General features: G+C 61.4%; 53 protein-coding genes, 1 pseudogene and 1 riboswitch. Of the genes and pseudogenes, 23 read left to right on the forward strand and 31 right to left on the reverse strand.

The genetic code is table 11. The features are described from left to right. Nucleotides 1-25: 25 nt before the first annotated feature. The 7 genes from soxA to CDE01S_RS12575 all read right to left on the reverse strand — a co-directional run bounded on the left by soxA (nucleotide 26) and on the right by CDE01S_RS12575 (nucleotide 5025). Entirely contained in the window at nucleotides 26-820 is a 795-nt protein-coding gene (soxA, locus tag CDE01S_RS12545) for a sulfur oxidation c-type cytochrome SoxA (protein WP_066708120.1), read from the reverse strand. Nucleotides 821-905: 85 nt separating this feature from the next. Further along, nucleotides 906-1217 (reverse strand): thiosulfate oxidation carrier complex protein SoxZ, encoded by a 312-nt coding sequence (soxZ, locus tag CDE01S_RS12550; protein ID WP_084382868.1) that lies wholly within the window; start codon nucleotides 1215-1217, stop codon nucleotides 906-908. Nucleotides 1218-1265: 48 nt separating this feature from the next. Then, nucleotides 1266-1718, reverse strand: coding sequence for a thiosulfate oxidation carrier protein SoxY (gene soxY, locus CDE01S_RS12555; RefSeq protein ID WP_066707986.1), 453 nt, complete (start codon nucleotides 1716-1718; stop codon nucleotides 1266-1268). A gap of 64 nt (nucleotides 1719-1782) precedes the next feature. After that, nucleotides 1783-2868, reverse strand: coding sequence for a c-type cytochrome (locus CDE01S_RS12560; protein ID WP_066707989.1), 1086 nt, complete (start codon nucleotides 2866-2868; stop codon nucleotides 1783-1785). Next, complete coding sequence (gene soxC / locus CDE01S_RS12565) at nucleotides 2852-4216, reverse strand: sulfite dehydrogenase (protein ID WP_066707991.1); 1365 nt, start codon at nucleotides 4214-4216, stop codon at nucleotides 2852-2854. Before soxC ends, CDE01S_RS12560 begins: the two co-directional genes overlap by 17 nt. A gap of 64 nt (nucleotides 4217-4280) precedes the next feature. Next, nucleotides 4281-4613 (reverse strand): ArsR/SmtB family transcription factor, encoded by a 333-nt coding sequence (locus tag CDE01S_RS12570; RefSeq protein WP_066707993.1) that lies wholly within the window; start codon nucleotides 4611-4613, stop codon nucleotides 4281-4283. A gap of 97 nt (nucleotides 4614-4710) precedes the next feature. After that, nucleotides 4711-5025 carry a hypothetical protein gene (locus tag CDE01S_RS12575; RefSeq protein WP_066707995.1) on the reverse strand — a complete coding sequence of 105 codons (315 nt, stop codon included), beginning with the start codon at nucleotides 5023-5025 and terminating at the stop codon, nucleotides 4711-4713. Nucleotides 5026-5146: 121 nt separating this feature from the next. On the opposite strand from CDE01S_RS12575, the gene CDE01S_RS12580 reads away from it, so the two are divergent. Then, nucleotides 5147-5464, forward strand: a complete 318-nt coding sequence (locus tag CDE01S_RS12580) for a metal-sensitive transcriptional regulator (RefSeq protein WP_066707997.1) — start codon at nucleotides 5147-5149, stop codon at nucleotides 5462-5464. A gap of 74 nt (nucleotides 5465-5538) precedes the next feature. Here CDE01S_RS12580 and CDE01S_RS12585 read toward each other — a convergent pair whose 3' ends face one another. From CDE01S_RS12585 to CDE01S_RS12600, 4 genes are all read right to left on the reverse strand, one after another. Further along, nucleotides 5539-6222, reverse strand: coding sequence for an HAD-IIIA family hydrolase (locus CDE01S_RS12585; protein ID WP_066708005.1), 684 nt, complete (start codon nucleotides 6220-6222; stop codon nucleotides 5539-5541). Nucleotides 6223-6334: 112 nt separating this feature from the next. Continuing rightward, the gene (locus CDE01S_RS12590) at nucleotides 6335-7219 is read right to left on the reverse strand and encodes a phosphoribulokinase (protein WP_066708008.1); all 885 of its coding nucleotides are present in this window, start codon (nucleotides 7217-7219) and stop codon (nucleotides 6335-6337) included. A 161-nt stretch (nucleotides 7220-7380) separates the two neighbouring features. Next, nucleotides 7381-8475 carry a class 1 fructose-bisphosphatase gene (locus CDE01S_RS12595; RefSeq protein WP_066708011.1) on the reverse strand — a complete coding sequence of 365 codons (1095 nt, stop codon included), beginning with the start codon at nucleotides 8473-8475 and terminating at the stop codon, nucleotides 7381-7383. Nucleotides 8476-8482: 7 nt separating this feature from the next. Beyond that, the gene (locus CDE01S_RS12600) at nucleotides 8483-9223 is read right to left on the reverse strand and encodes an HAD-IA family hydrolase (RefSeq protein WP_066708014.1); all 741 of its coding nucleotides are present in this window, start codon (nucleotides 9221-9223) and stop codon (nucleotides 8483-8485) included. A gap of 148 nt (nucleotides 9224-9371) precedes the next feature. On the opposite strand from CDE01S_RS12600, the gene CDE01S_RS12605 reads away from it, so the two are divergent. Continuing rightward, nucleotides 9372-10283: a LysR family transcriptional regulator gene (locus CDE01S_RS12605; protein WP_066708016.1), complete on the forward strand. Its 912-nt coding sequence runs from the start codon at nucleotides 9372-9374 to the stop codon at nucleotides 10281-10283. A 150-nt stretch (nucleotides 10284-10433) separates the two neighbouring features. Beyond that, nucleotides 10434-11813 carry a ribulose-bisphosphate carboxylase gene (locus tag CDE01S_RS12610; RefSeq protein WP_066708018.1) on the forward strand — a complete coding sequence of 460 codons (1380 nt, stop codon included), beginning with the start codon at nucleotides 10434-10436 and terminating at the stop codon, nucleotides 11811-11813. Nucleotides 11814-11865: 52 nt separating this feature from the next. Here CDE01S_RS12610 and CDE01S_RS12615 read toward each other — a convergent pair whose 3' ends face one another. Next, nucleotides 11866-12573: a Crp/Fnr family transcriptional regulator gene (locus CDE01S_RS12615; protein WP_066708020.1), complete on the reverse strand. Its 708-nt coding sequence runs from the start codon at nucleotides 12571-12573 to the stop codon at nucleotides 11866-11868. Between the two features lie 162 nt (nucleotides 12574-12735). Here CDE01S_RS12615 and CDE01S_RS12620 point away from each other — a divergent pair, with 162 nt between their 5' ends. The 3 genes from CDE01S_RS12620 to CDE01S_RS12630 are packed head-to-tail and all read left to right on the forward strand — an operon-like array spanning nucleotide 12736 to nucleotide 16030. Further along, nucleotides 12736-13305, forward strand: coding sequence for a TlpA disulfide reductase family protein (locus CDE01S_RS12620; protein ID WP_084382870.1), 570 nt, complete (start codon nucleotides 12736-12738; stop codon nucleotides 13303-13305). 25 nt (nucleotides 13306-13330) lie between these two features. After that, nucleotides 13331-14239, forward strand: a complete 909-nt coding sequence (locus CDE01S_RS12625) for a 5'-nucleotidase (RefSeq protein ID WP_066708023.1) — start codon at nucleotides 13331-13333, stop codon at nucleotides 14237-14239. Between the two features lie 18 nt (nucleotides 14240-14257). Then, a complete protein-coding gene (locus tag CDE01S_RS12630; protein ID WP_066708025.1) occupies nucleotides 14258-16030 on the forward strand; it encodes an ABC transporter ATP-binding protein/permease in 1773 nt (590 codons plus the stop codon). Nucleotides 16031-16158: 128 nt separating this feature from the next. Here CDE01S_RS12630 and queC read toward each other — a convergent pair whose 3' ends face one another. Both queC and CDE01S_RS12640 read right to left on the reverse strand, forming a co-directional pair. After that, the gene (gene queC / locus CDE01S_RS12635) at nucleotides 16159-16863 is read right to left on the reverse strand and encodes a 7-cyano-7-deazaguanine synthase QueC (RefSeq protein WP_066708028.1); all 705 of its coding nucleotides are present in this window, start codon (nucleotides 16861-16863) and stop codon (nucleotides 16159-16161) included. A gap of 50 nt (nucleotides 16864-16913) precedes the next feature. Further along, on the reverse strand, nucleotides 16914-17381 hold the full coding sequence (locus CDE01S_RS12640) for a hypothetical protein (protein WP_157077120.1): 468 nt from the start codon (nucleotides 17379-17381) through the stop codon (nucleotides 16914-16916). A gap of 255 nt (nucleotides 17382-17636) precedes the next feature. On the opposite strand from CDE01S_RS12640, the gene CDE01S_RS12645 reads away from it, so the two are divergent. The 14 genes from CDE01S_RS12645 to cobA all read left to right on the forward strand — a co-directional run bounded on the left by CDE01S_RS12645 (nucleotide 17637) and on the right by cobA (nucleotide 29913). Further along, complete coding sequence (locus tag CDE01S_RS12645; protein ID WP_169802261.1) at nucleotides 17637-17909, forward strand: helix-turn-helix domain-containing protein; 273 nt, start codon at nucleotides 17637-17639, stop codon at nucleotides 17907-17909. A gap of 1 nt (nucleotide 17910) precedes the next feature. Then, nucleotides 17911-19230, forward strand: a complete 1320-nt coding sequence (locus tag CDE01S_RS12650) for an NCS2 family permease (RefSeq protein WP_169802262.1) — start codon at nucleotides 17911-17913, stop codon at nucleotides 19228-19230. 534 nt (nucleotides 19231-19764) lie between these two features. Further along, nucleotides 19765-19968: riboswitch (cobalamin riboswitch) on the forward strand. A gap of 115 nt (nucleotides 19969-20083) precedes the next feature. Further along, nucleotides 20084-20902 carry a precorrin-4 C(11)-methyltransferase gene (gene cobM, locus CDE01S_RS12660; RefSeq protein ID WP_066708041.1) on the forward strand — a complete coding sequence of 273 codons (819 nt, stop codon included), beginning with the start codon at nucleotides 20084-20086 and terminating at the stop codon, nucleotides 20900-20902. Further along, nucleotides 20899-21816: a sirohydrochlorin chelatase gene (locus CDE01S_RS12665; RefSeq protein WP_066708044.1), complete on the forward strand. Its 918-nt coding sequence runs from the start codon at nucleotides 20899-20901 to the stop codon at nucleotides 21814-21816. The genes cobM and CDE01S_RS12665 overlap by 4 nt, the downstream gene beginning before the upstream one ends. Then, nucleotides 21813-22508, forward strand: a complete 696-nt coding sequence (locus CDE01S_RS12670; protein ID WP_066708048.1) for a precorrin-8X methylmutase — start codon at nucleotides 21813-21815, stop codon at nucleotides 22506-22508. The genes CDE01S_RS12665 and CDE01S_RS12670 overlap by 4 nt, the downstream gene beginning before the upstream one ends. Nucleotides 22509-22521: 13 nt before the next feature. After that, entirely contained in the window at nucleotides 22522-23724 is a 1203-nt protein-coding gene (locus tag CDE01S_RS12675) for a cobalt-precorrin-5B (C(1))-methyltransferase (protein WP_066708051.1), read from the forward strand. Nucleotides 23725-23727: 3 nt separating this feature from the next. Then, nucleotides 23728-25044: a bifunctional cobalt-precorrin-7 (C(5))-methyltransferase/cobalt-precorrin-6B (C(15))-methyltransferase gene (locus CDE01S_RS12680; protein WP_066708054.1), complete on the forward strand. Its 1317-nt coding sequence runs from the start codon at nucleotides 23728-23730 to the stop codon at nucleotides 25042-25044. Next, nucleotides 25041-25847 carry a precorrin-2 C(20)-methyltransferase gene (gene cobI, locus CDE01S_RS12685; protein ID WP_066708057.1) on the forward strand — a complete coding sequence of 269 codons (807 nt, stop codon included), beginning with the start codon at nucleotides 25041-25043 and terminating at the stop codon, nucleotides 25845-25847. Before CDE01S_RS12680 ends, cobI begins: the two co-directional genes overlap by 4 nt. Further along, a complete protein-coding gene (locus CDE01S_RS12690) occupies nucleotides 25844-26665 on the forward strand; it encodes a cobalamin biosynthesis central domain-containing protein (protein ID WP_066708060.1) in 822 nt (273 codons plus the stop codon). The genes cobI and CDE01S_RS12690 overlap by 4 nt, the downstream gene beginning before the upstream one ends. A gap of 5 nt (nucleotides 26666-26670) precedes the next feature. Then, the gene (locus tag CDE01S_RS12695) at nucleotides 26671-27111 is read left to right on the forward strand and encodes a cobalamin biosynthesis protein (protein ID WP_066708063.1); all 441 of its coding nucleotides are present in this window, start codon (nucleotides 26671-26673) and stop codon (nucleotides 27109-27111) included. A gap of 51 nt (nucleotides 27112-27162) precedes the next feature. Further along, on the forward strand, nucleotides 27163-27810 hold the full coding sequence (locus CDE01S_RS12700) for an energy-coupling factor ABC transporter permease (RefSeq protein ID WP_066708066.1): 648 nt from the start codon (nucleotides 27163-27165) through the stop codon (nucleotides 27808-27810). Then, nucleotides 27807-28811 (forward strand): precorrin-3B C(17)-methyltransferase, encoded by a 1005-nt coding sequence (gene cobJ, locus CDE01S_RS12705; RefSeq protein ID WP_084382872.1) that lies wholly within the window; start codon nucleotides 27807-27809, stop codon nucleotides 28809-28811. The genes CDE01S_RS12700 and cobJ overlap by 4 nt, the downstream gene beginning before the upstream one ends. Then, nucleotides 28808-29161 (forward strand): (2Fe-2S) ferredoxin domain-containing protein, encoded by a 354-nt coding sequence (locus CDE01S_RS12710; RefSeq protein ID WP_066708069.1) that lies wholly within the window; start codon nucleotides 28808-28810, stop codon nucleotides 29159-29161. The genes cobJ and CDE01S_RS12710 overlap by 4 nt, the downstream gene beginning before the upstream one ends. Then, on the forward strand, nucleotides 29158-29913 hold the full coding sequence (gene cobA / locus CDE01S_RS12715) for a uroporphyrinogen-III C-methyltransferase (RefSeq protein ID WP_066708072.1): 756 nt from the start codon (nucleotides 29158-29160) through the stop codon (nucleotides 29911-29913). Before CDE01S_RS12710 ends, cobA begins: the two co-directional genes overlap by 4 nt. Nucleotides 29914-30174: 261 nt before the next feature. Here cobA and CDE01S_RS12720 read toward each other — a convergent pair whose 3' ends face one another. The 4 genes from CDE01S_RS12720 to pabB all read right to left on the reverse strand — a co-directional run bounded on the left by CDE01S_RS12720 (nucleotide 30175) and on the right by pabB (nucleotide 35261). Next, entirely contained in the window at nucleotides 30175-30873 is a 699-nt protein-coding gene (locus CDE01S_RS12720; RefSeq protein ID WP_066708138.1) for an anaerobic ribonucleoside-triphosphate reductase activating protein, read from the reverse strand. After that, entirely contained in the window at nucleotides 30851-31051 is a 201-nt protein-coding gene (nrdD, locus tag CDE01S_RS19055; protein WP_066708077.1) for an anaerobic ribonucleoside-triphosphate reductase, read from the reverse strand. Before nrdD ends, CDE01S_RS12720 begins: the two co-directional genes overlap by 23 nt. A gap of 65 nt (nucleotides 31052-31116) precedes the next feature. Then, nucleotides 31117-33138, reverse strand: coding sequence for a ribonucleoside triphosphate reductase (locus tag CDE01S_RS12730; protein WP_066708140.1), 2022 nt, complete (start codon nucleotides 33136-33138; stop codon nucleotides 31117-31119). Nucleotides 33139-33455: 317 nt separating this feature from the next. Then, nucleotides 33456-35261: an aminodeoxychorismate synthase component I gene (gene pabB, locus CDE01S_RS12740; protein ID WP_084382874.1), complete on the reverse strand. Its 1806-nt coding sequence runs from the start codon at nucleotides 35259-35261 to the stop codon at nucleotides 33456-33458. 41 nt (nucleotides 35262-35302) lie between these two features. On the opposite strand from pabB, the pseudogene CDE01S_RS12745 reads away from it, so the two are divergent. Beyond that, nucleotides 35303-35611 (forward strand): annotated as a pseudogene (locus tag CDE01S_RS12745) (LysR substrate-binding domain-containing protein); the annotation flags it as partial. A gap of 165 nt (nucleotides 35612-35776) precedes the next feature. Here the strand turns inward: CDE01S_RS12745 and CDE01S_RS12750 are convergent. Together CDE01S_RS12750 and CDE01S_RS12755 are read right to left on the reverse strand one after the other, a co-directional pair. Further along, a complete protein-coding gene (locus tag CDE01S_RS12750; protein ID WP_066708084.1) occupies nucleotides 35777-36484 on the reverse strand; it encodes a hypothetical protein in 708 nt (235 codons plus the stop codon). After that, nucleotides 36485-39544 (reverse strand): N-6 DNA methylase, encoded by a 3060-nt coding sequence (locus tag CDE01S_RS12755; RefSeq protein ID WP_066708087.1) that lies wholly within the window; start codon nucleotides 39542-39544, stop codon nucleotides 36485-36487. A 94-nt stretch (nucleotides 39545-39638) separates the two neighbouring features. Here CDE01S_RS12755 and CDE01S_RS12760 point away from each other — a divergent pair, with 94 nt between their 5' ends. Beyond that, nucleotides 39639-40550, forward strand: a complete 912-nt coding sequence (locus CDE01S_RS12760) for a BrxR family helix-turn-helix transcriptional regulator (RefSeq protein WP_066708089.1) — start codon at nucleotides 39639-39641, stop codon at nucleotides 40548-40550. Here CDE01S_RS12760 and CDE01S_RS12765 read toward each other — a convergent pair. From CDE01S_RS12765 to CDE01S_RS12800, 8 genes are all read right to left on the reverse strand, one after another. Continuing rightward, on the reverse strand, nucleotides 40496-42175 hold the full coding sequence (locus tag CDE01S_RS12765; protein WP_157077121.1) for a hypothetical protein: 1680 nt from the start codon (nucleotides 42173-42175) through the stop codon (nucleotides 40496-40498). The genes CDE01S_RS12760 and CDE01S_RS12765 overlap by 55 nt on opposite strands. 476 nt (nucleotides 42176-42651) lie before the next feature. Next, nucleotides 42652-43788: an NAD(P)/FAD-dependent oxidoreductase gene (locus tag CDE01S_RS12770; RefSeq protein WP_066708096.1), complete on the reverse strand. Its 1137-nt coding sequence runs from the start codon at nucleotides 43786-43788 to the stop codon at nucleotides 42652-42654. Between the two features lie 21 nt (nucleotides 43789-43809). After that, complete coding sequence (locus CDE01S_RS12775) at nucleotides 43810-44733, reverse strand: class I SAM-dependent methyltransferase (protein ID WP_066708099.1); 924 nt, start codon at nucleotides 44731-44733, stop codon at nucleotides 43810-43812. A 327-nt stretch (nucleotides 44734-45060) separates the two neighbouring features. Further along, nucleotides 45061-46074: a 2Fe-2S iron-sulfur cluster-binding protein gene (locus CDE01S_RS12780; RefSeq protein WP_066708102.1), complete on the reverse strand. Its 1014-nt coding sequence runs from the start codon at nucleotides 46072-46074 to the stop codon at nucleotides 45061-45063. Between the two features lie 8 nt (nucleotides 46075-46082). Continuing rightward, a complete protein-coding gene (locus tag CDE01S_RS12785) occupies nucleotides 46083-47039 on the reverse strand; it encodes a PdxA family dehydrogenase (RefSeq protein ID WP_066708105.1) in 957 nt (318 codons plus the stop codon). Continuing rightward, complete coding sequence (locus CDE01S_RS12790) at nucleotides 47036-47509, reverse strand: aromatic-ring-hydroxylating dioxygenase subunit beta (RefSeq protein ID WP_066708108.1); 474 nt, start codon at nucleotides 47507-47509, stop codon at nucleotides 47036-47038. The genes CDE01S_RS12785 and CDE01S_RS12790 overlap by 4 nt, the downstream gene beginning before the upstream one ends. 12 nt (nucleotides 47510-47521) lie before the next feature. After that, nucleotides 47522-48760 carry an aromatic ring-hydroxylating dioxygenase subunit alpha gene (locus tag CDE01S_RS12795; protein WP_066708111.1) on the reverse strand — a complete coding sequence of 413 codons (1239 nt, stop codon included), beginning with the start codon at nucleotides 48758-48760 and terminating at the stop codon, nucleotides 47522-47524. Nucleotides 48761-48795: 35 nt separating this feature from the next. Beyond that, nucleotides 48796-49752, reverse strand: a complete 957-nt coding sequence (locus CDE01S_RS12800) for a Bug family tripartite tricarboxylate transporter substrate binding protein (RefSeq protein ID WP_066708114.1) — start codon at nucleotides 49750-49752, stop codon at nucleotides 48796-48798. Between the two features lie 158 nt (nucleotides 49753-49910). Here CDE01S_RS12800 and CDE01S_RS18220 point away from each other — a divergent pair, with 158 nt between their 5' ends. Beyond that, nucleotides 49911-50693: an IclR family transcriptional regulator domain-containing protein gene (locus tag CDE01S_RS18220; protein WP_084382875.1), complete on the forward strand. Its 783-nt coding sequence runs from the start codon at nucleotides 49911-49913 to the stop codon at nucleotides 50691-50693. Nucleotides 50694-50808: 115 nt separating this feature from the next. On the opposite strand, the gene CDE01S_RS18225 is transcribed toward CDE01S_RS18220, so the two are convergent. From CDE01S_RS18225 to CDE01S_RS12815, 3 genes are all read right to left on the reverse strand, one after another. After that, complete coding sequence (locus CDE01S_RS18225; RefSeq protein WP_084382876.1) at nucleotides 50809-51789, reverse strand: PDR/VanB family oxidoreductase; 981 nt, start codon at nucleotides 51787-51789, stop codon at nucleotides 50809-50811. A 51-nt stretch (nucleotides 51790-51840) separates the two neighbouring features. Further along, the gene (locus tag CDE01S_RS12810; protein WP_066708118.1) at nucleotides 51841-52620 is read right to left on the reverse strand and encodes an SDR family NAD(P)-dependent oxidoreductase; all 780 of its coding nucleotides are present in this window, start codon (nucleotides 52618-52620) and stop codon (nucleotides 51841-51843) included. A gap of 2 nt (nucleotides 52621-52622) precedes the next feature. Further along, the coding region (locus tag CDE01S_RS12815) for a Bug family tripartite tricarboxylate transporter substrate binding protein (protein WP_066708142.1) at nucleotides 52623-53340 on the reverse strand (718 nt) is incomplete at its 5' end.

Consider the following 53340-nt stretch of genomic DNA (forward strand, 5'->3'; position numbering starts at 1 on the left):
TCTGTTTTTTCATGTCGCGAGCTCCTTAACGCTTGATGGCCGGGGCGATCGATTCAGCGCCCTTGGCGTTGACGCCCATGTAGGTGCCCAAGGCGATGGTGGCATCACTGCCGAACAGCGGGTAGGGGAAACGCTGCTGGCGGTAGCAGTCGTTCAGACGCAATTGCATGCTCCACATCTGGCCGTTGGAAACGCGGTAGGCAGGCCAGGCGGCAAAGCCGGCGCCGTCACCCGGGTTCTTGGTCAGGTTGGGCAGGTCCTGCAGGCGAATGCGCTTGCCGTCTTCGCCGTGGCAGGTGGCACAGGCAAAGTCGTGCGAACCACCGCGCATGAAGAACAGACGCTTGCCCACTTCATACATGGTCTTTTCTGCCACGTGACTGTTGGGAAGGTTGAACTTCATGCCGCGCGATTCGGCGGCAATCCAGGTGGCCAGCGCGGTCACGTTGTTCTGCTCGCCCTTGCCGTACGGCGTCTTGGCGATGTCGGCAGCGTTGAACCCCTGCAGGGTTTCCATGCAGGTCAGCAGGCGAGACTCCAGGTCCTGCACCTTGTTGGTGTCGGCAAAGTAGCGCGGCAATTCGACAAACGCGCCCTTGACCACGCCCGGGCCCTTGCCGAGGTCGCATTGTTCCAATGAAGCGTTTTTGGGGCCGCGTTTTTGCCTCCAGAGGTCTTCCCCCTTGGCCTCAAACAACTCGGCCGGATTGCCGTCTTGCAGCATGGCGCGGTATTCGGCAATACCGTCGGAGGCGGATTTTTGCGCCATTGCGCTACACGCCACGACGACGGTTCCAATGGCCAGAGCCAAACGTTTCATCATTGTCACCTCGACTAGTTATTGGGAAGAAACAGAGAATGGAGAAGGGCCACCCCTCCTCCATCTTTCACGAAACAACCTGCGATCAGGACACCGTGGCTTCGTCGGTACGGCTGTCGCCCTTGTTGTCTTTCCAGTTCACGCTGATCTTGTCACCGGCCTTGGCGCCCTTGACCACGAACTGCAGGAACGGGTTCTTCGATACGGCGGGACCCCATTCGGCGGTCATCACGACCTTGCCATTGAGGGAAGCTGTCACGTCCTGGATGTACCAGGCCGGAACGATCTTGCCAGCCGAATCCTTGCGTTGGCCGGATTCCATTTCGTGGCTCATGAGAACGCGAACAGTGGCCTTGTCGCCAGAAGCTTGGGCGCGAATGCGCATCGGATCTGCCATTTTTAACTCCTAAATCTTTACTGAATCTTGGGAAGGGTTGCTGCCGGATTAACCGCCACAGCCGCCGAGCGTGACCTTGACTTCCTTCTTGGCATAGAAGGCCTTGCCGTCGGCCATGATGGCCACGGCATACACGTCAGAGGACTGGCCCATCTTGGCGCGCGTGGCAAAGCTGGCTTCCACGCTGTCGGTCACGTTGAACATGGCCACCAGGGCAGACGGGTTCTTCTCGACCAGAATCAGGACCTTCTTGGCAGCCAGCGTGGTGCTGGCTGTCAGCGGGACCACGGCACCGTTTTCAGCGATGTCCGGACCACCCACGGTCACGTCCTTGCTTTCCACCGGGGCGGCTGCGCCCAGTGCCTTGGCCACGTCAGCCAGGGACTTGGCTTCAAAAGCCACTTTTTCGTAAGCCAGTGCGTGCTGGGGGAACAGACCGGTGCCGGCCAACAGGCCCGCCACGACGGCGCTTTGCTTGAGTGTCTCGCGACGAGTTTGCATGCGAATCTCCTTGGTTAAGTCCATGCTAATGAAAAAACGTATCTGTTGATATGGGTACTAATGCTTATTTTCCCGCAGCACCGGATGCCAACCATGCGGCGATGGTCTTTGCCTCGGCTTCGCTCAAGGTCTGGGGCGGCATGGGGATCGGCCCCCAGACGCCGGAACCACCCGACTTGATCTTGCCGGCCAGGTAGTCTGCCTTGCCGGCGTGCTTCTTGGCAATGTCCTGGAAACTCGGGCCGACCAGCTTGCTGTTCATGGCATGGCAGGCGGTGCAGCTGTTCTTCTGCAGCAGTGCCTGGGCCGCCTTGTTGTCGGCACCGGCCGCATCGGCCTTGACAACAGGTTTGGCCGGGGCAGCAGGTGCAGCAGCGCCGGGCTTGCCTTCCGGACGTGTCGTATCCACGCCGTGCTGGGCACCGACCATGCGGTTCTGCTCCGCCAGATTGCCGTGGGCATTGCGTGCATAGTCAGGCAGGAACGAGGCCACCTTGGCTTCCGGCACGCAGTCTTTCATGCAAGCCACGTTCTTGGTATCCGGCTTGGCGCCCTTGCCGAATTCCTTACCCGGCCACATGGCGTGGTTGGTCGTCATGCCATTGCGATTCGGCATGCGCTTCTGGACTTCGGCAATGTTCTTGTCGGACAGCACGAAGTCGTCCGGCACGATGCCGCCGAGGTTCAAGAGGAAGGCCGTCACCGCATACACCTCTTCCGTGCTCAGCGACTTGGGCGCCGTCCAGGGCATGGCGCGGTTGATGTAGTCCCACAGCGTGGAAACGGTGGGCACCTTCATCAGTGTGGTGCGTCCCGGGAAGGACGTGTCGGTCAGCTTGGCCACGCGGCCGGTCTTGATGTCCTCGGCCGTGATGCCGCCGACCAGCGGGCTGAACACTTCGCCCGATTCGCCAAAGATGCCGTGGCAATGGGCGCACTTGCCTTCCCACACATCCTGGCCCTTGGCGACACTGCCGGAACCTGCCGGCAGGCCCTTGAAGTCGGGACGCACGTCGATATCCCATGCGGCCACTTCCTTCGGCGTGGCATCGCGGCCGACACCCGGGTACTTGCTGGCGCCCTGTGCGCCTGCCAGGCCAGCAACGGCGAGCAAGGCAGCGGCCAGCACTGCTTTACGAAACCTGAACATTTTTCACCTCACCGCTTTCCTGCACCAGCCAGGACTGGATGGCATTGTTGTGATAGATCGAGCGCGTGCCGCGAACTGCGCGCAATTGCTTGTAGGTGGGCTGCACATAGCCCGTGTCATCCATGGCACGGCTCTGGATGATGGCCGGCTTGCCATCCCAGACCCAGTCCAGGTTGAAACGCGTCAGCGCCTTGTTCTGCACCGGGCCTTCCAGCCGTGCGGTACGCCAGTTGCGGCCTCCGTCGACGGACACGTCGACGCGCTTGACCTTGCCGCGGCCCGACCAGGCCAGGCCGGTGATGTTGTAGAAGCCCTTGTCCAGCAGCACCTGCCCGCCGGACGGCGTGGTCACCACGCTCTTGCACTCCTGGATGCTGGTGTACTGGCGGTGCAGGCCGCTGGGCTGCAGGTCCACATAATGGACGGCCTCGTCCTTGGCGGCGTAGGGCATGTCGCCCACCTCGATGCGGCGCAGGTACTTGACCCAGCTCACACCTTGCACGCCCGGCACGATCAGACGCAGCGGGTAGCCCTGCTCGGGGCGCAGCATCTCGCCGTTCTGGCCATAGGCCACGAACACTTCGCCCGACTTGATCAGTTCCATCGGGATGGTGCGGGTCATGGACGATCCGTCAGCGCCCTCGGCCAGCACGAACTTGCCGTTCTTCAGATCCGCACCGGCCAGCTCCAGCAGCGTGATCAGCGGCACGCCGGTGAACTCGCTGCACGACACCATGCCGTGCGTGTACTGCACGGTCGGCACCGCCACATTGCCCCATTCCACCGCCGTGTTGGCGCCACACTCGATGAAGTGGATGCGCGAGACGGATGGCAGACGCATGATCTCGTCCATGGTGAAGACCTTGTTGGACTTGACCATGCCGTTGATCATCAGACGGTGTTTGGAGGGATCAATGTCCCACCAGCCCTGGTGGTGACGCTCGAAATGCAGGCCGCTGGGTGTGATGATGCCGAACAGCGACTGCAGCGGCGCAAACGACACCGAAGCCTGCGTGGTCTGGGTCAGACCCGGGCTCTGGCGGCGCTGCACATTGGCTTCGAACTTGGAGGGTTTGCCATAACCGCCATCTGCCGCCACGCCCTGTCCCAGACCCTTGCTGTGCTCGGGCAGGTTCAGGATGTTGGGGTCGCCACCTTCGGTCGGCACCGGATTGCCCTGCGCCAGGGCGGCAGGCACTGCAGCGCCGGCTGCCGCAGCAGCAAAGGCGTTGCGGATGAAATCACGGCGGCCATGCTTGGCTTGCGCAAAGACGGTCTTGATCCCGTCCTTGTCCAAAAAATTCTCGGGCGCCTTTCGGATCCTGCCCGAGCTCACATCTTCTTGCATCACACACTCCTTCAATGAGTTGCTATCCATCGCTCATCTCTTCTGCCCGGATCACGCACCGGTTTCACGGCTTCTCGTGACCCACTGTCTGATCAAGGCCAATCTGCGAACAGACCGCCTTGCACACCCGCACCACCGACTCGTCGCCGATGCGGTAATACACCTGCACCCCATGGCGTCGCCTGGCGACGACACCTGCCCGGTACAGCACGTTCAAGTGCTGCGACATATTGGGCTGAGACACCGCGATGTCATGGAGCAATTGAGAGACGTTCTTCTCGCCATCACACAACGCACCGATGATGCGCAGCCGGATCGGCGTTGAAAGAACCCCAAACAGCTCGGCCGCACCGTCAAAGTCCGACATCGACGCTTCCTGGGGAATATCGCCTTTCATTTGCTAAATCATAATATTCACATGTACGAATATAAAGGCTAAACGCAATGCATAACCAAGGGTTTATACCTATCCCGACTTTTTTGATCGGTTGGTTTTACTTTGTGAAATGGTAGTGATCCCGATTCAGTACCGCAGCCATGGCGGACACTTCCTCAGGAAACAACGCCAGATTGAGTTCGGTATTGCATCGTTCCACCATGCTGCGCAAGGAACCGGCAGAATTGATACGGCCAGCCGGTCGGTAGATGGCGCTCCCGTCACCACCCACTTTCTGCTGGTGACAAGCGGCGCACTTGTTTTCCGCGATGAGCTTTTCCCCCAGCTTCAAATCCGCCCCGTGAAACAGGTCGGGCGTTCCGCCGCTCGCGGAAGTGACCACCACCATGAGGAATAAAACCAGTTTTCGCATGTTTTTGAGGTTAGCCAATGCCGAACAACAGCGCAACACATGGAAACCCTCTGCCCACGCTGGGCCACCAGAGAACAATCTGGCACACTTCAGCCAGATCAACCCTGAAGTCGCTATCCCCATGGCAAGCAAGAGCACAGACAACAGCGGTGTCTCGCAAACACCGGCTTCACTTTACCGCGCCGACCACCAGAAAGACGTGGTCAACCGACTACGCCGCATCGAAGGCCAGGTGCGCGGCCTGGTCGAGATGATCCAGGCTGGCCGCTCCTGCGAGGATGTAGCCCTGCAGATGTCAGCTGCACGCAAGGCGATGGACAAGGCCTTCTACCGGATGATGGCCTGCTCCGTCATCGAGGCGATCTCCGATGCCGAGAACGATGCCGAAGCCATTGTCGAGGTCGAACGCTCGACCAAGCTGCTCGAAAAATTCGGCTGAGCAGCGGTCGCATCCACACTGACGGACTGACATCAAATCGGGCTTTCTTCTCGCCGTTGTTGCGCCAACAGCTATTATTTCAATAGCATTGAAAAGTCAGCGATAACGCGGTCAGGACCACAGGCCTCAATCGGCTGCCCCATGTTGTAGCCATAGGGCAAGACCCAGACCGGCACGCCCGCATTGCGCGCAGCGGCCACATCGATCGACGAATCCCCCACGAACAAGGCCCGCTCGGCCGCCACCTGGAACTGCGCCAGGCAGCTGAGGATTCCGGCCGGATCGGGCTTCTTGGTCGGCAGGCTGTCGCCGCTGACGACCTGATCGAACAAGGGCTGCAACGCGTGTGCGGCCAGTACGCGTTGGGTATACCGCGCTTCCTTGTTGGTCACCACGGCCAGGCGCACACCCTGCTGCCGCAGCTGCTGCAGCGTTTCGCGCACCTGCGGGTAGAGCTGGCTGCGCGCGCCGCAGCGCCGCTCGTAGTGAACCGCAAATTCCGCCATCACGTGGGGCAAGGTGTCGCTGGCACGCACGGCCTCGACCGTCATCTGCTGCACAAAAGCCAGCGCCTGGATCAGCAACTCGCGCGTCCCGAGACCAATCCAGCGGTCGACGCTGTCTTGCGCCACTTCGGAATAGCCGAAATGCTTCAGTGTGTCATTGACCGCATCAGCAATCTCAGCGGCGGTTTCGATCAGCGTGCCATCGAGGTCGAACATGACCAGATCGAAGGCTCGAGAGGGGAGCGTACTCATGGATTCAATACAAAAGAAAACAGGACCAGACCGGCAAGGTTACACGGCTGTGGCAAGCAGCCTCGAAGCACTCCGCCGATGCAGCGCGCCGACGGCGCTGAAAAAGCCCGCCTCACCCCACGCCCAGAGCCCGCTTGCGCCGCTCCATCATGCGCCAGACGAAGGGCGTGAAAATCAACTGCATGGCCAGTTCCATCTTGCCGCCTGGCACGACGATGGTGTTGGCACGCGACATGAAGCTGTCGTGAATCATGTTCAGCAGGTACTGGAAGTCGATGCCTTTCGGGCTGGCGAAACGGATCACCACCATGCTCTCGTCGGCCGACGGGATGTCGCGCGCGATGAAGGGGTTGGAGGTGTCCACCATCGGCACACGCTGGAAATTCACATGGGTGTGGGCAAACTGCGGCACGATGTAGTTCACGTAGTCAGGCATGCGGCGCAGGATGGTGTCGGTCACGGCCTCGGTGCTGTAGCCGCGCTGGTGCTGGTCGCGCCAGAGCTTCTGGATCCACTCCAGGTTGATCACCGGCACCACGCCAACCAGCAAATCCGGATGCTGCGCAATGTTGTGCTCCGGCGTGACCAGGGCACCATGCAGGCCCTCGTAGAACAGCATGTCGGTGTCGGGCGGCAGGTCCTCCCAGGCGGTGAACGTACCGGGAGCCTGCTGGTAAGGCGCCGCTTCCTCGTCGTTGTGCAGGTACTTGCGCGCCCGCCCCTGGCCCGATTGGGCATACGTGCGAAACAGGGTTTCCAGCTCGCCGAACAGGTTGTTGTCTGCGCCAAAATGGCTGAAGTGCTTGTTGCCGGCCTGCTCGGCCTCGGCCGCCTTGCGCTTCATTTCCTGGCGGTTGTAGCGGTGAAAGCTGTCGCCCTCGACGATGGCGGCCTTGACGCCTTCGCGACGGAAGATATTGGCGAAGGTACGCGTTACCGTGGACGTGCCGGCACCGGACGAACCGGTGATGGCGATGATGGGGTGGCGTTCAGACACGAAGGTCTCCTGAAACTAAAAATTCTTTGATTGCTGTATGCAGCGCAACGCTGGTACGCCAGCCCCGCGTCGCAGGACACCGCGGAGCCGGCTCCGCCGGGCCGCTGGTGTCGTCCCCCTCGAGGGGGAAGGGCCCGCAGGGCACTCAGGGGGACTTTCTCTCATACCCTGAACAGCCCGCGTTCAGCAAACAGGGGATTATCAAACTCCCTCTTGACCGGCTCGGTGTGGTAACGCTCGATGCGCTCGACCTCGTTCTTGGAACCAAACACCAGGCCGATGCGTTGGTGCAGCGATGTGGGTTGCACCGCCAGCATCGCCTGGCGCCCGGTGCTGGCGCGGCCGCCGGCCTGCTCCATGATGAACCCCACCGGATTGGCCTCGTACAGCAGGCGCAGACGCCCGGGTTTGGCCGGATCCTTGGTATCGCGCGGGTACATGAAGACGCCGCCGCGCATGAGGATGCGGTGCGCCTCGGCGACCATGGACGCGATCCAGCGCATGTTGAAGTCCTTACCCCGGGGACCGGTCCGACCGGCCAGGCATTCGTCTACATAGCGCTTGATGGGTGGTTCCCAGAAGCGGCTGTTGGAAGCGTTGATGGCAAATTCCTGCGTGTCGGCCGGGATCTGCATTTTGGGGTGGGTCAGCATGAACTCGCCCAGGTTCGGGTCGAGCGTGAAGCCGTTGACGCCATTGCCCACGGTCAGCACCAGCATGGTGGTCGGACCGTAAAGCGCATAGCCGGCCGCCACCTGCTGGGTACCCGGCTGCAGGAAGTCGGCCTCGGTCACATCGCGGCCTGAAGCCACCACCGCCTGCGGCGCCCGCAGGATCGAGAAAATGCTGCCGACCGACACATTGACATCGATGTTGCCGGAGCCATCGAGCGGATCGAACACCAGCAGGTACTTGCCACGCGGGTTTGGTGTCGGAATCTGATACGGCAGCGCCAGTTCTTCGGAGGCCATGCCCGCCAGATAACCACCGAGTTCGTTCAGGCGGATGAACACTTCGTTGCTGTGCACATCGAGTTTCTTCTGCATCTCACCCTGCACATGCACGGCACTGCCAAACGCCTCGTCGTGCTCGCCCAGCATGCCCCCCAAGGCGCCAAACGAGACGGCGCGCGCAATCGCCTTGCAGGCCATGGCCACGTCGAGGATCAGCGCATTGAAATCGCCGCGGGCATCAGGAAAGCGGCGACGTTCCTCGATCAGGAATTGCGTCAGGGTGGCGCGTTTGGACAGGGGCATGCTCTGCTTACTCCACGCTCAGCAGCCGCTCGCCGGCCCAGTGGGCGGTGTGCCACAAGGCCAGATCGGCAAACCGGGTCTCGCCCAGGTCCGGCAGCACGTGCAGCGCACGGCTGAAATCATGGTGCTGCGTGTACTGGGTGGGTGTGATGACAGTGGCCAGGCCAGCCAGTGTGGCCGCCTTCAAGCCGTTGCCCGAATCCTCGAAGGCCAGGCAATCACTGGCATCGAGCTTCAGCGCTTCCAGCATCTGCAGATAGACCTGCGGATGCGGCTTCTTGATGGGTGCACTTGACGCATCGCCAATGGCCGAGAAGTTGTGGCGCCAGGCCGGCCCCATGGCCTGGCGCAGCAGAGCCGAAATATTGACCGGCGAGGTGGTGGTGGCAATCGCCAGTTGCAGACCCTGCTCCAGCGCTTCGTCGATCAACGCCAGCACGCCGGGGCGCAAGGCCACTTCCCCGCTGGCAATGGCCGCCTCGTAGTGGGCGGTCTTGAGTTCATGGATGCGGGCAATCGTCTCTTGCACCGCTTCGCCACGGAGCGCCTTGACGCCCGGATTGACCTGCTTCCAGTAGTGCAGGATGCGCTCTTTCCCACCGGAGATCTCGAGCAGCTCGGTGTAGAGCGCCTCATCCCAATGCCAGCCCAGCCCCAGCTCTGCAAAGGCATGGTTGAACGCCGCACAGTGGGCGCTCTCCGTATCGGCAAGGGTGCCATCCACATCAAAAATCAGGGCGCGCAACATAAGCGACTCCTCACAAGGGAATGTACTGAGAGCATCACCATCCATCCGACAGATGCATGATGGCCAGTTCAATGTATTCCCCTTGATACATAATCTCAAATCACATTTGTTAAATTAATCATCAGTCTTATCTGATTCGACCAACCTCATGCGCAATTACACCCTCAAGCAATTGCAGACCTTTATCGAGGTGGCACGCGAAAAATCGGTCTCCAAGGCCGCCGAACGCCTGTTTGTCACACAGCCGGCCGTCTCGATGCAGATTCGCCAATTGGAGGAGGCTTTCGGCCTGTCGTTGATCGAGCCCGTCGGACGCAACATCCAGCTCACCCACGCCGGCCACGAATTCCTGTCGCATGCCATTGCGGCTGTCTCGCGGCTCAAGGACCTGGAAGCCAGCATGGCCGAGCATGTTGGCATGAAAAAAGGCCGCATCGACCTGGCCGTGGTCAGCACCGCCAAGTACTTCGTGCCCATGCTGCTGGTGCGTTTCGCCCAGTTGCTGCCGGGCATCGAGGTCAAACTGCGCATCGACAACCGGGAAAACATCCTGGGCATGCTGTCGCGCAGTGAAATCGACCTGGTCATCATGGGCCGTGCGCCCAACACGCTCGATTGTGAAGCCACCCCCTTTGCCACCAACCCGCTGGGCATCGTCTGCGCCCCCGACCATCCGCTGGCGCGCCGCAAGCGGCTCTCCATCGACACCATCAAGGACTATGGATTCGTGGTGCGCGAGCAAGGCTCGGGCACGCGTGCTGCCATGGAGCGGCTCTTTGCCCAGCATGACCTGCCGCTCAAGGTCGTGATGGAAATGCCCAGCAACGAGACTATCAAGCAGGCGGTGATGGCCGGGATGGGCCTGAGTTTCCTGTCGCTGCGTACTGTGCGTCACGAACTGGCCGGCGGCCATATTGCACTGGTGGACATCGGCGGCATGCCCATCATGGGCAAGTGGTACGTCACCCATCTGACGCAGAAAAAGCTCTCACCGGCAGCCAGATCCTTCAAGGAATTCCTGATCGAGCAAGGCGGTCCCTTGATCGACTCCTGGGCCTGAGCCTTATGCATAAGTAGATTCTGATTTTTTACGGCCGTAAAAATGAATATTACTTATGCCTCCATCTTTCTATAGTCAGCCCCATGACCCGATGGACTGCCCGCCATGGCACCCGCTGGCGGGCAACACAGCTGCACAGGAGAACCCGAGATGGACCAGTCCAAGCGCTACGCCGACCTCAGCCTCAAGGAAGCCGAACTCATCCAGGGTGGCCAGCACATTCTTGCGGCCTACAAGATGAAACCCAAATCGGGCCACGGTTATCTGGAAGCCGCAGCCCACTTTGCGGCTGAATCATCGACCGGGACCAACGTCGAGGTCAGCACCACCGATGACTTCACACGCGGCGTCGATGCGCTGGTCTACCTGATTGACGAGGCGCGCGAGGAAATGCGCATCGCCTATCCACTCGACCTGTTCGACCGCAACATCACCGACGGTCGCATGATGATCGTGTCCTTCCTGACGCTGGCCATCGGCAACAACCAGGGCATGGGCGACATCGAATACGCCAAGATGTACGACTTCCATGTTCCGCGGCGCGCCATCGAGCTGTTCGACGGCCCCGCCAAGGACATCAGCGACCTGTGGCGTCTGCTGGGTCGCCCGGTTAAGGACGGCGGCTACATTGCCGGCACCATCATCAAACCCAAGCTCGGCTTGCGCCCCGAGCCGTTCGCGCAGGCGGCGTATGAGTTCTGGCTCGGCGGCGACTTCATCAAGAACGACGAGCCGCAAGGCAACCAGGTCTTCGCGCCGATGAAGAAGGTCATGCCCTTGCTGTACGACGCCATGAAGCGCGCCATGGATGAAACGGGTGAAGCCAAGATCTTCTCCGCCAACATCACGGCCGATGACCATTTCGAGATGATCGCGCGCGGAGAGTACATCCTGGAGACCTTCGGCCCCGACGCCGACAAGATCGCCTTCCTGGTTGACGGCTACGTCGGCGGCCCAGGCATGGTCACCACCGCACGCCGCTGCTTTGCCAACCAGTACCTGCACTACCACCGCGCCGGCCACGGTGCCGTGACCTCGCCACAGTCCAAGCGCGGCTACACCGCCTATGTGCTGGCCAAGATGAGCCGCCTGCAGGGTGCTTCGGGCATCCACGTCGGCACCATGGGCTACGGCAAGATGGAGGGGGAGAAGGATGACCGCGCCATCGCCTACATCATTGAGCGCGACAGCTACACCGGCCCGGCCTACCATCAGGAGTGGTACGGCATGAAGCCCACCACGCCCATCATCTCGGGCGGCATGAATGCGCTGCGCCTGCCGGGCTTCTTCGAGAACCTGGGCCACGGCAACGTGCTCAACACCGCCGGTGGCGGCGCCTATGGCCATATGGACTCGCCTGCGGCCGGTGCCCGCTCGCTGCGCCAGGCCTACGAATGCTGGAAAAGCGGCGCGGATCCGATCGCCTACGCCCGCGAGCACCATGAATTCGCGCGTGCCTTCGAATCCTTCCCCGGCGACGCCGACAAGCTCTACCCTGGCTGGCGTGAACGGCTCGGTATTCGCCAGTAAGCCCTCCCGGCACGTTCATTGGCATCAAGGTTTGCGGACAGCCCGCGACGCGTCAGGCCGCTTCCTGCAACCGCTCGGGTTCGCGCAGATGGTAGATGCGGCCGAGTTTGTCCAGGGGTTCGATCACTTCCTCGCGTACCAGACGGCTGACTTCGCGGCTCACAGTCTCGAGCTGAAGGTCGAGCATGGCCCCCATGTCATCACGCGCAAACAGCGTGACGGTGCGCCCGTCGGCCGGGCTGCGCATCTTCAGAATGAAATTCGAAACCCGTTGCCGCGCAGTACCGAAATTGAGATCGGCCAACCAGTCATCCGCATCCTTCAATGCCTGCTGCCACTTCTGCATCAGTCGCAGGTGCAGGCGCGGGCTGCTGGCGCCCAGGGTATGGATCACTTCCAGCGGAATGCGGCACACTGAAACGTCGGTCAGCGCCACGGCTTCGCTGTCGTATTGGGAGCCGCCCAGTGCCTCCAGGCCGGCGACATCCCCGGGACGCAACACACGCACAATGCGCTGGCGACCATCGGCCGTCACGCGCACCAGCTTGATCATGCCGGTGCGCAAGGTGAAGATGCCGGCGGCGCGGTTACCTTCGGCATAGAGGGTCGCCCCCTGACGGAATTCCAGGTCGTCGATCGGCGCGTGGATCATGCCGAAATCCTGCTCGTTGAGGTCGGCGAACAGCACCATGTCACGGATGCCGCAATTGCGGCAATCCGAGGTGCCGCGCCAGGCGGAGTCTGTCTTGATCGGAATCATGTTGGCTCGAAACGGAACGCGTCTGGCGTCATACCCCCAAGTGTATAGTGAGCCGTTCAACGCCGTGCGGCGCTCGGTCTTTACCACTCATCATCCTTCCGGCAAACCCGCTTCCCGGTTCCAACCCATCACGCCTGCCGCGCAAACGCTAATATCGGTGCCATGAATCCTCAGCGCAGACTCCTGCTCGCCACCGCCACACAACTCTCAGCTGCGGCCACCCTGTTCCAGGCCGGCACCGCACTGGCCCAGGCTGGCGGCGCCTCTCTCCCGTCCAGTGCGGCCACGGAAGCCAAAGCGCCCCCTCTGCCAGCACCGGGCACCCTGCTGCCTCTGCCCGAGGTCCCGCTGCTGGACGGCACCGTCTTTCGCCCAGACCAGGCCGAAGGCCAGGTGCTGGTGATCTACTGGTGGGCCAGCACCTGCCCGTTTTGCGCCCAGCAAAGTCCTGAAATACAGAAACTCTGGCTCAGCCAGCGCGACAAAGGCCCTCGCCGTCTGCAACTGCTGACGCTGTCGATCGACCGCACGCGCGAGGAGGCACTGGCTTATCTGCAGAAAAAGGGCTATACCTTCCCGACCGGCTTCGTGACACCGGCCATCCAGCGCGTGCTACCGAAACCCAAAGGCCTGCCCATCACCCTGGTGCGCGGCCGCGATGGCAAACTGCTGCAGTCTGAAAAGGGACAGATGTTCCCGGAAGACGTGGAACTTCTGACACGCTGGGTATAAGAACAAACGCCGAAGAGGAGACTGTATGGGTGCTTCACTGGACGGCAAGCTTGTCGTCGCCATTTCATCGCGCGCCCTGTTCGACTTCGAGGAAGAGAACAAGGTGTTCGAACAGGGCAACGGTCCCCACAAGGACCGTGCCTACATGAAACTGCAGCTCGACAAACTGGAAGAACCCGCCAAGCCAGGCGTGGCTTTTTCCATGGTGCGCAAGCTGCTGGCCTTCAACGACGCCAGCACGCAGCGCGTGGAAGTGGTCATCCTCTCGCGCAACGACCCGGTCTCGGGCATGCGCGTCTTTCGCTCGGCCCAGCATTACGGCCTGCCGATCGAGCGCGGCAGCTTCACGCGCGGCCAGTCCCCCTGGCGCTACCTCAAGCCGCTGCACGCCAACCTGTTCCTCTCCACCCACCTGAGCGATGTGCGCGCCGCACTCGATGCCGGCGTACCGGCGGCACAGGTCTACCCGCAATCCGCGCTCGCCAGCGACGCGCATCCGCACGAAGTTCGGATTGCCTTCGACGGCGATGCGGTGCTCTTCAGTGATGAGGCCGAGCGCGTATTCCAGGCCCAGGGGCTGAGCGCCTTCCAGAAGCATGAACGCGACAAGGCGCTGCAGCCGCTGTCGGCCGGCCCCTTCAAGCCCCTGCTGGCCGCGCTGCACCGGCTGCAACAGGAAGGCACGCCCAACATGCGCATCCGCACTGCCCTGGTCACCGCGCGCAGCGCACCGGCACACGAGCGCGCCATCCGCACGCTGATGGAATGGAACATCGAGATCGATGAAGCCATGTTCCTCGGCGGCCTGCCCAAGGGCGAATTCCTGCGCGAGTTCGAACCCGACTTCTTCTTTGACGACCAGACTGGCCACATCGAGTCTGCGTCGCAACATGTGCCTTCAGGCCACGTCGCCAGTGGCGTCGCCAACGCCTGACCCGCCCAAGAGATCATCATGTCACTGACCAGCAAACTGGCCGACTTCAAAGCTTTCATCCGCAACGCCTGGGCCCTGGCCGTGCCCTACTTCCAGTCGGAAGAGAAATGGAAGGCACGCGGCCTGCTCGCCGCCATCATTGCGCTCAACCTCGGCTTCGTCTACACCCTGGTGCTGTTCAACGAGTGGAACCGCTTCTTCTACGACGCACTGCAGGATAAGAACTACCCGGTCTTCCTGGAACAACTGCTGCGCTACACGGTGCTGGCTTTCATCTACATCGTCATCGCGGTCTACCGTTTCTACCTGACCCAGCAGCTGGAAATGCGTTGGCGCGCCTGGATGACGCGCCACTATCTGCAACGCTGGCTGGACAACCAGGTCTATTACCACCTGGAGCTCACACGCTACGCTGCGCTGGCAGCCGACCAGTCGCCCGACAACCCGGACCAGCGCATCCAGGAAGACCTGAAGCTGTTCACCACCAGCACCGTCGGCTTGAGCATGGGCCTGCTCAACGCACTGGTCACGCTGCTGAGCTTTGTCGGCATCCTCTGGTCACTCAGCGGTGCTTTCAGCTTTTCGTTCAACGGCACTGAATTCGTCATTCCCGGCTTCATGCTGTGGGTGGCAATCCTCTACTGCATTGCCGGCAGCGTGATCACCCACTACGTCGGACGCCCCCTGATCTCGCTGAACTACCAGCAACAACGGCGCGAAGCCGATTTCCGCCACAACCTGGTCCGCGTGCGTGAATACAGCGAAGCCATTGCGCTGGATCGCGGCGAGAAGGTCGAGCTGAAACAGCTTGACCTGCGCTTCAGCCATGTACTGGCCAACTACCTGCAACTGATCGACGCGCAAAAGCGTCTGACCATGTTCACCGCCACCTTCGGCCAGGCCTCGACCGTGTTCCCCTTCATCGTGGCGGCACCGCGTTTTTTCAGCGGCGCCATCCAGCTCGGCACCATGATGCAGATCGCTTCTGCTTTCGGCCGCGTGCAGGATTCGCTCTCCTGGTTCATCGACAACTATGACAGTCTGGCCAGCTGGCGTGCCACCACCGATCGCCTGACCCATTTCGAGGCGGCCATCCAGGTTGCCAACCAGAAAGCCGACCTGCAACTCCAACGCACCGGCGCCACGAACAGTTCAGGCGTGACGGCCAGCGACCTGTCGCTCGACCTGCCCACCGGCAGCCGCCTGCTGGCGCATACGCAGCTGAATGCCCAGCCGGGCGACAGCGTGCTGCTCAGCGGCCCCTCCGGCAGCGGCAAGTCCACCCTGTTCCGCGCCCTGGCCGGCATCTGGCCGCTGGCCTCGGGCAAGGTGATGCTGCCGGAATCGAGCATGTTCATTCCGCAACACCCCTACTTTCCGAATGCACGTCTGCGCGATGCGCTGGCCTACCCGGAACCCGCCGAGAGCTACGACGAGGAAACCCTCAAGCAGGCCTTGCGTGATGCGCTGTTGCCACACCTGGTGGACCAGCTTGATGTGGTGGATGCCTGGGGCCAGAAACTCTCGGGCGGAGAGCAGCAGCGCCTGGCACTGGCACGTGTATTCCTCAAGAAACCGTCCTGGATCTTCGCCGACGAAGCCACCAGCGCGCTGGATGAAGAAGCAGAAAAAGCCTTGTACAAACGGCTGCTGGACCTTGTCAAAGAAGGGAAAGGCGCTCTCATTTCGATAGCACACCGGCACACGGTGGCGACCTACCACAGTCGCACCTGGCAACTGGAAAAGCGCATCGACGAGGACGTGGCGCTGTTTCAGCTGAGACAGACATAACTCCCCCAGGCTTCGCTCCCTTCGTTTGCTACGCCACCCCCCTCAAGAGGGGGCAACGCCAGTGGCCCGGCCAAGCCGGTTCCACGGCGTTCCGGGGTCTGATGCCTTCTATCGCCAGGGCTCTGGCGCTAATTCGGCACTTCGGCTTTGTAACGCTCCCAGCCGCGCGCGCGCAGTTCGCAGGCCGGGCAACTGCCGCAGCCATACCCCCAGGCATGGCGGTGCGCGCGGTCGCCCAGGTAGCAGGTGTGGGTGTGCTCGATGATCAAGTCCACCAACGCGGAACCGCCCAGCGATTCAGCCAGACGCCAGGTCTCGGCCTTGTCGATCCACATCAGCGGTGTTTCGATCAGGAAGCGTTTGTCCATGCCCAGCGACAGCGCCAGCTGCATCGCCTTCATGGTGTCGTCGCGGCAATCCGGATAGCCGGAAAAATCGGTCTCGCACACGCCGGTGACGATCACCTCCAGCCCGCGGCGGTAGGCCACCGCGGCGGCCAGCGTCAGGAACAGCAGGTTGCGGCCCGGCACAAACGTATTGGGCAGGCCACTGACCTCCATCTTGAAGGCGGTTTCGCGCGTCAGCGAGGTTTCGCTCACATGCCCAAGCACTTCCAGGTCGAGCAGGTGGTCCTCGCCCAGCTTGCCCGCCCATTGCGGAAACTGGCGGCGGATCTCGCTCAACACCTTGATGCGTGATTCGAGCTCAATGTGGTGGCGCTGGCGGTAATCGAAGGCAATGGTTTCGACGCGTTCATACGCCTTGAGGGCATGCGCCAGGCACGTGGTGGAATCCTGTCCACCAGAAAACAAAACGAGGGCGGTCTTATGCATACCCAATGTTAGGGCATGTCGGCCTTGCCCTGACCGTCAGCCCCGGCAGCTCACTCCGCTTTTCCGGTCTTGTTGACCTTGCTGGGCGAGTAAGTCAGCACTTCCTTGGCCAGCACACCGGGTATCGCACTCGGACTCTGATTGCGGGTCTGCGCCATGTTCTGCAGATGATTGGCGTCCTGGTTCTTCGCCTGCTGGGCGGTATACCAAAGCTCGACCGCCTTGGCACTCATCATCCACAGCGTCTGCACGTGTTCGATGAGCATCTTGGAGATCGGCTCCTTGGGCTCTTCTTCCACCGCTTTCGGTTTGGCGGCAGCTTGGGTCCAGTCTTTGCTGCTGTTGTCGGCCTTGGAGCCACCTTGCAATGGATCGGAAGCACTTGGCCGTGTCAGCGATTCAGCCGATGCCTTGGCCAACACGTCCGGATTGATGTCATTGACCACGCTGGCCGTTGCCTGCACCTCTATGGAGGGATTGACCGGTGCAACGGGTATCACCTTGGCTGCGGCAGGCACAGCCATCTCTGCGCCGGCTGGCCGCAGATTTGGAGTTCGCTCAACAGTAGGTAATTGCATTTTGGTTCATCGCTTCCGCCAAACGGCGGAGGCTTTTATCCGGTTACGTATCAGTGTTAACGGCAAATTTAGGGGGTTATTTAGGCCTTTTTTCTGTTTTTTGACAAATCCCTTCATCATCAACAGCCTTATTCAGGGCTATTGAACACAAAGCCATCAACTTCAGCCAGAATTCAGACTGTTATGAGTGCCGACATGACAAAGCAATTACAGGTCGATCTGGGTTTGCAAGTACGCGCCTTGCGACTGGTGCGCAACCAGTCGCAAAACGAACTGGCAAGCCAGGCCGGCGTGGCCTTGGGTGCGCTCAAACGGCTGGAGAATGGCAGTGGTGCGACCTTGCGCACCTTGGTCAGCGTGGCGCAAGCACTCGGCCGAAGTGAGTGGCTGCATGAGCTGCACACGACGACTGGCCCGGCCTCGCGTCTGCGCGCCGGCAAGCCCAAGCCACAGAAGACACCCACCTAGAATGAAACGCCCCACCTCCATGGAGAACCGCATGTTGGAACGCTACTTCCAGCTCTCGGCACACGGCACCACCGTCAAGACCGAACTGCTGGCCGGATTGACCACCTTCTTGACGATGGCCTACATCATCTTCGTCAACCCGGATATCCTGTCGGCCGCCGGCATGCCGAAAGACTCCGTGTTCGTGGCCACCTGCCTGGCCGCTGCCATCGGCTCGGCCATCATGGGCCTGTATGCCAACTACCCAATCGCATTGGCCCCAGGCATGGGCCTGAATGCCTACTTCGCGTTCGCCGTGGTCAAGGGCATGGGCTTCACTTGGCAGGCCGCACTCGGCGCCGTGTTCATCTCGGGCTTGCTGTTCATTCTGGTGAGCCTGTTCAAGGTCCGTGAGGCCATCGTCAACGCCATTCCGCGTTCGCTCAAATTCGCCATCTCGGCCGGCATCGGCCTCTTTCTGGCCATCATCGGGTTGAAGAATGCCGGCCTGATCGTCGCGCACCCCTCGACCCTCCTCACCCTGGGCAACCTGCACCAGCCGGCCCCGGTGCTGGCGGCACTTGGCTTCCTGTTGATCGTGGCATTGGAGTGGCGCAAAGTACCAGGCGCCATCATCATCAGCATCCTGGCCGTGACCGTGGCCTCCATTGCGATGGGCCTGACCTCCTTCAACGGCATCATTGCCGCACCGCCCTCCGTCGCGCCAACCTTCCTGCAAATGGACATTGCCGGCGCCCTCAACGCCGGCTTGTTGACCGTCATCCTGACCTTCTTCCTGGTCGAACTGTTCGACGCATCCGGCACGCTGATCGGCGTGGCCCATCGCGCCGGTCTGCTCGACAAGGATGGCAAGCTGCCGCACCTGAAAAAAGCACTGCTGGCCGACTCCACCGCCATTGCTGCCGGTGCGGCGCTCGGCACCTCGTCCACCACGGCCTACATCGAGTCCGCCGCCGGCACGGCAGCTGGCGGCCGCACCGGGCTGACGGCCGTCACCGTGGCCGTGCTGTTCCTTGTCGCGCTGGTGTTCGCCCCACTGGCCGGCACCGTGCCAGCCTTTGCCACCGCACCGGCGCTGTGCTACGTGGCCGTGCTGATGCTGCGTGGCCTGGCCGAAATCGAATGGGACGACCTGACCGAAGCCGCCCCTGCCGCCATCACGGCCATCACCATGCCCTTCACGTTCTCCATTGCCCACGGCATTGCCTTCGGCTTCATCACCTACGCCGCCATCAAGCTGCTGTCCGGCCGCGTGAAGGAACTGCCTGCGACGGTGACAGTGATTGCGGTGATGTTCGTGTTGAAGTTTGCGTTCTTGTAAAAACGGCACCCTGGAAAAAGAAGCCCGGCATCCAGCCGAGGCGTTCAACTAAAGTGTGGAAAAGGAGCTGCTTCGGCAGCTCTTTTTTAGCTGGCGACCGAGTTCTGGACCGATTGACACAAATTCTCGTCGATCCCCGACACGGTGTGGCGATCGGCCAAGACCTGAAGGAGGGCTTCGGCATGCATTCCCAGCTGGATGCAACAACAGCTGCTGCTGGGAGCTGGTACGGCGCACGTCGCCCACACCGACGACAGCTGACGCTCCGATGGAACATTCATATGGCGATGGACGCCGACTTGAACACCGTCATCGCGGCCAGCGACAAAGTGCGGTACGGCTAGTGATCTGTAACGCTTGAATCGGTGGTAATTCGTCGGGTCGGATCGAAGTACTACCGATTCAAGCGTTACAGATCACTAGCAGGGTAGGTCCTACACGGGCCAACTTTGGATGGAAATCACTGTTCCAAGTGGATCAGATTTCGGCAGAATTCAACAGCCTTCACTATAGCGCCGTCAGATATTTATCTGGTAGGATGGTGGCGTTTCGGGTGCGCCCCTCACCAGTTGATGGGTGTTAAACGGGAAGCCGGTGACACTGCCAAGCAGTTATTCCGGCGCAGCCCCCGCTGCTGTAAGCCTGACGACTCCGCCCACAAGCCACTGTGCAAGACACGGGAAGGCGCGGAGAAGGAAGAAGGCGAGCCAGAATACCGGCCCGAAAAGAGCAAGCACCATTCCCCGGGGTGACGGGAAACAGGCTGCCTTTTCGGCTCAGGCCGTTGGGTATAGGTCCTCTTTTCAATCCCCCGCATGGTGTCGTCACGAAACCATTCGACGGGAGGATTCGAATGCATCACATCGATGACTTGCGGTCTGCCCCGCACCCAATCCTCGGCAAAATTTGGTTTGTCGGCGCGGGCCCCGGTGACCCCGAGCTGATCACCGTGAAGGGGCGCAAGCTCCTCGAACAAGCCGGTGCCGTGTTGTTTGCTGGATCTTTAGTGGACCAGGCAGCGACTTTCTATGCACCCGCCGATTGCATCATCCGCGACTCCAAGGATATGACCTTGGAGGAGATGACAGATTGGCTCGTCGAGCAAGCGCAACATCACGAAACCGTCGTTCGACTGCAGACCGGCGACCCGGGCTTGTATGGCGCCTTGATCGAGATGACGCGGCCGTTGACCGCTGAAGGCATCCGCTGGGCTGTGGTCCCGGGTGTCTCGTCGGCCATGGCCTCCATGGCGGCGGCGGGCGAATCGATGACGCTGCCGGAGGTGACGCAAAGCGTGATCCTGACACGCGTCGAGGGGCGCACGCCCATGCCCCCCGGTGAGGACCTGGCATCGCTGGCGGCACACCACACCACGCTTTGCATTTTTCTGTCTATCACGCTGCTGCACAAGGTGGAGACGGGCCTGCGCGCAGCCGGTTGGCCCGAAAACGCCCCGATGTTGGTGGTGCACAAAGCCAGTTGGCCGGGCCAGGAGCGCATCGTGCGCGGCACCTTGGCCGACATCAAACAGCGTTGCCGCGAAGCCGGCATCGTCAGCCAAGCCATGATCGTCGCCAGCCCGACGCTGGGCGCAAGCGATTGGCCGGATCTGGTGAGGTCCAAGTTGTATGACCCCACCTTTACCCACCGTTTTCGAAAGGCGATCGCATGAGCATTGCACACGAGACCATTCTTATCGTGGGACATGGCTCCCGCGAAGACTCCGGTAACCAAGAGATTCGTGATTTCGTTGGGCAATGGCGCGCCCGACGCCCGGGTTGGCGGATCGAGGTCTGTTTCATTGAATTTGCGTCTCCGTCGCTCCATGACGGATTGCTCCAGGCCGCGCGCTCGTCGCGACGCGTGCTGGTATTGCCGCTCATCCTGAATGCGGCGGGGCACGTCAAGATGGAGATCCCGGAGGCTATCGAGCACGCTCGGCAGCACTGCCCCGGTGTCGACATCGTGTTGGCCCCCCACCTCACGGCTTGCGATCCCATTTTGGCGATCCTCAAGCGGCGCTTGCGCCATGCCATGGGGCGGCTGGATATGCCGGACCCCACCACGACCGGTGTGGTTCTGCTGGGCCGAGGTTCCTCGGACCGGGGCGCCAATGGCGAGATGGCCAAGATGGCCCGCTGGCTGCAGGAAGAAGGGGATCACGAGCTGGTCGATCTGGCCTTCACCGGTATCACCTGGCCCCGGCTGGAGCGGGTGGTTCAGCGGCAGGTCACGTGGGGCATGCGGCAAATCGTCGTGTTGCCGTACTACCTGTACACGGGAACTTTGATGGAACGCATCCACCGACAGGTGGAGCACCTGCGCGTCCAGTACCCGCAGATCCGGCTTGAATGTACCCACCACTTTGGATTTGAAAAAGAGATTTTCGAGTTGCTGGAGCAACGTATCTCCGACCTGCAAGCCGGTGTCCCGGACAGCAAGCTGCCGTGTGATGGGTGCAGTTACCGCGAGATCGCCCACGACATGGGCCACGGGCACTCACACGAGCACACGCATGGGCATGTGCATGCCACGGGGGAAGTTGTGGCGATCCTGAAGACGTCCACGGAGGTGCGGGCAGCATGAGCACCGTCAATACCGTCACCGAGCAGCTCACCCGGGCGGGACAGGCGATCGAGCACGACAGCTTCTCCATCATCGACGCCGAAGTGGGGTCGCACACTTACCGCGCCGAGCAGTGGCCGATCGTGCGCCGCATGATCCACGCCAATGCCGATTTCGAATTCAATGGTCTGACGGATTTTCACCCCGGTGCCGTAGAGGCTGGCATCCAGGCGATGTTGCGCGGCAACACGCCGGTGGTCGCCGATGTCGAGATGATCTGCTCGGGTCTGTCGCAACCCCGGCTAGCGCATTTCGGGATGCGAACACACCAGTTCATCAGCGATGATGATGTGATCGAGGCTGCCAGGGCGCAAGACACCACCCGGGCGGTGCAAGCCATCCGCAAGGCTCACCAGCTGGGGTTGCTGAACGGCGCTATTGTGGGCATTGGGAACGCGCCGACTGCCCTGATCGAACTGGTTCGATTGATCCGCGAGGAAAGGGTACGTCCGTCCCTGGTGGTTGGCATGCCCGTGGGATTTGTCGCCGCAGCGGAATCGAAAGATTTGATGGCCACCGTTTTCGATGTTCCATGGATCATCATCCGCGGCCGCAAAGGGGGCTCAACTTTGGTGGTGGCGGCACTGCACGCGTTGCTGGCCTTGGCCGAAGAGCGCCAAAAGGCGTCGACCCACGCGCCACCTCTGGCGTGAGCGCACATCAGCTATGACGGACAAACCCAGCCAACGCGGTACCCGTACCGGTTTCACCACCGGCGCGTGTTCCGCCGCGGCCGCACGGGCAGCCGCGATGGGCCTGGTCGACGGCGCAGTCCCGGCTGAAGTGGAATGCCTGTTACCCAACGGCAGCCGGGTCCGTTTTGTGGTGCACGACGGCCACTGCAACGCACAGTCCGCGCACGCCATGGTGATCAAGTTCGCTGGCGACGATCCCGACTGCACTGATGGCGCCCATTTGACCGTCGACCTGCGTGTGCTGCCTGGGCTAGCCGGAGAAGTGTCCTTTCGCGCCGGTGACGGTGTCGGTACCGTGACCATGCCCGGTTTGGGCTTGGACGTGGGCGGCCCGGCCATCAATGCCGTGCCACGGCAAAACATTGCCGACAACCTGCGCGAGGTGGCTGGCGACCTCCTGAGTGCCCATGGCGTGGAGGTCACCATCAGCGTTCCGGGTGGCCAGGAAATGGCCAAGAAGACGACCAATGCCCGTCTGGGTATTTTGGGCGGCATCAGCATCTTGGGTACCACAGGCATCGTCAAGCCCTACTCGACCGCCGCGTGGCGGGCCAGCGTTGTGCAGGGCATCCAAGTCGCCGCGACCCTGGGCCACGACGTGGTGGCGCTGACCACGGGTGGCCGGACCGAAACCTTCGCCATGGCGGCGTTGCGCCGGGAGCGTCCAGAGCTGCCGGCGGCCTGCTTCGTGCAGATGGGGGACTTCTTGCGCTATGCGCTGGACGAAGTGGTAGCCCAGGGCATCACGCACGTCGTGCTGGGGGTGATGGTGGGCAAGCTCACCAAGATCGCGCAAGGCGAAACCATCACCCACGCCAACCGCAACGTGGTGGATACGGATTTGGTGGCCGAGATTGCGCGCCAGATCGGGGCCAGCGAAGAGGACTGCGCCGCCATCAGCCAAGCGGAAACGGCCCGATTTGGGGCGGAGCTGATGGTCGAGCGTGGACTCGGCGATGCGTTTCACCACGCATTGGCCCAACGCGCCATCGACACTTTGACTGCGCCTGAGCGTTATGGGAGCGCATTCCAGTTGCGGGTGTTGGTGTGCGATTTCTCGGGTCACCCGGTGGCCGATGTGGTCTCGGCGCCGGCACTGCCCCGCCCCAAACCGGCCACGGCGGGACGGACCGGCATCGGGCACACCCACCACGCCGACTTTGATACGGAATAGACGATGGACATCTGTACAACGAAAGACCCCAATCCCTGTCGCGTGATCGGTGTGCTGGACGACGGCGTGAACAGCCTGAGCGCAACCGCCCTGGCGTACCTGCGCACGGCGGACGTGGTGATCGGCGGGTCGCGCACCCTGGCCTTGTTGGAAGCGGAGATCCCCGCCAGCGCCCAGACGCGTGACTTGACCGGGCAGTTGAAGGCCGTGCCGGAGTGGGTGCGATCGGCCCGTGAAGCCCACCAAAGCTGCGTGGTTCTGGCCACCGGCGACCCGCTGTGCCACGGCATCGCCCCCTACCTGGCGCAGCATGTGTGCCTAGATGCGCTGGATGTCCTGCCCAACCTGTCGACGTTGCAGCTTGCGTGTGCCCGAGTCGGGTTGGCATGGCAGGACGCACGGATCGTGTCGGTGCACAACAAGGACGCCGGTGAGTGGGTGCGCGGCAGCCGTCCCGAACATGGCTTGTACCAACTGGCCCAGGCCCTGCGCTCGCAGCACAGCCTGCTGGTGCTGACGAGTCCGGCCAACAGCCCGGACCGTATCGCGAGGCTGTTGCTGGCCGAGGGCCTTGGCGAAGAATTCCACATGGCGGTCGCTGAGAACCTGTTGCAGACGGATGAACGCGTCTACGCCCAGCTCAGCCCGGAGCAAGCCGCGCACATGCGCTTTGCCGACTTGAACGTGGTGCTGCTGTGGCGTACGTGCACACGCGCTGAGCCGGTGCGTTTCGGCCTGAATGATGCGGCCTACCAGCAGCGTCAGCCCGACAAGGGGCTCATCACCAAGCAGGAGGTGCGCGCCGTCTCGCTGGCGCGGCTGCAACTGCGCGCCGATAGTCTGGTGTGGGACATCGGGGCCGGCTCCGGCTCCATCGGGTTGGAGGCCGCGCGCCTGTGTGCACACGGTCATGTTTGGGCAATCGAAAAGAACGAAGCCGACGTGGCCATTGCCCAGGCCAACCACGCTGCTTTCGGCGTGAGCAACTACAGCCTGTTCCACGGCAAGGCGCCTCAGCATCTGGACGGCTGGCCCGATCCGGACGCCATCTTCATCGGCGGTTCCGGCGGTGAACTGGATGAGCTGATTGCGCTATGCCTGCGTCGTCTCAAGGCTGGTGGGACGCTGGTGATGAACTTCGTTACTCTGGAAAACCTGGCCCGCGCCACCCAGGCGCTGCAAAGCCTGGGCGCGACGTGGGATGTACTGCAACTGCAGGCCGCGCGCAGCAAGCCGATTCTGGACATGCACCGCATGGCCGCCGAAAACCCGGTCTGGATTGTTTGCGCCCAGGCTGCGCAAAACAAGGAGCAAACATGAATCATGCACCGACGGGCCGGCTGATCGGCGTTTCGCTCGGTCCGGGCGATCCGGGCTTGATCACGCGCGCGGCCTGGGAGCAGTTGCAGCGCCGTGACGCGGTCTGGGTCTATCCCGCGCGCAGCGGCAAGACGCCGAGTTACGCCTGGGACATCGTCAGACGCGCCGGCGTGCAGCCGCCCGACGAACACGCCTTGCTGCTTTTCCCCATGACCCACGATGCCGAGAAGCTGGCTACTGCGTGGCTGAAGGCGGCCCACACCGTGCTGCCCTGGTTGCAGGCGGGCCAGGACGTGCTGTTCCTGGTTGAGGGCGATGCCAGCACCTATGCCACCTTCGGTCACTTGGCGCGCACCGTGCGCGGCTTGGACGAGCAGGTGGCGGTGCAGGTGATCGCCGGGGTCAACTCCTTCACGGCCGCCTGCGCCGACCTGAACCTGCCGTTTTCCGAGCAGGACGACACGGTGGCCATTGTGCCGGCAGCCTACGGCTTGAGCGCGGTGGATCGTCTGCTGGACGACTTCGACACCCTGGTACTGATGAAGATCAAGCCGCTGCTGGACGACCTGCTCGACTGGCTGGAGCGGCGCGGCCTGCTGCAAGGCGCGCATTTCGTCGAGCGCGTGGGCGCAACCGACGAACGTCGCCTGTCGGGCGCCGACATGCTGGCGCTGCGTGGCAGCAAGGTGAGCTATCTCTCGCTGCTGATCGTGAAGAACACGCACCGCGTGCGTGGCGAGCGTATCAAGGGCTGTCTGAAAAAGAGCAGCCCTGTCCCTGCAACCGTCGAGGAGAATGCATGAGCGCAGACAGTAGAGAAGTCGTGCTGTCGGCTCCGGCGCGCGCGCGCGAAGAAACGCGCGTGTGCCTGGTGGCCATCACCAAGCACGGCGCGGCGCAGGCGGCCAAACTGGCGGCCGATCTACCGCAGGCGCAGATCTGCACCTCGGCCAAGTTCGCCGAGGTCTTTGCCGGTCTACCCCAGCCCGTGCGCGCCTACGACGGTGCGTTGCGCGAGGAGATCGGAGCGCTGTTTGCCGACTTCGATCAGCTCGTCTTCTTCGTCTCGCTCGGCGCCGTGGTGCGCCTGATTGCGCCCTTCCTCAAGAGCAAGGACGAGGATCCGGGCGTGATCGTGGTCGACGATGCGGGGCGGTTTGTCATCCCCGTGCTGTCGGGCCATGTGGGCGGCGCCAACGTGTGGAGCGAGCGCGTGGCCGATCTACTGGGCGCCACCGCCGTGCTGACCACCGCTTCCGACGTGGGCAAGACGATCCCTGTCGACATCCTGGGCCGGCACCTGGGCTGGCGCGTGGAAGCCCCCAAGATCAACATCACGCGCGTCTCGGCCCATGTGGTCAACGGCGAACCCATCGCTTTCGTGCAGGAAGGGGGCAGCAGGCGCTGGTGGACGCGCGCCACGCCGCTGCCGGCCAATGTGGAACTGCTCGATTCGTTCGCGCAGGTACGCCCCGAGCATCACAAGGCGGTGCTGTGGGTGACGCAGGCCGAGGTCTCGCCCGCGCAGTGGCAGCAATGGGCAGAGCGGTTGGTGGTCTATCGGCCGCCGCAGGATCAGACGCCGGACGCCGGCGCGCACGCCTTGGAGCAAGCGGTATGAACGCGATGACCGGCATCCGCCTGGCCCTGGGCCTGGGCTGCGACCGCGGCACGCCGCTGGCCACGGTACAGGACTGTCTGCGCCAGGCACTGGCCCAGATCGGCGCGCGGCCCGAGCAGGTGGTGGCCATGGGCACCATCGCGGCCAAGGCCGACGAACTCGCTTTTCAGCAACTGGCCGCGCGGCACGGCTGGCCGGTGCATCACTACAGCGCGGCCGAGCTGGCCGCGGTGGACGTGCCGCATCCGTCGGAGACGGTACGGCGCTACATGGGCACGCCCTCGGTCAGCGAGGCGGCGGCCCTGCTCGCGGCCGGCGCCGACATGCGCGCGCTGCTGGTGGAAAAACACAAGCTGCGCGGCGCCGACGGCAAGAATGCCACGGTGTCGATTGCGCGTGTCGCTTCCGTTTCTTCTGCTCAACCTGTTCTCCCGCCGGGTGCTTAGCCAATCCGGATATCTGTTTCCCCGACCCACTCTGACCTGAAAGGACTCATCATGCACATCGAGATTGGCATCCTTACGCAAGACAAGCTGGCTTACGCCGGCGTGGCCGCCACCGCGCTGCTGGGCGCCCACGCCACGGGCCTGCTCAAGAGCCCCGCGGCCTGGCTGCGCACCGCGCTGGCCGCGGGGCTCTTCAGCCTGCTCATGCAGGCCTTCCACCTTAAGGTCGGTCCGTCCGAACTGCACTTCGTCGGCGCCATGCCGGTCTATCTGCTGTTCGGCTTCATCCCGACGCTGTTCGGCTTCGGCCTGGGCCTGCTGCTGCAAGGCCTGCTGTTCGAGCCGCAGGATCTGGTGCATCTGGCCGTCAACTTCCTCAGCCTGGCCGTGCCGCTGCTGGCCCTGCACCACAGCCTGGGCAAGAAGCTGCAAAGCTTGAGCATCGCCCAGGTGCTCAAGCTCGACGCGGTGTACTACGCCGGCGTCACGCTGATGGTGGGATTCTGGCTGTCGCTGGGCCAGGTGGCCACGCCACTGACCGACTGGGCGCTGTTCGCCGCCTCCTACCTGAGCGTGGTGGCCGTCGAGCCGCTGCTGACCATCAGCCTGGTGCTGTGCGCCGACCGCATCGGCAGCAGCCGTGTGCTGCGTCTGTGCCTGGATGAGCGCGTGCTGCAACGCGTGGGCGGCGCGGCATGAGCGAGGTAGGTGTGACGCCGGGCAAGATCATGCTGGTGGGCATCGGCCCCGGCCATGTGGAGCACATGACCGCGCGCGCGCGCGCGGCCATCGCCGAGGCCGACACCATCATCGGCTACGTCACCTACATCAAACTGGTGGCTGATCTGATCGAGGGCAAGGAGGTGATCCGCAAGTCCATGACCGAGGAGCTGGACCGCGCCATCGAAGCGCTGGCGCGTGCGCGCGAGGGCAAGAAGGTGGCGCTGATCTCCTCGGGCGATGCCGGTGTCTATGGCATGGCTGGGCCGACGTTCGAGGTGCTGTTTCAGGCCGGTTGGCGGCCTTATGAAGGGGAGGATGGCGACATCGAGGTCGAGATCGTACCCGGCGTCTCCGCGCTCAACAGCTGTGCGGCCCTGGTGGGCGCGCCGCTCACGCACGACTTCTGCGCCATCTCGCTGTCGGACCTGCTCACGCCCTGGCCCACCATCGCGCGCCGGCTCGATGCGGCGGCGGCGGCCGATTTCGTGGTGGCCCTGTACAACCCCAAGAGCGGACGGCGCACACGCCAGATCGTCGAGGCGCAACGCTTGTTCCTGCGCCACCGCGCGCCGGATACCCCCGTCGCCATCGTCAAGAGTGCCTACCGACGCCGCGAGCAAATCGTCTTCACCACCCTCGACCAAATGGCCGAGGCGGAAATCGGTATGCTCAGTACAGTGTTGATTGGCAACAGCAACACCTTCGTGCGCCACGGCCTGATGGTGACACCGCGCGGCTACGCCAACAAATACGACCTGGATCAAGGTGGCGAAACGCGGGAGGGTGAGAAGCGCGGGCGGTCACTGTCTACGGGGCTGCTGGGGTGGTTGGAAGCACTACAGGCCGAGCACGCTGAAGGTGCGGACTTCGCCACGCTGGCGGCGCGTCACCGCCTGCCCGTGGATTACATCCAGGCAACCTTGTTGGCCCCCTTGGGAGCTTCGGTCGTAGAGGAAATCCATGAGAGCGAGGCATGAGCGATACGGAAACTCAGGTCGTGAAACCCAAGATCGGTGCGTACAAACGTCACTTGCTGGTCTGCACAGGACCTCGCTGCACGAAGGACGGCGAGTCACAGCAACTGTTTGACAGCCTAGGCGAGAAGTTCAAGTCGGCAGGGGTGGACGCCGGTGAGTTGCGGGTCAAGCGCAGCCGTGTCAGCTGCTTCGCTGCGTGCAAGGGTGGTCCAATCATGTGCGTGCAACCGGATGGTACGTGGTACTACAACGTGACACCGGTCAATATGGATCGCATCATCGAACAGCACCTGAAGAAAGGCGAGCCCGTCGAGGACTTGGTTTTTCACCAGGCAGGGGTAGATGCGTGAGTGCGGATGGTGAATTCCGACCTGGCTCTGTTGCGCTGGTTGGCGCAGGTCCGGGGAACCCCGAGCTGTTGACCCTTCGTGCCTATCGCCTGATCCAGCAAGCCGACGTGGTCTTGTACGACAACTTGGTGTCGCCGGAAATCGTTGGGTTCGCTCCGCCATCTGCCGAGTGCATTTATGTTGGAAAGTCTGCAGGCAACCATACGCTCCCGCAGGAGGAAATTTGCCAGTTGCTGACAGCCAAGGCCAAGTCTGGACTGCGGGTGCTGCGCCTGAAGGGCGGAGACCCCTTCGTCTTCGGGCGCGGCGGGGAGGAAATGGAAGCGCTTCTGGCGAATGACATCGCCGTAGAAATTGTCCCCGGCATCACAGCTGCGCTCGGTTCCGCCGCCAGCTTCGGTTTCCCCTTGACGCACCGTGATCATGCTCAAAGTTGCGTCTTCGTCACGGGGCACCTAAAGGACCATTCCATTGATCTGAACTGGCAGGCTTTGGCCCAGTCAAATCAAACCATCGTGGTTTACATGGGGGTGACCGGGCTGGACATCATCGCCCGCGAACTTCAAGCGGCAGGCCTTCCGGGCGAAACCCCCGCGGCTTTGATACACAAGGCGACGTGGCCTGATCAGGCCCTCTACCCGACGACGCTGGGTCAACTGGTCCAAACGGCGGAGGCACATGCGGTTCTGCCACCGACTCTGTTGGTTATCGGCGCGGTGGTCGGTCTTATCCCTCCGGTCAAAATGACGTGACTTCAGCTGTGCCGTTTGGGTGACCTGGGCATAACGTCGCTAGCTCACGGCTTGACTGTCCGACAATCAGTAAACAGTGGGCTAAACCAGGAATGCAATCCGCTAGCCTATGAGTCGTTATTTTTTGCAAGCAAAACCGGGGCCAAACCACTGGGTGTTGACGATCGAACAGCGATTGATGAACAAAATGGTTGTCATGCATTCGGCAATTCCCAAAAGGACACCGCCGGCTACCGCAACGCCCATCGACGCACGGCAAGTTCAGGCCCGTCGCAGTGTGAATTGCGCGAAGCCGGCGCCAAGCTGCACTGCTTGTTCCGGCGTAAGCGTCCAGGTCGGAGCGCCGGGCGCACGGCATTCCTGCAGGGCCCAGTGCTGCGCGCCGCGCGCGCGCAGATCTTCCGCCAGCGCAAATAACTCGTCCACGCCAAACAACGCCGCATGCCAGGTGGTGCGGCATTCATAGTTGGCGCCACTGCGTGCCAGCACATCGAGTGCAGCAAAGGCGCGCGTGCCGCTGCCCGGCGAGGCGGTGATTGCGTCGTAGCGGCCTGGTCGTGCTTTGATGTCCAGACCCACCCAATCCAGCCGTGGCAGCAGCGCGGCCAGACGTTCGGGATACATGCCCGCGGTATGCAGCGCCGTCTGCATGCCCAGCGTGCGCACGACGTCGAGCGCGCTCGGCAGCGCAGCCTGCAATGTGGGCTCCCCTCCCGAAAACACCACGCCGTCGAGCAGGCCCTGCCGGCGCCGCAGGAAATCGTGTGCCTGCGCCCAAGGCAGCGCTGCGGGCGCGGTGGCATCCAGCAGCTCCTGGTTGTGGCAGTAGCTGCAGCGCCAAGGGCAACCTTGGCAGTAGAGCACCGCCGCCAGGCGGCCGGGAAAATCAATACTGGTCAGCGGCGTTAGGCCGCCCAAGCGCAGGCCGATGGCGGCGTCAGCAGCTGCTGCGAGGGACACGGCCGGGTTCGGCAAAAAAGCGGCGTTCGTTGTGTTCACCTTGCTTGCCAACGTTGAAGCTGGCAACCGGCCGGTGGTAACCCATGACCCGCGTCCAGACCTCGCAGGGTTGGCGCTCTGCATCGCTCAGCTGCACTTCGGTTACGGGGATTTTCTCGATGGTGGCGAGTTCGCTCATGGCGGCTTCCTTTGTAAGGTGAAGGAAAAAGAACAATCAATCGATAGCAAAGAGTCTTCGGCGCTTCATGCCGCCAGACGCCGGCGCTTGGCTTGGAGCCGCTCGATATCGCAGCGCGGACAGAATGGGTGCTCGCCGGTCAGGTAGCCGTGCGTGGGACAGACAGAAAATGTCGGTGTGACGGTAATGTAGGGAAGGCGAAAGCGGGTCAGCGCGCGCCGCACCAGTTCGCGACAGGCAGTGCCGTCCGAGATGCGCTCGCCCATGTATAAGTGCAGCACGGTGCCGCCGGTGTACTTGGATTGCAGCTGCTCCTGCCGCGCCAGCGCCTCGAAGGGATCGTCCGTGTAGCCCACCGGCAGTTGTGAGGAGTTGGTGTAGTACGGCTGCTCGGTCGTGCCGGCCTGCAGGATGTCCGGCCAGCGCTTCTTGTCCTCACGCGCGAAGCGGTAGGTGGTTCCCTCGGCCGGCGTGGCCTCCAGGTTGTAGAGGTGGCCGGTGCGCTCCTGGAAGGCCGCAATGCGCTCGCGTACATGATCGAGCAGGCGCACCGCGAACGCATGGCCCCACTCGCTGGTGATGTCGTGCGCGTCGTGGGTGAAGTTGCGCACCATCTCATTGATGCCATTGACGCCCAGCGTGGAGAAATGGTTGCGCAGCGTGCCTAGGTAGCGCTTGGTGTAGGGGAACAAGCCCTGGTCCATTAACCTCTGGATGAGCTTGCGCTTGACCTCCAGGCTCTGGCAGCCCAGCTCCAGCAGTCGGTCTAGCGCGGCGTACAGCGCGGTTTCGTCGCCCGCGTGCAGATAGCCCAGGCGCGCGCAGTTGACGGTGACCACGCCCACGCTGCCCGTTTGCTCGGCGCTGCCGAACAGGCCGTTGCCGCGCTTGAGCAGTTCACGCAGATCAAGCTGCAGCCGGCAACACATGGAGCGCACCATATTGGGCTGCAGCTCGGAGTTGATGAAGTTCTGGAAGTACGGCAGGCCATACTTGGCCGTCATCTCGAACAGCAGCCGGGCGTTGTCGCTCTCCCACGGGAAATCGGCCGTGATGTTGTAGGTGGGTATGGGAAAGGTGAACACCCGACCCTTGGCGTCACCGGTGCTCATTACGTCGATGTAAGCGCGGTTGATCAGGTCCATTTCGGCCTGCAGTTCGCCGTAGCTGAAAGGCATCTCCTCGCCGCCGATCACCGGCACCTGTTCACGCAGATCCTCGGGGCAGACCCAGTCGAAGGTAAGGTTGGTGAACGGTGTTTGAGTGCCCCAGCGCGAGGGCACGTTGAGGTTGTAGATCAGCTCCTGAATGCACTGGCGCACGGCAGCGTAGTCCATACAGTCCTTGCGCACGAACGGTGCCATGTAGGTGTCGAACGACGAAAAGGCTTGCGCCCCGGCCCATTCGTTCTGCAGCGTGCCCAGGAAGTTGACAATCTGCCCCACGGCCGAGGACATGTGCCTGGGTGGACCAGCCTCTACCTTGCCCGGTACGCCGTTCAGCCCCTCGTATAGCAAGGTGCGTAGCGACCAGCCGGCGCAATAGCCGCTGAGCATGTCGAGGTCATGGATGTGGATGTCACCCTCACGGTGGGCCGCACCGACCTCGGGTGCATAGACGTGCGAGAGCCAGTAGTTGGCCGTCACCTTGCCTGCCACGTTGAGGATCAGGCCGCCAAGCGAATAACCCTGATTGGCATTAGCGTTCACACGCCAGTCACTACGCGTCAAATATTCGTTGATCGCAGATTCCACGTCCACCAGCGTCTGCCGGTCAGCGCGCAGCGTGGCGTGGCGCTGGCGGTAGGACATGTAAGCCCGCGCCGTGGCCAGATGGTTGGCGGCGATCAGTGTCTGCTCCACCACGTCCTGGATCTGCTCGACAAGCGGTGCTTCGCCGCGCCAGCGGTGGATCAGCACTTTCGTAACTTGCGCGGTCAGCAGCGCAGCCTCGTCATCGCCATATTCTCCGGTAGCGGCCCCCGCGCGGGCTATGGCCGACTGGATGCGCTGCGCATCGAAGTCGGCGCGTTGCCCGTCGCGCTGGACCACTTGGTGCGGCAGATTCAGAATCGATGCAACAGACATGGCGTTCACCAAAAACACTATATGTAGCGCTTACTCTACCGACAAAACACTATAGGTAGTTGTTCTGGATCAACAAAAAGTCTGCTTGGTGGCGTGCTGCGTCGAACCTGGCACAGGCAGCAGCCTCGACGCTTTCGGTCAGGCCGACGCGCGCAGCGTCTTGGCTGAAGTCACCATATTGGTCAGTGCCGGAATCACCTTGGCCCTCCTGGCGAGTCTTCTGGCCACAGTCCGGCTTGCCCTTCAGCCGCTGGGTGGGGATCTGCTCGGCTGACCGATCGCGCGGCTGCCCGGCTCGTAGACAGGGAAACGCGTCGTCAGTCCCGCGAGTTGCTTCTGCACGCCCCGGGTGGTCCCCAGACTATGCCGCGGTCCGGCCCATCAGCGTTCTGCATAATCAACTCCACCTCCATCCAGCCGCGCAGGCTGTTGAACACGGCTACCCCTCGCGCCTGAGGCAATTCCTCCCGCGCGATGACGCCCTCTTTCAACCACCCCTCCTCCAGCAAACGTTCCCGCATTACTCCGCCCAGCAGGCCGCAAGACAACGCGGGCGTGACCCAGCGGTCCCCAAACTGGACCGCAACATTGCTGCGCGTGCACTCAGTTAATTGCCCGTCTTCATTCCACAGGAGCGTGTCAAAGATGTCTGGCGCCTGGGGGGCGAACACCTCGTAATGTGCACGACGGGTAGTCTTGAAGCGTACGAACTCTCCATGGGCTTCCTCCAAGGGGCGCTCCGCCAACACAAGCCGAGCGCGCGCTGGCCTCTCCGCCAGCGCATAGGCCTCGGCGCGGCACTGCCCTGTTGCAGCCAAGAGCAGACGAACACGCCAAGTGCCTTGTGGATGCGCTTGAACCACCTCGGCCAGCGAGGTCTCGATGCGAGCCCGTGCGAACGGATAGGAAAAGTGCCGGGCAGCACGTTCCATACGGGCTAAGTGGCGCGACGCGTCGCGCAGCACCCCCTCTTCGAGACGCAGGGTTTCCAGCAGTTCGAAGGGCTGGCTAGCACGCTCCAGAAAGGCGCGCTTGTGCCGCCATTCAGCCCATTCGTCCGCTGCCTTCGCACCCGAGGTGATACCGCTTCCTATGCCGCAGCGCAGCCGGCCATCGCGCAGCGTCACCGTACGGATCGCCACGTTGAAGGTGGCATGCCCGCCCGGGCGTACCACGCCGATGGCACCGCAATAGACGCCTCGCGGCTGGGGCTCGAGTTCCTGGATGAGACGCATGGCCTGCACCTTGGGCGCGCCCGTGATGGAGCCGCAAGGAAACAGTGCCTGGAATACGTCTGCTAATCCGACGTCCGGACGCGTTTTGGCAACGACATCAGAGCTCATTTGCAGCACGGTCGGGAGCGTTTCTACATGAAAAAGCTCGGGCACCTGGACCGAGAACAGCTCGGCAATGCGTGAGAGATCATTGCGCAGCAAGTCCACGATCATGACGTTTTCCGCCCGCTCCTTTGGAGAGGCGCTTAGCTGCTCTGCCAGCGCGATATCCTCGGCCGGATCATGGCCACGGGGCGCGGTTCCCTTCATGGGGCGAGTTAGGATATTGGGTGCCTGCCAGTCAAAAAACAGCTCCGGCGAGACCGACAGCACCTGTTCTTCCCCGCTGTCGATATACGCGGCATACCCATGGGGTTGCGCACGTAGTAGGGACCGGAACAAGTCCAGCGGCTGGCCTTGCAGCGAGCCCACAAGCGGGGCCGTGTAGTTAACCTGGTAGAGGCCCCCTGCGGCAATGGATGCGTGGATTTGAGCCATCTGTGCATCGAAGGTCTCCCTGGACAACGTTGCCTGCCATTGCGCCATTGCGGAGGGCTCCGCCAGTAGTTCAGGCCAGGGCAGGAACTGTTCATAAACGCCGAACCGGGCCAGCGGCCCTTCAGCGGGATGAACGACGAATGCGGGATCAAAGGCGGAAGCCGCCTCGTAGCGGAGATAGCCTACGCACCAATAACCACGTTTGGCATAGCTCTCCACCTTGCGCAATAACGAGAGGACCTCCTCCGCAGCATGTGCGACCAATTCCTCCACGGGCCGCTCTAAGGCGCCGCGCAGGCCATTACCTTCAGCGGAGTGCGTAGGGCGGAAATGAATTAGAGCCTGCATCATGTCACTTGTTTACCATGGAATTCATGCAGGCCCGGCTGGGAATGGAGCGCTTGGACAGCGTCAACCAATTTCTCACGCCCGCAGGCATTGCACCACGGCAGCATCGAGCCATTGAGACCACCGACATCCTGCTGCAGATGGTGGCTAGCGGCCGAGGGGTGACAGCACTACCTCGCTGGCTGGTTGAGGAGTACGCAGCGGACATGGACATCGTCCCGGTGCGCCTGGGTCGCACCGGTCTGAAAAAGCAGATTTTTCTTGGTCTGCGCGAGGTGGATGGCGAAGTGAGCCATCTGCAGGTCTTCTTGGACCTGGCGCGGAGCTGCCACGAATATTGGCATTCGATGTGAAGCAGCCATGATTCCCGCGAGCACGAGGAATCCGTACCACTCAGCTGCACGGCAAGCTGCAACTGCGCCTCGGCAACAATGGGGGAGAAGTGATGGCCTCCAACATCTGGCGCGACTCTCAGGCGGCCGGCCCCCGCTTCCGATTGCTGGCTCTCATGGCGATGCTCACGTCCAATGGGCGAACACCAGATGGCCGAGCAGCACATCTGGCCGCGGGATATGGTCACGCGCGTGCCGCGTTTCGAAGCCCGATTGCCGAAACTTCAGCGGCCTGACTGTGACGGCAGTCCCGTCCGGGTGGCGAATCACGCGCAGGAGGCGCACCATCTCCGGTTGCTGGATGGCCCGCACCAGAGCGTCGACTACCGACTTTACATGCTCGGGTTTTTCGACAAGGCCCACCATGAAGCCGAAGTCCGAGTCGCGCGCGTAGATCGCATTGACGAAGCGGGTCACGCCATCCTTGCAATAGGCCAGGCGCGACTGATTGCCGCCCGGCTTGAGCTTCATCTTCTTGAACTCGAGAACGAAGTCCAACGGCGGGTCGGTGCGGTCACTAAAGTAGCTGATGTCGGAACGTCCGCGTGCCTCAAGTACCTTCTTGGCCTCGTCGACGTCGGCTTGTACCGCTTCCGGGGAAAACAGACCGGTGATGCCGTTGCGCATGGCGTTCTTGCGCAGCGAATGCCCGAAATACTGGGTGATCTTCGGCTCTGGATTGGCAAAGTGCATGTCACCCGGCGGGTTGGCCTGCAACTCCTGCCAATGGGCCACCACGTAGGCCAGAACCTGTTCGACGGTGCTTTGCCGCCCGAAGGCGCCTTGCCAACGGACATCCGAGAGAACCTGGTGGTAGCGCGCCGGTGCCTTCATTTACTGGATGGAGACGCCTTGGCGCACGGTCTGGACGATCCGCCAGGCATCCTGGGCTGCGGCGGTGGCTAGCCATAGGCGTCGTACCAGCGGCTTGACGAAGTAGTAATCGCCGCCGTGGAACAGCAGCAGGTCAGAGGCAACGGTCAGTCCTTCGCTGCCCACTTGGGGAAAAGCATCGGAGCCGCGCAGTTGCTGCAACACATTTTCTACCGCTGCCGGCGTGGTCGTGCGCTTGGTCCGTCCAGTGGAAAGACCGATCCGCACCACGCCCATGGCGCCGGGCTCGGCCGCTTTCGGGCGGCTGAGTTCTACGTCGAACTCGCCCTCACCCTGAAGCCGCACGCGCCAAGTTTCCAGTTCGTCGCGCAGCAACCGGGCGTAGGTGTTGTACTCGTTGGCCGCGGGCGGGCGGAACAGTTGCAGGCGCAGCCGTTGCAGGCTGCGTGGCAGACGGCTGGGAATAATAAAATCGCAAGTGTCACTCACCACGGTGCGCTCGGTCGCCGACAGCTCGAAGTAATCGAACAGCAGTTCGTCCATTTCGGCGCGCGCGCGCGCCCACTCGTCGTTCCCTTCCACAACGCGCACCTGTTGGAAAGGCTTGAGCACCTCGGCCACGCGTTTGACAATCTTGCGGGCATGCGATGGGCTCTTATGCCGCTCCGGCAGCACGAAGGGCAGCTTCTCGATCTCACGCAGCTTCACATGCGGACGCTCCATGGTGAGCGAGAAAGAGGTGTAAAAAAGTAGATAGCGCGCTAGCTTTGAGCGCAGGTAGGCTGTAAAAAACAGCATCAGGTCGCTGTCGCCTTCCTTGTCCACGATGGCCCCCACGCTCTGCATGAAGCAGAACGGTTTGTCGCTGTAGCAGGCCCGCACTTCCAGTGTATGGTTGTGCGCGCCGTCCGGAAATAACACACGCACGCCTTCGAAGGCCTGGCCATCGGCTGAGCCAAAGTCCGCTACGGTGGGAATTTCCTTCACAGGGAAATCGTCCAGGTCGCGATGGTTAATGAACATGCGATCGCGCGGGAATTTGCTGGCGCCGATCGCGGTGCTCAAGAACTTGTACTTGTGCAGTCGTTTGGAACTGGAAGGCTCTTTGCTGGAGTCCAGTCGGTGGAAACCCTTGCAGATCACGAAGCGCGCCTTGGGTCCGCGCGACTGGTCCTCGATGGTGCCGTACAGGCGCAGGCGCGCGATCAATGATTCATCCAGCTCGTTACCCCAGAAATAAGTACGCAACACCTCCGGATCGTCCGCCGCTGTTAGGGTGTTTAGGCGCTTGCGGTCGAAGCTGTGCGCGGTGAGGCGTCCGAACGCCAGCGAAATGTCCGCCTTGGGCACCATGTACTCAAAACTCTCGCGCGGCGGGATGCGTTGCGCGTCTTCGACGCGGCGCTCGCCGGTGAACACCAGCGTCGGGTGGTCGGCGCCTTCGAACAGCACAAATCGCATGTCCGCGAGGTTGATCAGGCGCTGCGGCGCGACCTCGCAGAACCAATCCTTAAGGTAGACGCCTGCGGACGCGGCGCCCAACGTCGATACGGGCAACAGCAGGCAGATACGCCCGCCGACCTTCACAACCTCGCTCGCACGCCGGGCGAACGCCAGGGCGATCTGTCGGCGCGGCAGGGGTGTGTTGAAGCGCTGCATCCACCACCGCTCGTAGGAGCGTTCATCGTCGGCGCGTGGCTCGAACCAGGGCGGATTGGACAGGATGATGGTCGCGCCACCGGGTTTGGCGATCGCGTTGCGCGCGGAGAAGAAGTCGCCCTGGCCATCGCGTGTCAGAACCGTGCCCATCAGGGGAGGCAGTTTGACCTCCTGATCGTCCTGCAGGCGAGCGATGTCGCTGGGAGCCAGATCTTCAAGCAGCGCAAGGTAGAGGCTGAACGCGGTAACTTTGCAGGCAGCCGATGACGTGTCACCTCCCCGGATACCCGCCAGTAGCACGTCCTGGCGTTCCTCGTAGCGCAACTCGCGCTGCAGGCTGGCCCGGCGTGCGCCGAGCATACGGCGGTAGGCGCTGGTTAGCAGGATACCGCTGCCGCACGCGCCATCCAGAACAACTTCCATCCAGGGCTTATCGACACCGCGGAAGGCCTCGTCGACCGCCAGGGCGGCCAGGTGGCGTGGCGTGTAGAAGGCGCCCATCTCGCGCTGGGCGCCGCCCAGAAAGGTTTCGTAGATACCCGACAGAAGCTCCACCGGGATGAAGTTGAAGTCGTAGGGCCAGAGTGACCGCTGCTGGTCGCGCAGACGTGTGTGGAGCAGGAACTGGGCGAGCAAGTCCAGCACTTCCATAGACAGGCCGCGCCAGTCCACGTTTGAGCCGCCCTCGATCTCCAGCAGATCACCGTTGAAGTCACTTTTAAGACGCCGAAAAAGGCGGTCCAGGCCACGGCCATCGCCCGCGTGCAGCAAGTCGAGAAGCTGGCCCACCTTATGGCGCTCGCGGTAGTGGTCGCCCACGATGCCGCGGTGCTCCAGAAAGGACACGAAGATGCACTTGCCAAGCAGCAGCTGCGCCTGCTCCTGCGACAGATCAAAACCCATCAGCTTATCAACCGCCACGTCTAGGTTGTCCTGCATGACGCGGTCGACACGATGGGCGCGGTTGAACCATTCGGGCAGACGGCTGGCAATGTCCCCGCGCGCGACCTCCGCCGCGGAGAAGCGCCCTTCGGCATTGGCTTGATCAAGCGCCAGGGTGGAGTCGGCCCGCAGATCGCGCGCAGCGGGATAAGGCACGGCCTCGCGCCCCCTCACGATTACGACGATGGAAACCAGGTTCTGGTTCCATATCTTGCTGCGCACCTCGTCGATGAACCGTGCATCTAGCGGTTGGCTGCCATCCGGCTCCACGAAACACACCGCAGGCACCTGGTCGACCTCGAACACCGCCGAACCTGAGGCCCCCGGCGTGCGCAGCATTAGGTCGATTTCGCGCGCGTAAGGGTGGTCCGAACGAACATCGCCCGGCGTGCGATGGACGACGCCCACCGAGCCGTCATAGCCCAGTGTCTGCAGCCAGTCGTCGATTGCCGCTTTCATATGGGTTCCACCATATCAGAAATACTATCTTCACGCAATCATATTGCGTGGATTAACAAAAATAGGTAAGCTAATTAAAAAATGTAGGTGTCGAATGACCACAGATTTCAACGTCGACAAGTTGCGTTTCGCGCAGCGGCAACGCCTGACCTTCATTGAGTCAGTGGCTTTTTGGGAAGGCCGCGTGGACCGCCCGCGCGTGTCCAGCGTCTTCAACGTCAGCGAAAACCACGTCACCAAGGATTTCCGGCTGTACAAGGACGCGTTCCCGGGCAACCTGCAGTACGACGAGACCGCCCGGGCCTATCGCCCTACCCGCAAGTTCAAACCGCATATCGGCAAGGGCTCAGCCGAGGAATATCTGGCGCTGCTGCGCGCGCAGGCCGAGAAGAACGAGGGAGTGATGGTGCCTGCGGGCACGACGGCGGTAACAACCGATGCTGTTCCTCCACTGCGTGGCCGGCTCGAAGCGGCGATCCTGAATGCCGTCACCCGGGCCATCTCGTCGCAGACGGGCTTGACAGTGAGTTACCAGTCGCGCAGCCGAGCCGAGCCGAGCGCGCGCAAGGTCTGGCCACACGCATTGCTATTCAGCGGCACACGCTGGCACGCCCGCGCCTACGACGAAGAACGCAATACGTTCATCGATCTGGTGCTACAGCGCATCCTCACGGCGACCGCACTAAATGCGGCCACGCCACGCCCATCTTCCGAAGACAAGGCTTGGGCGCGTTGGGTGGAAATTGATGTCGTCCCGAGCAGGGCGCTATCGGCCAGCCAGGCCGAAGTCGTGGCCCGCGAGTTCGGCATGAACCAGGCCGGACGCGGTTGGGTGTGGAGAGCGCGTATGCGCGAATGCCTAGTTGGCTACTTCATCTACCTGCACAGGCTAGACTTGAAGTCCGACCCTCAGCGTCTGATCGAGCTGAAGGACCCGGCACTCGCGCAACGCTACTTGATGCCGCGCGGGGGCAGTGATGACAACATTTCCAAAGCGACCGCCTGATCAGTCAAGCCCAGACGCATGGCGGGCGTCCTGCCATCCTGCCCGGGCAGGCTGTAGTTGTAATAAGCGCGGAAGATATGCAGCAGTTGCTGGACCACGAGCGGGCTGTACGCTGAGTAGCCATGCCATCCACGCTGGGCATTATTACGAGTTTGTAATGGACGCTCCAACACTGACAGGCGTCGACGCACCTGCATGAAGAACTTGTCGATGCCGCGCAGCGATGCGCGCATGGTCAGGCGTGCCAGGTGTTCCAACTCCAGGTCACCAAAATCCGTGAGGTACAGCAACTCCTTGCTCGGGTCAGCCATGTCGGACAGCGGGTACTCAAACCAGCCGGCCGGGTTCTTGGCACGGTGGTGGCGCAACTGGTCGACCACGTAGTGCAGCCGAACAGACTCCCTCTCAGGAACGTTGGCGCGCGCGGCGTAGCGGTCCAGATCACGGCTGACCTGAGCGATCAGCAGCTTCTTCTTGTCTACTGAAAGGTCCTTGCCGGTCTTGACCAGAAACACGTCGCAGCGGCGTGCAAGGATCTCTTCGCAAAACGCGGCGAGACAAGCAGTATCGAGCGCCGGGTCGCGGTCCACGAACAGACGCACCCGCTCTACCGTTTGTAGCATTTTTCTCAGATGCACCATCAGCGCGAAGTACAGCACTTCGAGCTTGACTTGCATGCCGCCGTTGGGCGCCTTGAGGTCGGCAGGTAAGGTCGCTTCATTTTCCTCTGGCGCGTCGATGTCCTGGTAGTCACGTCGCAGCCACAGGCGGGCATAGTGACGGTGGACTGGCGGGACGAGGTAATCGCCTCGCGCGATGGCATCGGCTTCTACATCCTCGGGATTGCAATCGGGATCGAAGTTCAGCTGCATGGCCAGGACATAACCGGACTCATTCTCCGCCGCGCCCACGGCTCCCAAAGTCGTATAACGACGATCCAGCTGACTGCCCCAGTTAAGCACATGATCCTGGCGGTCCACGCTGATGTATGCTCGATTCAGCGGAACCTCGCCGGCGGCGATGCGACGCTCATGCTTGGCACTGAAGTCGCTGGCTACCGCCGCCAGGTAGCCAAGCTTGCTGTACAAAGTGGCCGGGTTGAGATCCAAGACCTCGCAGATGCGGCGCATGGGGACTTTGTTAACCACCAGTTTGAGCACGTCGACATTTACTTCCGGGCGCCTTTGGGTGCGCAGGGGCGAGCCGCCTGTGAGCGTCGAGCCGCAGCCCTTGCAGCGGTAGCGCGGCTCGCCGGCAGCGGTGCGTCCGTACTTCTGATAGCGCTCTGGATGCTCATCTACGCTCATGCCGAAAGCAGCGCATAGCGGCGTGGCGCAGGAAGTCCGCGCGGCGCGCAGGCGGTGTGGGTCGAGCCGAATGACCTCCTGCGCGATCGCCAAGTTGCTGCGCAGCGCCGAACTGCGCTGGCAAAAGTGGCACGTAAGCTGCCGCAGGCTGCGGCGCCCGCCGATCACCCGATAAGGGTCCTGCGAGGCATTGACCCTCCCCTCGGGTGCCTGCGCTGCAGGAATCCCGAAGTTCGGACACGTTGGCGTCTTGCAGTGGTTAACCTGGATGCCGCCGACCTCGAATGGAATCCGGGGATGTTGCTTGGGCTGGCTCACGACGGTACATTTTACCCAGCGCTGCTGATGGTGCTGTGCCGCCAGAGAATGGCAGCTAGGGCCTGTTCGCACTTGAGAAATTAGTGTGAAGAGGCCCTAGCCGTAAACACTGGATGTTTCCTATCGCCGAGGGCTCTCACTCGGTCCAGTCCCTGCCGGCCTACCTGGAGCGCGCTATCGCCATACCTGACGCGATTCGAGCATTTTGGAGTCGCGGCTGGAATTCGAAGCGATCAAAGCTCAAGAAGCCGATACAAACGAATAGGAAGAAATACGAGTCAGTCGGCTATCTGCGGCACCGTCTCGGGAGATAGGTGCCTCCAAAAGGAAAAAAGGCCACATTTCTGCGGCCTCTCAACACTTTACTTGAACGCCTCGGGCATCCAGCCGGGCTTCTGAACTGCACTGTTGACGGCAATGGCCCTATTCAACGAAGCAGCGTAGCTCTAAGAAAGTATCGTGACAAGAAGTGACGCTCAGCGGTACTGCTTCAGGTAGATACCTTCAAACCAGCGCTTGGCCCAGTGGAACAGACGGCTGGGCGGCAGAATGAAGTTGCGCGCCGGTGTGCGCCACACCAGTGTCCCTTGGCTGATGGCATCGATGATGCAGATGAGCTCGACCTTGAAGGTGGCATCCGGCGTCTGGCCACGCAACCCCGCCAGCACGTTCTGCGCTGCAGCGGCGGCCTGCAGGTCGGCCATGTGCGCTTGTTTGGGCATCCAGTCGGGACCGGGAAAGCTGCCGGAATCACCCACCACATACACGTGCTGCGCGCCTTCAACGCGGCATAACGCGTCCGCCTTGAGCAGGCCGCCGGGTGAACGCGCCAGCTCGGTCTGGTCAAACCACAGGTTGCCCGTCATGCCGGGCATGAAGAGAATCAGGTTGGCGGCAAACTCGCCGCCTTCGGTGATCACTTTGTCTGACTCGAAGCGCACCATCTTGTGGCCCAGGTGGGTTCGGATGTTGCGCCGTGTCATCTCGTCCAGCAGGTGCTGCACGGCCTTGGGGCCGAGGCGGTTGCCCGGCTCCTTCGACGGGTTGAAGAACACCAGCTCGAACTTGTCACGGCGCCCCTCGCGCTTGAGTTGTTCGTCAATGCCGAACAGGAACTCGAACATCGGCCCGCCGCGCACTGCACTTTGCTCGTTCGGATTGCCTGCAAAGCCCACTGCAATGGTGCCGCCCTGCATGGATTGCAGGCGATCGCGAATCTGCTCCGCGGCGGCGATACCCTCGCACGGTGTGATGGCGTGTTCGATGCCCGGCAGCTTCTTGATGAAACGCCCCCCGCTGGCAATCACCAGTGCGTCGTTCTGCACTTCACCCGCCGTGGTGTCCACCACGCGGCCGCCTTCACGCAGACCGGTCACCTCGGCGACGAGATGGCGCACTTTCATGCGTGCAAAGAAATTGGCCAGTGGCACCACCAGCTGCTCGCGAGTGCGCAAACCGCATGGAATCCAGATGATGCCCGGCAGGTAGTGCAGCTCGGCACGTGGCGCGATCAGCGTGATGTCAACCGTCTTGTCGCGCTGGCGGATCTCACGTACGGTGGACAAGGCGCCGAAGCCGGTACCGATGATGGTGATGCGTTTGGGTGTGCTCATGCTTTCATTCCTCATTGGAAATTATCTCTTCGGCGCTTTGTATACCAGCACCTTGAGCGAGCGATCGGCTGACACGTCGGCAAATACCGGCGGATTGGACACGCGCTCTACAAACGCGAGCTGGGGGGCCAGTTGCTGCATCTGGTCTTGCAGGAAAGCCAGGCCCAATTCCGGAGCGTTCAGACACAGCAAGGCATGACCGTCCGGCGCCAGCAGATCCGGCAGGCGGCGCATGAGGCGCGCGTAATCCTTGCTGGCAACAAAGCTGCCTTTCTGATAACTGGGCGGATCGAGAATGATCAGGTCGTAGGGGCCGCCACGCGTGACCTTGCCCCAGGACTTGAAGATGTCGTGGGCCAGGAAGCTGGCCCCGGCAGCGATGCCGTTGAGCTGGTGGTTCTGCTGCCCGATGGCCAGCGCACCGTGACTCATGTCCACATTGACCACCTGCTGTGCCCCGGCCTGCCGTGCCACCACGGAGAAGGCACAGGTGTAGGCAAACAGGTTGAGCACTTTGAGCCCCGGGTGGGCCGCCGCATGCTCGCGCACCCAGCACCGGCCCTCGGCCATGTCGAGAAACAAGCCGTGGTTCTGCCCCTTGAGCACATGGACCCGAAAGCTCGCACCGTGCTCCGTCACCACATGCGGCTCGGGCACGCTGCCGGCCATCAGTCGTGTGTCGGTTCGCCCTTCGTGCCGGCACTGGAAGACCCAGTTGAACGGCTGCCCGGGAGCCAGTTGCTCCCAGCGAGCAGACAAGGCCGCGTGCACGGTGGCCAATTCATCATCGGCAACCGGCTGGAAGCTGGTCAGCACCCAGACCGGCGGGAAGGCATCCAACGACAAATGCTCACAGCCGGGATACCGGCCGCCACGGCCATGAAACACGCGCTGGGCATCCAGCGGCAGGCCCATCGTTGCAATGGCATTCAAGAGGGCTTGCACGAGGGGAGTCTTTCAACAAACGACCGTTATTCAGTCCAACTATTTCGTGCAATTAAAGTCGAAAACACCCGCCTAGGTCTCATGCGTTTCTTCAGCGTTACGATCTTGCAACAGGCCATTTTAAAGTTGTAAACAATTTCATGGGCACCTGCTGAGTTCGCGATTTAGCACTAAATTGACCGAATAGCACTCAAGCCTCACTCTGACCGTGATCTGGATAGAGGCATGCAGAGAATTCCGTTTAGGCATTTAAGCTCTCCACCCATGACCTTATTCAGGTTTTTGAGTAGGCCTTACTCAAGTAGCGTGGAAGGCCCAAACTGTAACTTACTGCGGTGCTTGACTAACAAACGCATCACTGAAGAAACTTGCCTCGGGAAGCCCGCTCTCCTCAACGCAGACGCGCCTCAACGCGGCCACCATAGCAGGTGCTCCACAGGCATAAACGTCGTAACTGGACAGATCGGCATGGTCGGCCAGCACAGCCTCATGAACCAAACCGGTTCGCCCAGGCCATGTACCAGCCGGAGCATCGCTAACCACCGGTACGTAACGCAGCCCGGACAGGTTATGTTGCCATTTGGTTATCACCTCCGGCGCATACAGCCCTTCCACTTGCCGCGAACCCCAGTACAAGGCCAGAGACCGACTGATCTTGTTGCGCACCATGTGGTCAATGATGGATTTGATGGGGGCGAATCCAGTTCCCCCTGCCACCATGATCAACGGTCGATCACCTTCCTCGCGTAACCAGAAGTCGCCATGCGGTAGTTCAAGTTGCAGTTGATCGCCGACTTTGAGCGTAGGCAGAATGCCTGCACTGAAGTGACCACCTGGCACATGCCGGATATGCAGTTGTACTCCGTCACTCTCATGCGGTGCATTAGCCATAGAAAAGGCCCTACGCTGACCGTCAGGCAGGATCACCTGCAGATACTGACCAGCCTGAAACTTGGCTCGCTGGCCGGCGGCAAAACGCAACTGCAAAACGGTCACGTCGCTGGCCGCCTGCGTCATGCGAAAGATCTTGGCCTGCAATGTTTTTCGGGCATTGGGGTCGATGCGTTGCCAGCTGCGCGGGCGGATCAACAGATCGCTGGCAGCCTGGGCGTGGCAGAAAAGATGCTCATTGTCGGAGTGGATGCCAGCCTCGGCACTACCGCCAGCGGTACCAGGCACTAGTTGACCCTCGAGCACCAAACCGCGGCAATTGCCACACACGCCTTTGCGGCAGGAGTAGGGCAATTCGATACCGTTGCGTGCTGCGGCATCAAGCACGGTCTCGCCGTGCTCACAGGAAAAAGCAACTTCGCTGCCTTCGATCTTGATCTGGTGCGTCATTGAAGTGTTCAGAGAGGTGCCGGCACGGCAGCGAGCCGTGCGACGGTATTGATCATGGCCCTGGCGTCAGCGATGCCTTGTCCGGCAATGTCCATGGCACAGCCATGACCCACACTGGAAAGAATCACATCGGCACCGATGGACAGGGCGCTTGCTTGCTTGGGACTCAACAGCTTGACGGGGATATGACCCTGATCGTGCAGCATGGCGACATACAGGTCGTGGCGACGGTCGGCCAACAAGGCATCGGCACCGTTTGGGCCGTCCACCTGCAGGCCAGAGGCACGCAGGCGCTCGGCGGCGGGGCGGGTGATGCGCTCATCCGCATCGCCGAACAGGCCATTCTCGCCGGCATGTGGGTTGATGCCGAACAGGCCGATGCGCGGTGCGGCAACGCCTAAACGCTGCATGGCGCGCACACCCGCTAGCGCAGCCTGCTCAACCAGATCTGGGCTTAGCCGATCCAGTGCATGCTGCACGCTCTCGTGCAACGTGGCATGCACAATGTGCAGGCCACCACCGACCAGCAGCAGGAACACGCTGTCTTCAGGCTGACCGCAGACGCGCGCTACCAGCGACGGATAGCCCGAAAAAGCAATGCCCGCCAGGTGAACCGCTGTCTCGTGATGCGGAGCTGCGACCACTGCATCGAACTCGCCGAGTCGCGTCGCCGTAATGGCAACACTGGCAGCGGCGATCATGGCGGCGCCGGCTTCAGCGCACACCTGCCCTGGGACGAAGGCACTATTAGTCCCAGCCTCGGTCGGAACGACGGCGCTGGCGTCCAGCAGGGCTGTGAGTCCTAGTTGGACGGCTGCGCGTTGCAGCACTGACTGGGGGCCAAACAGCGTGATCTGCACGTCATCCCGTCCAGCATAGGCGGCGACGGTTTTAAGAGCGATCTCCGGCCCGATGCCGTTTGGATCGCCAACAGGCAACGCGATGCGAACGACAGTCTTGGTCACAGCGGTATGGCCATCAGCGTGTCGATACGGCTGCTGTCACACACCACAATGCGGCTGTGCAAGCGCAGCGTATCAGCACTCGTGTCGTACACGTCATGGTAGATGCCTGTGCAATACAGGCTGGTCTCTCCGTCATGCATGATGCGTGCCACCATGAATGGCGTTTCGGTGCTGGCTGTCTGAGCCTGACTTTCCACGATGAATGGCAAGCCGATGATGTGTCGATAGCTGTGCCGCTCGTAGATGTTGGCATGACGCAAGGCAGAAATACGGTCTTGCAGCATGGCTCGATTACTGGCCCAGATCAGACCGGCGGCCAAACCGTCCCGATGGTTATCGGCGGTGGTGACGGTGTACTGGCATTGCGGCAGGAAGAAGTCTGGCCAGCTCTCCAGTTCGTTCCTGTCAATGCAACGGATGTAGGCAGCCTGGAAGGCGGCAATTTTTTCTCGTAGGGAAACGGTGTCCATCAATCTGTACTCCTAGATGTCCATGAGACGACGGTAGAGTTTCCAGAAGCCACGAACCGAGGCTTCTGTTACGCGTGACGGGCTGGACGAGGTGCTGTCGCCTCCCATTTCGATCACAGCCTGATCTTCCCCAGCTGCGGCTATCCCACGCTGCACGAAGCCGCCGACCGCGCCATCCTCCATCGAGACGAAGCCGGCTGGGCCGATCAAGTTAGCCTGCTTAAGACGTACGTCCCGCTGCTCGGGGGTGTCGTCGGCGTAACCAAGGTAAGTCCAGTTCAAATCCGTCTTCTCCACGCCACGAGGCAGTACTTGCCGGATGGCCAGACAGTTCTGGATCTGCTGCAGCACAAAGCCAGGAAAGACTGAAAGGATCTGCAGCGTGATGCCATCCTCGTATTCCTTAAAGCCCGCCAACAGCGTCGGGTCGGCCAATTTGTAGCCTTCCTGATCGGAACGCAAGCCCTGCTCCTGGTACTGCTTGCCTGCTTCCGCCTGCGGTGCATCGACCATCGAGTAGCTGACATGGTGGCCTCCCGATTCGTTCACGATCACAGCACCCCGTTGTGACAAGCGATTCAGACGGAAGGTGGTGAAAAACAGATGCAAGAGACTGGCGTGGTAGCTATCCTTGACGTTCTCGAAGTAGAGCTTCCAGTTGTTGGGCAGGGCCTGCGTGAAGCGGCCAATGACCTCAACCGGTTTGTGTAGGACACGCTCAATGCGTGCGCAAATTTCAGGGCCCAGGTAGTCCTCAATGCCGTCCACCTCATCGCTGAAGCTGCCGAACACCAGGCCACAGAAGGTGGCAATGCGCAGCTTGCGCGGGGAATGATCTTCCTTACAGAAACTGGGCGGCATGCCACCGGCGCCATTGAGACCCGCCTCGAAGGCCACGCCTTTGAGCGATCCTTGAAGGTCATAGGTCCAAGCGTGGTAGACACACTGGAAGTCCTTGGCCGTGCCGGCTTTTTCTAGGCAGATCAACGCACCACGGTGGCTGCAACGGTTTTCGAAGGCATAAATTTCGCCATCGGTGTCACGTGCCACGACGATGGGGGCCCGCCCGACGAAAGTCGTGCGGTAGCTGCCCGGCTCCGGAATCTCGGCTTCCAGGCAAAGGTAGTTCCAGGTTGGTCCTTCGTAGACCCGCTTCTGCTCCTGATCGAGGACGTCCTGGTTTTGGTAGACGGCGTAGGGCACGCGGGTGTGCTGCCCCCGCACCCACTGGATGGGGTGAGTTTGGCTCATGGTGGTTTCCTTGTTTTGGGGAATCTGTGCGTCGATCAGTCGACTGTGACGTTGGCGTCTTTGATGACCTTGGCCCAACGTGTGGCTTCGCTGCGCATGAAGCGACCCATCTGTTCGGACGTGTTGCCAACGACTTCGGCACCTTGCTCGGCGAAGCGCGATTGAACATCTGGCTGGTTGAGGGCGTCGACCAGCGCGCTATTGAGTGACTTCACCGTGGCGGCTGGGGTGCCAGGCGGGGCGACAACTGCAAACCATGTCACAGCCTGCATGCCGGGCAACCCGGCCTCAGCGAACGAGGGCACTTCCTTGATCGTCGGTGCTCGTTTACTGTCAGCCACAGCGAAGATGCGAATCTTGCCGGCCTTGTGTAGCGGGCCGGAGGCGCCAAGGTTGTCAAAGAAGACGTCGACCTGGCCGCCGGCGAGATCGGTCAGCGCCGGTGCCGTGCCTTTGTAGGGGATGTGGGTCATCTGCGTCCCGGTAAGCGACTGGAACAGATTGGCCGTCAGGTGCGAGGTCGAGCCGTTGCCCTGTGAGGCATAGGACACCTTGCCAGGGTTGGCCTTGAGGTAGGCAATGAACTCCTGCACATTCTTCACCGGCAGCTGGTTGCTGACGGCCAGCACGTTGGGCACAGCCGCCAGCACGGTCACCGGTACCCACTTGGTGGCGTCGTAGGGTAGTTTGGGATACAGGCTCTGATTGATGGCAATAGGGCCAGGTGGTGCGACCAGCAAAGTGTGGCCGTCCGGTTCGGACTTGGCGACGATGTCGGCGCCGATATTGCCGCCAGCACCCGGCTTGTTTTCCACAATCACGCCGGCTGGAAAGCGATGGCGTATTTTTTCCGACAGGATGCGTGGCAGCACGTCAGCCGTGCCACCAGCAGGGAAAGGCACGATCAGACGGATCGGCTTGGTGGGAAAGTCGGCGGCGTGCAGACCAGTCCAAGTGAACGCAGCACACAGCCAAATTATCAAATGTCTCAAGTATCTTCTCCTCGGGTAATGACTGTCCGGATGAACCAGACGGATGGCGAAAACAGGGAGAAGTGTGTGGTTTCGGCCTCGGTTTGACAAAGTCAATTTTGCGAATAGCGCAAAATCAGTGAAATTTTTTTGATCACCATCAATGCAGAATTCATGCAATGGATACGAATTCCTCGGTTCCGTCTGTCAGTGACAAGGACTTGATCGCCGGCTTGGCCAAAGGCTTGCAGCTGATTGAGGCCTTCGATGACGCGCACGCTCGATTGACCTCGTCCGAGGCGGCTCGGCGCGTCGGTATTAGCCCTGCTGCAGCTAGACGTTGCCTGTTGACGCTGTGTCATGGCGGCTACGCCAAGACCGACGGCAAACGCTTCTGGTTGAGCCACGGGATACTGAGACTTTCCTATGCCTACTCGGCATCAACTCGCCTGCCTCGCCTGCTGCAACCCACGTTGGATTCCTTAAGCGAACGTACGCGTGAATCCGCATCACTGGCTGTTCTGCACGGAACGGAAGTCATGGTCGCCGCGCGATCAACAGCGCGTAAAAGTTTGACCGTCGGGTTGGGGGTTGGGTCACGACTTCCGCTGCACTGCTCAGCTACCGGCCGTGTACTTCTCAGTTCTCGTCCAGCAGCAGAGTTTGAGGCTCTCTTCAATGCCATGTCTCTGCATCGGTTGACGCCACACACCCTTACGGATCCAGTTCGTCTTCGCAAGTTGCTCAAGTCCTGTGCCGACAATGGTTATGCATTAAGCAACGAAGAGATTGAAATAGGCGTCAGGTCGATCGCTGTCCCGCTGTACAACATGGGTGGGCAGGTTGTCGGTGCTCTGAGTCTCTCCAGTCGAGCCGATCGCATGACGGCCAGTGAGATGGCCGAACAATTGCTGCCAGCCATGCTACGTAGCCAAGCTTGGGTACGCTCTAGATTGTCCTGAAGTAATTGGACAGCTTCTCGGCCGAAAGGCAATTCGAGTAATGGCTGTATCAGGGTATCGGACAGTCGGGCTTCACTTTACTGCGTAAAGGTGAAGCCCGCCAGACCGAGACCTTTTAGGCATCCAGTACCAGTGTTCCAGATCTGCAACCCGAAACACAAATCATCATCGACTTGTTAGCTGCACGTTCTGCCTTGGTCAAGATGCTGTCTCGGTGCTCGACCTCGCCCGATAAGACGCGTGTTTCGCAGGCACCGCACAGCCCCTCTCGGCAACTAAATTCAACCTTGCAGCCTGCGGACAACAATGCGTCTAGCAATTTCGTCCCTGGTGGCACCTGCACTGTTTTTCCGGACTTTTTCAGCGCAACCGTATAGCCAGCCGAATCTGTTACTTGGTCGGTCAGCTCGGGCGCAGCTGCAAAACGCTCCATATGGACATGTGCATAACCAAGCTTGTCACACGCTTTCTCGTAAGCCTCCAGCATCGGACCGGGGCCGCAGCAGTAAAAGTGTGTCTCAGCTGAGAAGTTAGAGAACAAGCGAACAAGATCGGGGGCGGCGCCCTTCTCATCATCGAAATGAAAATGAACGGATAAAGCCCCGTCGTGACTGGCTGCCACAAGTGCTTGAATATCCTCAACAAAAGCTGCATCTGATCTGCTGCGAGCGCAATAGATTAGGTGTGTCCGACGGCCAAGTTCCCGCAAACGCTTGAGCATCGCATAGAGGGGGGTGATGCCGATGCCACCAGCTAACAACACGTTCTGGCTAGCAGCTTCGTCCAATTGGAAGTTGTTACGGGGGGAACTGATTGAGATGACCTGCCCAACCCGCACTTGCTCGTGTACATAGAGTGAGCCGCCCCGGCTTCTCCGATCTTTGAGCACGGCCACCACATATCTATCGGATTCTCCAGAATTAGTCAGGGAGTAGCTTCTGATTAACCCATTACCTAAGTGAAGATCGATATGGGAACCGGCTTCCGCAGGAGGGAAGCCGGCTTCCTGGCTGAGGGGTCTGAGTTCGACACTGATGATGTCGCGCGCTTCATATCGAAGGTTGAAGACGAGGGCTTGAATGAGTGACGAAGACATGACAGGTGATTGCACAAAAATATGGGGCCATGCACGCATGACCCCACCCGATTACATGATGTGAAGGCCACCATCCACCATCAGCGTCGTCCCGGTGATGAACGATGCCTCGCGTGAAGCCAACCAAAGGATGGGCCAGGCAATTTCCTCCGGACTGGCCCAACGGCCAATCAACGAAGTGTCTTTACGCTCGGTCTTGAGTTGATCCACCGATTTGCCTGTCTGCTGCGCACGCCCGACGTGAAAATCAGTCAGTGTCGAACCCGGGCACACAGCGTTGGCCCGTACGCCATGCGCAGCCTCCTCAAATGCCAGCGTACGGGTATAGGCCAGTTGCGCTGCCTTGGTGGCGTCGTACAGCGCCATGCCTTTGCGGCCGGTCACTGCATAGCACGACGAGACATTGACGATGCTGCCCTCTTTCGCAGCTCGCAAATACGGCAATGCGGCCTGGCAGTAATTGGACATGCCTACCAGGTTGACGCTCACCATCGCCTGCCATTCGGCTGGCGTGACCGTTGCCGCCGCACTGTAATTGCGCATGGCGGCGTTGTTCACCAAAATATCCAAACCACCGAACTGCGCCACCGCAGACTGCACCGCGGCAAGCGCAGCATCGGTATCGGAAACGTCCGCCGTTACACAGGCTACTCGTGCCTGTGGCACAGCTTGGCAGACTGCCTCGCAGGTACGTTGTAGTGCCTGGGCGTTGGCGTCGACCAGTAGAACGGATGCCCCCTCCTGAGCGAAGCATTTGGCGGCGGCGGCACCAATACCGGCACCTCCTCCCGTAATCAAGGCAGTCTTGCCACCTAAGCGTGCTTGATTCATGCTCATTCTGCCTTTGCGCCGGTGTCTTTGATGACCTTGCCCCAACGTCCGATTTCGGTACGGATCCAGTCGCTGAACTGTTTGGGGTTGGAAGCCACGATGTCGAATTCCATTTCAATCAGACGCTTCTTGATGTCCGGCTGGTTGAGGATCTTGACGATCTCGCGGTGATACCGCTCGATGATGGGGGCCGGCGTGCCCCCGGGGGCCAAAAATCCAATCCAGGAGGTGGCTTCAAAATCCTTGTAGCCCGACTCGATGAGCGTTGGAATATTGGGTGTACTGCCAAAACGCTTGCTGCCGGAGGTGGCCAGCAGACGCAAGCGCCCTTCCTTGACAAACTGCTGCACATTACCCGGCACGAAAAAGCCTGCCTGGATGTTGCCGGCAATCAGGTCCGTCACGGCTGGTCCCGCACCCCGGTAGGGGATGTGCGTCATGTGAAAACCCGCAGCGGACTTCAACATCTCCATCGTCAAATGCGAAGCGCTGCCCAACGCGATCGACCCGTAGGAGTACTTGCTCGGCTCTGCCTTGGCCTTGGCCACCAAGTCCTTTACGCTGGTGATGCCGCTAGCGGGATTGACCACCAGGTACTGGGGCGACTTGACGGCCAGCGTGATGGGCGCCAGGTCTTTCAGCGGGTCGTAGGGCATCTTGTCGAACAGCGTGACGTTGATCGCCAGCGGTCCGTTGTAACCAACAAGCAAAGTGTGGCCA

Source organism: Curvibacter delicatus NBRC 14919 (assembly GCF_001592265.1).
In the GTDB taxonomy this organism is placed as follows: domain Bacteria; phylum Pseudomonadota; class Gammaproteobacteria; order Burkholderiales; family Burkholderiaceae_C; genus Hylemonella; species Hylemonella delicata.

What these genes read in the sequence shown, in the direction of transcription:
- CDE01S_RS12670 (WP_066708048.1), top strand. Translation starts at nt 21,813, where the DNA reads ATGAGCACCGTCAATACCGTCACCGAGCAGCTCACCCGGGCGGGACAG.
- CDE01S_RS12780 (WP_066708102.1), bottom strand. Translation starts at nt 46,074, where the DNA reads ATGACGCACCAGATCAAGATCGAAGGCAGCGAAGTTGCTTTTTCCTGT.
- CDE01S_RS12625 (WP_066708023.1), top strand. Translation starts at nt 13,331, where the DNA reads ATGGGTGCTTCACTGGACGGCAAGCTTGTCGTCGCCATTTCATCGCGC.
- cobI (WP_066708057.1), top strand. Translation starts at nt 25,041, where the DNA reads ATGAATCATGCACCGACGGGCCGGCTGATCGGCGTTTCGCTCGGTCCG.
- CDE01S_RS12650 (WP_169802262.1), top strand. Translation starts at nt 17,911, where the DNA reads ATGAAACGCCCCACCTCCATGGAGAACCGCATGTTGGAACGCTACTTC.
- soxY (WP_066707986.1), bottom strand. Translation starts at nt 1,718, where the DNA reads ATGCAAACTCGTCGCGAGACACTCAAGCAAAGCGCCGTCGTGGCGGGC.
- CDE01S_RS18220 (WP_084382875.1), top strand. Translation starts at nt 49,911, where the DNA reads ATGGATACGAATTCCTCGGTTCCGTCTGTCAGTGACAAGGACTTGATC.
- CDE01S_RS12700 (WP_066708066.1), top strand. Translation starts at nt 27,163, where the DNA reads ATGCACATCGAGATTGGCATCCTTACGCAAGACAAGCTGGCTTACGCC.
- CDE01S_RS12575 (WP_066707995.1), bottom strand. Translation starts at nt 5,025, where the DNA reads ATGCGAAAACTGGTTTTATTCCTCATGGTGGTGGTCACTTCCGCGAGC.
- CDE01S_RS12615 (WP_066708020.1), bottom strand. Translation starts at nt 12,573, where the DNA reads ATGATTCCGATCAAGACAGACTCCGCCTGGCGCGGCACCTCGGATTGC.
- nrdD (WP_066708077.1), bottom strand. Translation starts at nt 31,051, where the DNA reads ATGAGCGAACTCGCCACCATCGAGAAAATCCCCGTAACCGAAGTGCAG.
- CDE01S_RS12600 (WP_066708014.1), bottom strand. Translation starts at nt 9,223, where the DNA reads ATGTTGCGCGCCCTGATTTTTGATGTGGATGGCACCCTTGCCGATACG.
- pabB (WP_084382874.1), bottom strand. Translation starts at nt 35,261, where the DNA reads ATGATGCAGGCTCTAATTCATTTCCGCCCTACGCACTCCGCTGAAGGT.
- CDE01S_RS12595 (WP_066708011.1), bottom strand. Translation starts at nt 8,475, where the DNA reads ATGCCCCTGTCCAAACGCGCCACCCTGACGCAATTCCTGATCGAGGAA.
- soxZ (WP_084382868.1), bottom strand. Translation starts at nt 1,217, where the DNA reads ATGGCAGATCCGATGCGCATTCGCGCCCAAGCTTCTGGCGACAAGGCC.
- CDE01S_RS12580 (WP_066707997.1), top strand. Translation starts at nt 5,147, where the DNA reads ATGGCAAGCAAGAGCACAGACAACAGCGGTGTCTCGCAAACACCGGCT.
- CDE01S_RS18225 (WP_084382876.1), bottom strand. Translation starts at nt 51,789, where the DNA reads ATGTCTTCGTCACTCATTCAAGCCCTCGTCTTCAACCTTCGATATGAA.
- CDE01S_RS12730 (WP_066708140.1), bottom strand. Translation starts at nt 33,138, where the DNA reads ATGTCTGTTGCATCGATTCTGAATCTGCCGCACCAAGTGGTCCAGCGC.
- soxC (WP_066707991.1), bottom strand. Translation starts at nt 4,216, where the DNA reads ATGCAAGAAGATGTGAGCTCGGGCAGGATCCGAAAGGCGCCCGAGAAT.
- CDE01S_RS12585 (WP_066708005.1), bottom strand. Translation starts at nt 6,222, where the DNA reads ATGAGTACGCTCCCCTCTCGAGCCTTCGATCTGGTCATGTTCGACCTC.
- CDE01S_RS12690 (WP_066708060.1), top strand. Translation starts at nt 25,844, where the DNA reads ATGAGCGCAGACAGTAGAGAAGTCGTGCTGTCGGCTCCGGCGCGCGCG.
- CDE01S_RS12570 (WP_066707993.1), bottom strand. Translation starts at nt 4,613, where the DNA reads ATGAAAGGCGATATTCCCCAGGAAGCGTCGATGTCGGACTTTGACGGT.
- CDE01S_RS12605 (WP_066708016.1), top strand. Translation starts at nt 9,372, where the DNA reads ATGCGCAATTACACCCTCAAGCAATTGCAGACCTTTATCGAGGTGGCA.
- soxA (WP_066708120.1), bottom strand. Translation starts at nt 820, where the DNA reads ATGAAACGTTTGGCTCTGGCCATTGGAACCGTCGTCGTGGCGTGTAGC.
- CDE01S_RS12695 (WP_066708063.1), top strand. Translation starts at nt 26,671, where the DNA reads ATGACCGGCATCCGCCTGGCCCTGGGCCTGGGCTGCGACCGCGGCACG.
- CDE01S_RS12770 (WP_066708096.1), bottom strand. Translation starts at nt 43,788, where the DNA reads ATGAGCACACCCAAACGCATCACCATCATCGGTACCGGCTTCGGCGCC.
- CDE01S_RS12710 (WP_066708069.1), top strand. Translation starts at nt 28,808, where the DNA reads ATGAGCGATACGGAAACTCAGGTCGTGAAACCCAAGATCGGTGCGTAC.
- CDE01S_RS12620 (WP_084382870.1), top strand. Translation starts at nt 12,736, where the DNA reads ATGAATCCTCAGCGCAGACTCCTGCTCGCCACCGCCACACAACTCTCA.
- CDE01S_RS12560 (WP_066707989.1), bottom strand. Translation starts at nt 2,868, where the DNA reads ATGTTCAGGTTTCGTAAAGCAGTGCTGGCCGCTGCCTTGCTCGCCGTT.
- CDE01S_RS12610 (WP_066708018.1), top strand. Translation starts at nt 10,434, where the DNA reads ATGGACCAGTCCAAGCGCTACGCCGACCTCAGCCTCAAGGAAGCCGAA.
- CDE01S_RS12755 (WP_066708087.1), bottom strand. Translation starts at nt 39,544, where the DNA reads ATGAAAGCGGCAATCGACGACTGGCTGCAGACACTGGGCTATGACGGC.
- CDE01S_RS12795 (WP_066708111.1), bottom strand. Translation starts at nt 48,760, where the DNA reads ATGAGCCAAACTCACCCCATCCAGTGGGTGCGGGGGCAGCACACCCGC.
- CDE01S_RS12760 (WP_066708089.1), top strand. Translation starts at nt 39,639, where the DNA reads ATGACCACAGATTTCAACGTCGACAAGTTGCGTTTCGCGCAGCGGCAA.
- CDE01S_RS12750 (WP_066708084.1), bottom strand. Translation starts at nt 36,484, where the DNA reads ATGAAGGCACCGGCGCGCTACCACCAGGTTCTCTCGGATGTCCGTTGG.
- cobJ (WP_084382872.1), top strand. Translation starts at nt 27,807, where the DNA reads ATGAGCGAGGTAGGTGTGACGCCGGGCAAGATCATGCTGGTGGGCATC.
- CDE01S_RS12645 (WP_169802261.1), top strand. Translation starts at nt 17,637, where the DNA reads ATGACAAAGCAATTACAGGTCGATCTGGGTTTGCAAGTACGCGCCTTG.
- CDE01S_RS12665 (WP_066708044.1), top strand. Translation starts at nt 20,899, where the DNA reads ATGAGCATTGCACACGAGACCATTCTTATCGTGGGACATGGCTCCCGC.
- CDE01S_RS12675 (WP_066708051.1), top strand. Translation starts at nt 22,522, where the DNA reads ATGACGGACAAACCCAGCCAACGCGGTACCCGTACCGGTTTCACCACC.
- cobM (WP_066708041.1), top strand. Translation starts at nt 20,084, where the DNA reads ATGCATCACATCGATGACTTGCGGTCTGCCCCGCACCCAATCCTCGGC.
- CDE01S_RS12630 (WP_066708025.1), top strand. Translation starts at nt 14,258, where the DNA reads ATGTCACTGACCAGCAAACTGGCCGACTTCAAAGCTTTCATCCGCAAC.
- CDE01S_RS12810 (WP_066708118.1), bottom strand. Translation starts at nt 52,620, where the DNA reads ATGAATCAAGCACGCTTAGGTGGCAAGACTGCCTTGATTACGGGAGGA.
- CDE01S_RS12680 (WP_066708054.1), top strand. Translation starts at nt 23,728, where the DNA reads ATGGACATCTGTACAACGAAAGACCCCAATCCCTGTCGCGTGATCGGT.
- queC (WP_066708028.1), bottom strand. Translation starts at nt 16,863, where the DNA reads ATGCATAAGACCGCCCTCGTTTTGTTTTCTGGTGGACAGGATTCCACC.
- CDE01S_RS12790 (WP_066708108.1), bottom strand. Translation starts at nt 47,509, where the DNA reads ATGGACACCGTTTCCCTACGAGAAAAAATTGCCGCCTTCCAGGCTGCC.